Source organism: Acinetobacter calcoaceticus ANC 3811 (genome assembly GCF_000399665.1).
Lineage (GTDB): Bacteria > Pseudomonadota > Gammaproteobacteria > Pseudomonadales > Moraxellaceae > Acinetobacter > Acinetobacter calcoaceticus_B.
Genome location: NZ_KB976986.1, coordinates 2957165 through 3014835 on the forward strand (window position 1 = coordinate 2957165; position 57671 = coordinate 3014835).

Sequence of the window (57671 nt, forward strand, 5' to 3'; positions counted from 1 at the left end):
ATTGTAAGAGCTTGTCAGGCTTTGGTTAAACCGGGTGGCCATGTGTTCTTCTCAACCATTAACCGTAACCCAAAATCTTATTTATTTGCCATTATTGGCGCAGAATACGTACTACGCATGTTGCCAAAAGGTACACATGATTATCATAAATTTATTCGACCATCTGAAATGGCTAATGACATTCGTAATGCAGGTCTTACTTTAAAAGAAATGACAGGACTGCACTACAACCCGCTTACCAAACATTACTGGTTGGCGCCAAATGTTGACGTTAATTATATGGTTCACACGATAAATACAGGTGCATGATGAAAGCTGTTTTATTTGATTTAGATGGTACTCTTATCGATACGGCTGCCGACTTCATTCGTATTATTCAGCAAATGTGCCGTGATGAAAGACGCCCAGTTGTTGATGCAGACCTCATTCGCACTCAGGTTTCTGAAGGTGCACGTGCGATGGTTAAATTGGTCTATCCAGAGCTGGATGTGGCCAATCCAATTTTCTTGGCACATCGTCAAAACTTTTTAGATATTTACGGTAATAATATTGTGGTTGATACAGACCTGTTTGAAGGCATGTATCCACTTTTAGAAGAGTTAGAAGCTCAGCAAATTCCGTGGGGTATTGTGACCAATAAACCACGCGGATTAAGTGAATCTCTTTTAGCAAAGTTAAATCTGACCGAACGCTGTGCGGTTTTGGTGTGTCCTGAAGATGTCAGTAAAACCAAGCCAGATCCAGAACCAATGTATTTGGCGGCTAAACAGTTGAATATCCCAGCAAATGAAATTATTTATGTGGGTGACCATCCACGTGATATTGATGCTGGTCGCAATGCCAATATGTATACTATTTTGGCTGCATATGGCTATTTACCAATCGAACATCGTGATGATCTGGCTGCATGGCAGGCCGATTCGATTGTAAATACGGTGACAGAATTACACCATATGTTACGTCAAAAGCTTCCTGCTCTACAGGAAAATCAGCGTATGATAAGTTAACATAAGATTTTTATAGGCTTTTTTAACAGTTGTTTGTTTTATCAATATAAAAAGAAGGAGGTTTACCAATGAAATATTCAGAATACCAACCTCGTCCGGATCTACTCAAAGATCGAATTATTTTAATCACCGGTGCTGGCGATGGAATTGGGCGAGCTGCGGCTTTGACTTATGCCCTACATGGCGCAACCGTTGTACTGCATGGTAGAACCTTAAATAAACTTGAAGTTATTTATGATGAAATTGAAAGTCTGGGTGCACCGCAACCAGCGATTTTACCATTACAACTTTCGAGTGCTTCTGACCGTGATTATGACTTTTTAGTCGATACGCTCGAAAAGCAGTTTGGACGCCTAGACGGTATTTTACATAATGCAGGTATTTTAGGTGAACGCGTAGAGTTAGCACATTATCCAACCGAAACTTGGGATGATGTCATGGCGGTTAACTTACGTGCGCCTTTTGCTTTGACTCAAGCATTATTACCACTTTTGCAAAAATCAGAAAATGCCTCTGTTGTATTTACCAGTTCGGGTGTAGGCCGTGAAGCACGTGCTTTATGGGGCGCATATTCTGTTTCAAAAATTGCAATTGAAGCGGTGAGCAAAATTTTTGCAGCGGAACATACTTATCCAAATATCCGTTTTAACTGCATTAATCCAGGTGCAACGCGTACTGCAATGCGTGCGAAAGCCTACCCAGAAGAAGATCCGAAAACACTACCGACACCAGAGTCGATCTTGCCTGCTTATCTCTATTTAATGGGTGACGATAGCTTGGCGCTCAATGGTCAAAGTATTGATGCACAGGATTAAAAAGTTAAAGATGAAAAGCTAAATTAAATTACGGCCAATCATCAAATCTGGCTTGCCTATACCTGAAAAGATATATCCAAGCCTTTTTTATTATTGATAAAAAACTCTTGATCTATCCGTAATTTTAATTGAACCATTAAATGATCTTCACAGTTTCTCTGCATTTTGCGCGTAGAGTATTCAACATGAGAGACATCAGATGTAAACGAGGATGCATCATGAAAAAGTTGTTCACAATCTTAACCCTTTCCATAGCCGTACTCACCACAAGTATGGCGAGCTTTGCTGATCCTCCTTTTGACCGAGGCCATGGCCCCAAAGGTCCTAAAGGTGGAGGACCACGCGGTGAATGGAATGATCGTGGGCCAGGATTTGGACGTGATCATGATGAAGATCGTGTCCGTGACGAACGCCGTATGCGCGAAGAACGTGGTTTTGAACGCCTAAAACAGCATCGCTGGCAGCCTGGCTATGTTATGCCACAGCACTATCGTGGAAATGGCTATAAAGTCGACTATAAAGACAGTAACTTGCCAAGACCAGACCGAAACCAACAATGGTACAAAATCAACAATGACTATATTTTAGTCGATACTGATTCTAATAGCATTGTGAGTATTCGTGGTTTTTAAAGCGGTAGAACCTCGCTATCGCTGAGCAAAAAGGATAAAGCCATATGGTTTTATCCTTTTTTTATTACTTATATATTTAAAAAATAAAGAGTTTTTTTATATTCTAATATTTCGTATTTTCTTAATTTCTTCTTATTTCAGCGTTGGTTTTCACATTTTTTCTTCGTAGCCTCCACGATTTATCTGTAATTGTTCACTAATCTTTAGTTATTGAAATTTAATTCATCACTCGAGGTTTACAATGAAAAAACTAACAACAGCGATTGTTCTTTCACTTAGTGGTTTGGTTGCAACAACAGCAATGGCAGCACCTAATGATCATAACCACCATGGCAACTATCAAAACCATGAAGTAAAAACCGTTAAAGTGATTAAAAAAGATGACCATCGTAATGTGTGGCGAGCAGGTCAGGTCGTACCCCATGAATATCAACACTCACGTTACGTGATTGACTACCGTCAACATCAAAAATTAACTAAACCGGGTCGCTACCAAAAATGGTACAAGGTGAACGGAAATTATGTGCTGGTGAATGAACAAAGCCATAAAATCATTAGAGTAGTTCACTAATTTAAAAAAATTTAAACACCCAAACTTAGATTTGGGTGTTTTTTTATCTAAAACATGCGGCTTTAATCTTTTTTGTTTAGAATCATCTTTATATCTTTTTGCTGTTGATTCGAGATCGGTATGCCAAGCAAGTCTTTAGAAAAGTCGCATAATAACCCCCAGCATTATGTACACTGGTTTCGACACTCAGCACCCTACATTAATGCCCACCGCGATAAAACATTCGTATTGATGTTTGGTGGTGAAGCAGTCCGTCATCCTAATTTCGAACATATCATTCATGATATCGCGTTACTTCACTCTCTTGGTATTCGCTTAATTCTTGTGCACGGCGCACGTCCGCAAATTAATCAAAATCTTAAAGAGAAAGGAATTGAAACCCCTTTTTATGACAACAGCCGTATTACCACACGCGAATCTTTAAGCTGTGTCATGAGTGCCGTAGGCTCTATTCGCCTAGAAATTGAAGCATTGCTCTCTATGGGCTTAGCGAACTCGCCCATGTACGGCGCTCGAATAGATGTCGTATCAGGTAATTTTGTGACTGCTAAACCCTATGGCATTCGTGATGGCATGGATTTCCAGCTTACAGGTGAAGTTCGCTCAATAGACACCGATGCAATTGAACGACACCTCGATAATCATAATATTGTCCTACTGGGGCCAACAGGTTATTCCACTACAGGCGAAGTCTTTAACTTGCGAACAGAAGAAGTTGCGACCAAAACTGCAACTTATTTAAAGGCAGATAAACTGATTTTTCTTGGAGAGCAACAAGGTCTTCTTAATGAAGATGAACAAATATTACGTGAGTTAAGCCCACATCAACTGGACTACTATATTCAACAATACCAAACCATTAGTCCGACGCTGACCCTACATTTGCAGCAAGCAAAAAAAGCGTCTTTATCAGGTGTACACCGTGTTCATCTCATTTCCTATGCCTATGATGGTGCCCTTCTCGAAGAGTTATTTACTCGAGATGGTATAGGCACCATGATTACCGATGCGCATTATGAAGAAGTTCGTACAGCTCATATTAAAGATGTGGGCGGTTTAATGAATTTATTGCGTCCTTTAGAAGAAGAAGGCATTTTGGTTTATCGTTCACGTGAACGTCTGGAGCAAGAAATCAGCCAGTTCGCTGTCATTGAACGCGACGGTATGATTTTAGCGTGTGCTGCACTTTATCCAATTCCAACCGAATTTAATGAAACTCGTTCTGCAGAAATTGCCTGTGTTGCAGTACATCCAAGTTATCGTAAATCAAACCGTGGTAGCCAAATTCTGCAATTCCTTGAAGAAAAGGCCAAAGAACAAGGTATTCGTCAATTATTCGTTTTAACAACGCGTACCGCTCACTGGTTTTTAGAACATGGTTTTCATCAGGTCAGTGTTGATGAGTTACCTAATGCCCGTCAGGCGCTCTATAACTATCAAAGGAATTCTCTAGTCTTTAAGAAACTGCTTCCCTAGCCTTTGCTCTTTTTAAGATATTCTTATTTCAGATAAGCTTAGTTAAAAAAGTACATCCATAAACGCTATTAATTTATGGTTGTACTTTTTTTAAATCTCTATTTTTAATGTTTTAATATTTTTTTATTTTATTTACATCAACTTACCCATAATTAATTAAATATATTCCTCTTAGATAAATCACTTTTTTGCATAAGTTTATAGCCTATTGTTTTTAGCTTTTTTTTGCATAAATAAAGACCGAATACTTATTTTTTCTGAAATAAAAATCCCTTTAGGGTATCTGCTCATCCAATTATTTTTTCTTTTTCTCTTTCGGGGAGCACGAAATCTCATGGCACTTTTCAATACCACTTCATGGGCAAAATATTCAGTCATCGCAGCCAGCCTTGCAGGAGTGATGATGTTAAGTGGTTGTGCCAAAAAAGAGGAACAGGCCACCACAACTTTAAATATTGGCTATCAAAAATATGGCATTCTTCCTATTTTAAAAGCTCGTGGTGACCTAGAAAAAGTACTAAAAGAACAAGGCGTGCAAGTAAAATGGGTCGAGTTTCCTGCTGGCCCTCAATTGCTTGAAGGCTTAAATGTAGGGAGCGTTTCACTCGGTGAAGCAGGTGAAGCACCACCTATTTTTGCTCAGGCAGCCAATCCAAATTTAGTCTATGTCGCAAACCAACCTGCTGCGCCAAAAGCCGAAGCATTATTGGTACAAAAAGACTCCCCAATCCACTCTATTAAAGATTTAAAAGGCAAACGTGTTGCTCTTAATAAGGGTTCGAATGTTCATTACCTATTATTAAAAGTTCTAGAAGCCAACAATTTAAGCTTAAGTGATATTCAACCTGTTTATCTACCGCCATCAGACGCTCGTGCTGCCTTTGAAAAAGGTGCAGTAGATGCTTGGGTAATTTGGGACCCGTTCTTTGCAGCGGCTGAACATCAAATTCAAGCACGAGTTTTAGCAACAGGTGAAAATTTAGTAAGCAATCATCAGTTCTATCTAGCTGACCGTAAATTTGCAGAAAATAATCCAAAAGTTCTGAACACAGTTGTACAGACACTTAACCAGACTACTGAATGGGTGAGTTCACATCAGGATGAAGCTGCCAAGCTACTCGAAAAACCGACAGCACTTGAGTTTGATGTACTCAAAACGTCCATTTCACGTATGGGTTTTGGAGTTCAGCCAATCTCTGACAAGGTGGCACAAGAACAACAACAAGTAGCTGATGCCTTTTATGCGCAAAAGCTCATTCCTAACAAGCTCACTATTCAAGACGCCATTTTAAAACTGAAATAAACCCAGCTTGGGCACAGCTTAAATAACGATATAAATGCTGTGCCTGACCTCAAGGGGAACAAGGATATCAATATGCAACATCAGTCATTATTTAATAAGAGTCATTGGGCACAATTAGCTAAACGCATCAGTGCAGTCACTGTATTAGGTTTAACAATCGCAGCACCCGCTTGGGCAATTGATCCAACGGTAAAAGAACTTCGTATTGGTTTTCAAAAAAGTTCGATTAACTTTGCGATTGCCAAACAGCAAAAATTATTTGAACAAGAATTTCCAAATGCCAAAGTTACTTGGAATGAGTTCCCTGCTGGACCACAAATTTTAGAAGCTTTGGCAGTCGGTTCCCTTGATGTCGGAGTTACTGGCGACACCCCTCCAGTCTACGCACAAGCAGCTGGTAAGCCTTTATATTACATTGCTTATGAAGCAGCTAAACCGCTAGCATCAGCAATTTTAGTTCCTAAAAACTCGCAGCTCAAACAACTTAAAGATCTTAAAGGCAAACGTATTGCGCTGCAAAAAGGTTCGAGTTCACATTACTTACTTGTACAAGCTGTACGTAAAGCAGGCCTAAACTGGAGTGACATTACTCCGATCTGGCTTACACCTGCCGATGCTCGCGCAGCATTTCAAAAAGGTGCTGTGGATGCATGGGCCATTTGGGACCCTTACTTCGCTTCAGCACAACTAGAAGATCAAGCTCGTGTTCTTGCATCAGGTAAAGGCTTAAGCCCGAACTATACATTTTATTTAGCAGCTCCAGATTTTGTTAAACAACATTCGAAAGCTGTTTCTGGACTCATCAAACAAATCAATCAAGCTGACAAATGGGTTCAAAGCCATCAAGCAGAAACGGCAACAGCCATTGGCCAAAGCACAGGATTAAAGCCTGCAACCAGTGACTTATTTATTAAACGCCGTCCTCGTCCTTCATCAGCCGGGCCGCTGAACAGCAAAGTGATTGCTGAGCAGCAGCAACTCGCAGACATCTTTACTCAACAAGGCATCATTCCAAAACCAATCAGCATCAAACAAGCTGTTTGGATTGCCAAGTAATTTCAATAGACATATAGGTAATGCACATGAAAATTTTCTGGTTTATTCCTACCCACGGTGATAGTCGCTATTTAGGTACAAGTAAAGGCGCTCGTCAGGTTGACCATGCCTATATGAAGCAAATTGCTGTAGCGGTAGATAATTTGGGTTATGAAGGTGTACTTATTCCAACAGGTCGTTCATGTGAAGATCCTTGGATTACGGCGGCTAGCCTGATTGATGCAACTCAACACCTTAAATTTTTAGTTGCGTTACGTCCCGGTGTAACAACACCAGCATTAGCAGCTCGTATGGCTGCAACATTTGACCGCTTGTCGAATGGTCGCGTGTTACTCAACCTAGTGACTGGTGGTGATGAAGCTGAACTACGCGGCGATGGTTTATATGAAGATCACTCAACGCGTTATCAGACTGCCAATGAATATGTAAAAATCTGGCGTGAAATTTTGACGCGTTCACATACGGGTGAAGCTTTTACTTTCCACGGTGAACGCCTACAAGTAGATGATGCGAAACTACTTTACCCACCTGTGCAAAAGCCTTATCCACCACTTTGGTTCGGCGGCTCTTCAGATGTCGCTGTCGATCTTGCAGCTGAGCAAGTCGATACTTACCTTACGTGGGGTGAACCACCAGAAGCAGTTAAACAAAAAGTCGAACATGTTCGTGCCAAAGCTGAGGCTAAAGGTCGGAAATTAACTTACGGTATTCGCTTGCATGTGATTGTTCGCGAGACCAACGAACAAGCTTGGGCAGCAGCGAACGAGCTTATCCAATATCTTGATGATGCGACTATTGCTGCAGCACAGAAAAAATTTGCGCAGATGGACTCTGTAGGTCAACAGCGTATGGCAGCTCTCCATGGCGGTAACCGTGACAAGCTTGAAGTATCTCCGAACCTTTGGGCAGGTATTGGTTTAGTCCGCGGTGGCGCTGGTACAGCACTTGTAGGTGATCCAGAAACAGTTGCTGCCCGCATTCAGGAATATGCTGACTTAGGTATTGATACTTTTATTTTCTCGGGCTATCCACATCTTGAAGAGTCAATCCGTTTTGCAGAATTAGTATTCCCGTTATTGCCAATCGAAACTCGCGCCAAACTTGCTCAGCCAAATTTAACCGGTCCATTCGGTGAAATTATTGCCAACAACTATGTTCCAGACGAGAAGAAGCAAAATGATTCCGTCAAGGAGCCTGCATGAGTAAAGATAAAAGTATTGTTTCACGTGGAACAAAACAAATCGGGCAGCATTTGCTGCCTTGGGTTTTCCCCATTGTTCTCTTGGTTGTTTGGCAAATTGCTTCAAGTTCAGGTCTTTTAGAAAGCCGCATTTTGCCAGCACCCACTGCCGTTGTTTCCGCTTTTTGGCACTTGCTCGTTAGCGGGGAATTATGGCATCACGTTAAGGTGAGTGCTGGTCGTGCTTTGCTTGGACTTTTGGTTGGTGGCGGTTTAGGTTTGCTCTTAGGTTTACTTAATGGCTCTTCACGCTTCGCCTCTACCCTGCTCGACACGACCTTGCAAATGATTCGTAACATCCCTGCATTAGCACTTATTCCACTTGTAATCTTGTGGTTCGGTATTGATGAAACAGCGAAATTATTCTTGGTCGCAGTAGGCGTTTTCTTCCCGATTTATATTAATACCTATCACGGTATTCGATCAGTTGACCCTCAATTGATCGAAATGGGTAAAAGTTATGGCCTTTCTCGCTGGCAGCTTTACAAAGAAATTATTCTTCCGGGTGCTATGCCTTCTATTTTAGTAGGTCTACGCTTTGCTTTAGGTTTGGTTTGGGTATTGCTCATTGTCGCTGAAACCATTTCAGCTCAAGCAGGTATTGGTTATATGACTATGAATGCACGTGAGTTTTTACAAACAGATGTCGTTCTGGTCGGAATTCTTCTTTACGCCTTACTAGGCAAACTGGCAGATGTTTTAGCACAGCTTTTAGAACGCTATTTACTACGTTGGCACTCTGGATATCAGAAATAAGGGAGCTTAGAACATGACAAATCTGAATTTAAATATTAATCAAAATGAAGTGCAGCTCATTCCTGAAAGTCCAGCAGAATCACAAGAACCGACATTAGGTGCAGAGATTCTGATTGAGCAACTTTATAAATTCTATGGCGAGGTAAAAGTCCTTGAAGATCTTGACCTACACATCCAGCCAGGTGAGTTTTTAGCAATTGTTGGTCGAAGTGGCTGTGGCAAAAGTACGTTACTACGTTTAATTGCCCAACTTGAAAAAGCCAGTTTTGGGGAAATCAAATTCAAATCTGCTCGACATTTGCGTGAAGGCATTACTAACGATGATATTCGAGTAATGTTCCAAGACCCACGCTTGCTTCCTTGGAGAAATATTCTTCAAAACGTTCAACTGGGTTTGCCTAAAGCTCAACATGCTTTAGCAGAAGAATTACTAGAAAAAGTGGGTTTAAAAGAAAAATCTGGACAATGGCCTTCACAACTCTCAGGTGGACAACGTCAGCGTACCGCCTTAGCACGTGCATTATCTCATACACCGCGTATTTTACTGCTTGATGAGCCTTTAGGTGCATTAGATGCCCTCACCCGTCTTGAGATGCAAAGCTTGATTGAGCGCTTATGGAAAGAACAAGGTTTTACTGCCATTTTAGTGACACACGACGTAAGTGAAGCAGTACAATTAGCCGACCGTATTATCTTATTAGATAAGGGTCAAATCGCTCAAAGTTTCCACGTTAATTTGCCACGTCCCCGTAAAAAAAGTATTAGTTTTTCCCAACTTGAGCAACAAGTACTCGATGCAGTTCTGGCAACTTAAGGTTGCGATAAAGAATGAGAACTGTTCAACCGAAAAATGCCCAATTTACGAGCAATAAAACTGCTGTTTTATTGCTCTTTTTTAGAGCGAAATTTAAAAAATATTTTTAAGAATAACAATAAACTAGTGAATCTCTCTATTTTTTGCACAATAGTATATCTATTACGCAAATAACTAGCCGTTTTTTGATTAAAAAAGCAAGACACCTGTGCACAAATCAAACAATTTACCTTACAATGGGAATACTATTTTTTTAATTATGCAGCAGATGGAACAAAAAAAGAGTACCCAAAAGCGCAATCAGCTTCTTGCTGCCGCCCTTGACGTATTTTCAGTCTATGGGTTCACTGGCGCAAGTCTGGATGAAATTGCCCAACTCGCCGACATGCATAAGTCGAATATTTTCTATTACTACGAAAATAAAGAGTCTTTATACGTAGAAGTGCTCACAACTGTTTTACAAAAATGGTTGGCTCCCTTACAAACTTTAGAGTCTGAATTAGAACCAGCCGAAGCCTTAACTCACTATTTAATACAAAAAATCGAACTGTCTCGTAGCCAACCGAAAGCATCTAGATTGTTTGCATTAGAAATAATTCAAGGCGCTCCGCATATTTTACCTATACTCAAAGGGCCATTAAAAAAACTATTTAAGCGCAAAGCTAAAGTCATTCAGACTTGGCAAGAAGAAGGGAAGATTTCACCAGATATCGACCCAGAATTATTAATCTTAAACATTTGGGGCCTTACGCAAAACTATGCAGATTTTGCAACCCAAATGGAAATGGTGACTGGAAAAACACTTCGTAACCGAAGCATGTTCCAACGCTCAATTGAACATACAGTCCACCTGATGCTCTACGGCGTATTGCCTCGTTAAAACAAAAAAAGATCGGCAAATTTGCCGATCTTTTTTTAGAAATGATTTTGATAAAGCGCCAAAAGTTTTTGGGCACCTAATAATAAATTTTCTTCCCAATCCACATGTGCAGTGTCATCTGCCCCATCAGTAATATACTTCACCGAAATCAGGCGTACGCCTAGCTTATGGCAGACTTTGGCTAAGGCATACCCTTCCATATCAACCACATCACAAGCTACTTTTGGCTGACCTGTTTCAAATGAATCGCCAGTTCCGCAAACTGCTTTTGGCAAATCAACAAAATGGGGATGAAGATGAATCTCTGCCGCCAAGTGATCATCTAATGGCGTTACACCAACTTCAAACCCTAAAGGTGAAACATCCATATCACGTTGGACAAAAGTCTTTACTTCGACTAAATCATGTCGATTAAATGCAGAGCTCCCTGCTGTACCCAGATTAATTAAAGTTTTACATCCAGTTTTTTGAATAACCTCAAATGCTTTAAAAGCAGCATTAATCTTACCAATACCACTGTAATGGACTTCAACACCTGCTTGTTCAAACAAACCTTTAGATTCATTAGGAAGTGCCATAATTAAAGCAATATCGTTATTCATTCAAAAAGCTCAAATCAAAATCAAATAAATTAGCAAATAAGTATAAATCAGGTGCAAAAGCTTTTTGCACCTTTTCATCATTACTGCACTTTTTGTTGTAAAGCGATTAAACATGGAGAGAAGAAGAGTTGGCCGCTATATGCGCCTGCTAGCGTTTTCTTCATTACCACGCCCCACATTGTCAATAATAAAAGACTCAATGCCACCGCAACGTATTGTAAAAAGACAATTTCGACCTGATGCCCTAAATTAAATAGCGCCAAAATAAATACACCTAATGGAAAGGTTAAGCCCCACCAACCTAAGTTAAATGGAATACCTGTCTTTGCATGGCGAAGCGTTGTTAAAATCGCTAGGCCAAGCCACCATAACCCGAAGCCTAAAAGCACGAGACTGCCCACAATTCCTAAAGCTTGAAAGACATTCGCAAATTGGTGAAATCCTACATTTGGCACCACTCTTTGGGCTTGCTCACCTAGTAACAATAAACCTAATGCACCAGTACCAATCGGGCCTAAAGAAAGCCAGCTAGAAATTGCGACTTCTTTTTCAGGTAACTGATGCAAAGCCATGCGCAACATTAGAATTGTCAAAATAGCAAATGCGGGTAAAACAGAAATTCCCCAAAGTACGTAGCCAGCCATTAATAAATGAAAGCTATGCAAATCTGCCGGTAAATGAGCGACTAACATGCCAGCAGAACTTGCTGCTACTTCACATGCAACCACAGGTAATAGCCAGATTGCGGTCATCGTATGTAGCTGATGGTTCTGACGACTAAACATACAAAACGGCACGATCCACGCAATCGATAGTGCTAAAAAGACATCGACGTACCATAAAGCTTGAGCAATATGTATCGCAACTTCACCGTAAAGCCCGACACCGAAGCTTAAAAAGCCATTCAATATTGTAGCCAATCCCATCGGGATAGCCCCTAAAAACAAGCTCATATTGGGATGGTTAAATATTTGCTTCGCTTCATGGGGGAAAAGAAGCCACCGCAATAAATAGAGAGCAGAAAAAACGCTAAATAAAACAATATTAAATTGCCATAACAAAGTTGCTAACGTGAATAAAAACGATTGAGCAAATGGAAGCTGAATTAAAATCATACTGACCACACCAGTCCCCATAGTCGCTGTAAACCAATTTGGGGTAAAATGTCGTATAACATCTTTGCTATGATTTAATTGGTAAAAAGGTTTTTTCATTTTAGTTCTCTAATCAAAGAGTGGATAAAGATATAGTAGAGCAAACCATTAATAAGAAAAATTGATTTATTTTTATTTAATTCATCAATATTTTAGATATGTAAATATTCATATTGAAAAATAACTGAGTAAAAACACAACAACAAGACGAATCTGTGAGATTATGGCAATATATAGCCCTTGCAAAAATAGCCATATTTTAAGTTCATGAAACTGCTTCGTCTTAATGCGTTATCGCCCAATTTTCAGTTACCTCAAACAGCTGTAACTATTGGTAATTTTGATGGTGTCCATTTAGGTCACCAAGCGATGATTGCTCAACTCAAAAAAATTGCTGCAGCACAAGGCTTAAAAACATTGGTTATGATTTTTGAGCCACAACCTCTTGAATTCTTTAAAGGCTACGATGCCCCTCCTCGTATTAATTCACTACGAGAAAAAGTTGAATACCTAGCTGAGCTTGGGGTTGATTACATTGCAGTTGCTAAATTTGATGAGCATTTCCGTAGCCTGAGTGCATCAGCCTTTGCAGACTTATTAAAAGATAAATTAAACGCGCAAACTTTGGTTTTAGGAGATGACTTTCATTTCGGTAAAGACCGTCAAGGCAACAGCGAGTTTTTAAAAGATTACGGATTTGGGGTCACAAATCTACATACGATTGAACTCGAAGGTGAACGCGTAAGTTCAACTCGTATTCGCCAAGTACTTCAGGTAGGAAACCTTGCCTTAGCAGCTAAATTATTAGGCCGTCCTTACAGTATTACTGGACGTGTCCAATATGGCGACCAGATTGGCCGAACTCTCGATTTTCCAACCATTAACGTTCGTCTCAACCGCCACAAGCCCTGTTTAAATGGGATTTATGGTGTTGAAGTCATTTGTGAAACAACTTCACTCACTCAAAAAGTGCGTCAAGATACACCTGAAAAACCGGGAATTGCCGGATATCATGAAAACAGCCTATATGGCGCGGGGCATGTCGGTACACGTCCAGCCATTCAGCAAGAACATCCAGAGTGGAGATTAGAAGTACATTTCCCTGATGTTTCTGCTAATCTGTATGGCTTATTTATGCGGGTGACTTTCCTTCACTATCTTCATGGTGAATTGAACTACCCTTCGCTTGAAGCACTTAAGGCAGGAATTGATAATGACGTGCAGCAGTTACGACAATACCGTAACGACACGACACAATTTCCTTTTTAATTCGAATTTTGATTGTAAAACATGTCGGCTCCCAAGCTGATTAAACTGGATGAAAACTTGCATGAGCGATAAGCAAACTCCTGAGAATGCAGTGGACTACAAAGCCACGCTAAACCTGCCAGATACTCAATTTGCAATGAAAGCAAATTTGGCAGTACGTGAAGTGAAATGGTTAGAAGAGTGGTATACCGACAACATTTATCAGCAGATTCGTGCATCGCGTATTGGCAAGAAAAAATATATTTTGCATGATGGCCCTCCATATGCGAACGGTACAATTCACTTAGGTCACGCAGTCAATAAAGTACTCAAAGACGTGATTGTAAAAAGCCGTACTTTGGCTGGTTTCGATGCACCTTATGTTCCGGGTTGGGACTGTCATGGCTTGCCAATCGAGCTAAAAGTTGAAGAAAAAGTAGGTAAAGTTGGCGAAAAAGTTGATGCAGCGACTTTCCGTAAACTCTGCCGTGAATATGCCCTAAAACAAATTGATTTACAGCGTACTGACTTTAAACGTCTTGGTATTTTAGGTGACTGGGATAACCCTTATCTCACCATGAACTATAAACAAGAAGCCGATATTGTTCGTACTTTAGGTTTAATCCAAAAAAATGGTCATATCCAGCCAGGCTTAAAGCCAGTGAACTGGTGTATGGACTGTGGTTCAGCACTTGCTGAAGCTGAAGTTGAATATGAAGATAAAAAATCTGACGCAATTGACGTTGGTTTTGGTGTTGTAGATCTAAAAGATTTAAGTGCCCGTTTAAACGTAGAAGTTCAAGACCCAACAGATATCGTGATCTGGACGACTACACCGTGGACATTACCTGCGAACCAAGCCGTTGCTTTGCATGCCGAAATTGAATATCAATTGGTACAAGTAACTACTGAGCGCGGTAAGCAGAACTTCATTCTTGCTAAAGACTTAGTTGCTTCAGCAATTGAACGTTATAAACTTGAAAATCCAGTCGTTTTAGCAGACTTTACTGGTAACAAACTTGAAAACCTTACCTTACAACACCCGCTACTCACTGATCGTCAAGTTCCAGTGATTTTAGGTGAACACGTTATCGCAACAAGCGGTACAGGTGCAGTACATACAGCGCCTGGCCATGGTGCAGACGACTATAAAGTAGGTCTTCAATACAACCTTACAGTAGATAATCCAGTGGGTGGTAACGGTGTTTATTTACCGACTGCTCCAATCTATGCGGGTGAGCACATCTATAAAGCCAATCCAAAGATCATCGAAGCTTTGGGCGCTGTAGGCCGTTTATGGGCACATCAACCCATCAAACACAGCTACCCACACTGCTGGCGTCACAAAACTCCTATTATCTTCCGTGCAACCCCACAATGGTTCATTAACATGGATCAAAAAGGTTTACGTGAAGGTGCGCTTAACGCGATTGAAAATGATATCGAGTTTGTACCGAACTGGGGTAAAAACCGTATTGAGTCAATGATTGAAGGTCGTCCGGACTGGTGTATCTCACGTCAACGTACTTGGGGTGTTCCAATTCCTTTCTTCGTTCATAAAGATACGAACGAATTACACCCTCGTACACCTGAACTTATCGAAGAAGTTGCACAACTGATCGAACAAGAAGGTATCGAAGCATGGTTCAAACGTGACGCGAAAGACTTCATTGGTGAAGATGCTGCACAATATAACGCTATTCGCGATACGCTAGATGTATGGTTCGACTCGGGTACAACACATTATGCTGTACTTGAGCAACGTGAAGAATTAGAAAGTCCTGCAGATTTATATTTAGAAGGTTCAGACCAACATCGTGGTTGGTTCCAGTCTTCTTTATTAACGTCTATGGCAATTCACAATCGTGCACCATATAAAGCCTTGTTAACCCATGGTTTTACAGTAGATGAAAATGGTCGTAAGTTATCGAAATCTTTAGGCAACTACATTCCGCTTGAAGAAATCATCAAACAGCTTGGTGCTGATGGTTTACGTTTATATGTAGCTTCTAGTGACTATCGCTATGAAATTGCAGCATCTAAAGAAATCTTTAGCCGTGTAAGTGATAGCTATCGTCGTATTCGTAATACATTACGTTTCTTGCTTGCTAACCTAAATGGTTTCAAACCGAGCACAGATGCTTTAGCTGTAGATGACTTAATTGCTCTAGATCAATACATCTTGCAGCGTGCAAACGAAGTACAACAAACGATTATTACTGCCTATGAGGAAATGAACTTCCATGTGGTATGTAGTACGTTAACAAGCTTCTGTATTAATGACTTAGGTGGTTTCTACCTAGACATTATCAAAGATCGTCAATACACCACTAAAGCGGATTCTCAGGCACGCCGTTCTGCACAGACAGCGCTTTACCATATCGTTCAAGCATTTATTCGTTGGATGAGTCCAATCTTAAGCTTTACTGCTCAAGAAGCTTGGCCACTCATTCCAGAACAAACTGAAAAGTATGTATTTACTTCAGAATGGTATGACTTACCTGTTTCATCAAAAGCAAACCTTCTTTCTGAAGAAGATTGGCAAACATTGATTAGCGTAAAATCTGCAGTAAATAAACAGATTGAAGCAGCTCGTAACGCTAAACTTGTCGGCAGTAATCTTTCAGCCAAAGTTGAACTTTGGGCAAATGAATCATTACAAACAGTTTTAAACCAACTGGCTGATGAACTCCGTTTTGTTCTTATTACTTCAGAAGTAGTAGTACATCCATTTGCTGAACAAGGTGAAGCAACTGAAATGGAAGGCTTACGTGTACAAATATCTGCAGCTGAAGGTGAAAAATGCGCACGTTGCTGGCATGTCCTTCCAGATGTAAATACGTATGCCGATCATCCTGGTTTATGTGGTCGTTGTATTGTGAACGTCACTGGTCGTGGCGAAGTGAGAAAATATGCCTAATTCACAAGCTAAAAAAGGCTTATTCCAGTTTTATCCACACAACCTCATTTGGCTTGGACTTTCTGTCCTTGCCATTGTGTTGGATCAATGGACAAAATGGATTGCAAGTACGCATCTGAACTACGCAGATCCAGTGCCTGTGCTTCCATTTTTAAACTGGACACTATTACATAACTATGGTGCAGCCTTTAGCTTTTTATCTGATGCGGGAGGATGGCAGCGCTATTTCTTCACATCTTTAGCAGGCTTAGTTTCAATCCTTTTTGTATTTTGGTTGCTTCGTATGCCTAAAAAGATGGTGGTGCTACCTGTAGCCATCGCTTTAATTTTAGGTGGAGCTTTAGGCAATTTAATTGACCGTATTACCCTGGGTTATGTGGTCGATTTTATTCATGTTTATTATCAAAATCATCACTTTCCAGCTTTTAATATTGCGGACAGTGCCATTACCTTAGGTACCATCTTGCTACTCATTGATACATTCTTCCTTGAGAAGCAACGCAACCAAAATTCGGATGCATAATATGACCGAAATTATCCAACCTAACGAAGAAATTCGTATTACAGACGGCTCTAAAGTCGATCTACACTTTTCCGTCGCTATTGAAAATGGTGTAGAAATCGATAATACACGTAACCGTGAAGAACCTGTTACCTTGACGATTGGTGACGGAAATCTTTTACCAGGCTTTGAAAAAGCATTATTTGGTTTACGTGCTGGTGACCGTCGTACAGTACATCTTCCGCCAGAAGATGCATTTGGTCCATGGAATCCGGAAAATATTCAAACTTTCGATACAGTTAAGTTTGAACAACGTCCTATTCTTGGTCACATGATCGAATTTGAAGATAAGGCAAAAACTACGTTATTTGGTGTAGTGAAGTCAGTTAATGATGACATTACAGAAATTGATTTTAATCACCCGTTAGCTGGAAAAAATATTACCTTTGAAGTAGAAATATTCAAGGTAACTCCCGAAGGCCAACAAGGCGTTAAACTCATGTAAATAAAAAGCCCTCTGAATGAGGGCTTTTTTTTATTGAATTTTTTTCATAACATAAGAATCCTTACAAATTCTATATTCTCAGCTACCCATATAATGAATTAAGTTATAAGTATAAAAATCCTTGGGAAAAATACATGCTGGTCTATATTGTCGTGGGAAGTGTTCGTGAAGGACGTACAGCAATTAAAATTGCCAATTGGCTAGAATCAACAATTCCAACATTGGGTCTAAATGACTTCCAAACCGAAGTAGTCGATTTAAAAGAATGGGATTTACCTCTATTTTCAGGATCTCACCCACCCGCTACCGGAATTTATGATCAACCTAAACAACAAGAATGGGCAGACAAAATTGCTCAAGCAGATGCTTTTATCTTTATTAGCCCAGAATACAACCATGGTTACAGTCCAGCTTTAAAAAATGCTCTGGACTATGTTGGTAAAGAATGGAGCAATAAACCTGCTGCATTTATTGGTTATGGTTCAACGAATGGTTCTCGCTCTATCAGCCAAATACGTCAAGTCACCTCAAGTTTAAGTATTGTTGATCCAAATGCTGTGATAGAGATACGAGATATTTTTAAACGCAATAAAGATGAAAAATTCGAGGCTAATGAATTTGAAGTAAAAGGACTTCAATCAATTGTTGAGAAACTACAGAAATATCATTTATCTTAAATTTTAAAAAGGCCTCTATAACCAAAATAAGAGGCCTTTTATTTTTATAAGCTTTTTAAATAATTTACTACATCTATATTACCAGCCATTTCTGCAAGCTGTAACGCTGTATATTCGCTTTTATAAGCGACTTCAGCACCTTTTCCTACCAAGAGTTTAACTATCTCTAAATGATCATTTTCAGCGGCTGCTTGCAAAGCGCTATAACCTTCATCATCTGCCTGATTAGGATCTTGTCCGTCTAAAAGTAATTGCTCTACCTGATCTAGATCACCTAAAGAAGCCCAATAGACCAATTCAGGGAGAGAGAGTTCATCATCATCCTCAGGTATTGAAGAGAAGGAATTAATTTTCACGTAAACACCTAAAAATAAGAAACTTTGTCATTATTATATTCATAGAACATGCTTAGTATGCAAATCTGATTTTAAAACTGTATTTTTTATTACCTAAAATTGATTAATTCTTCGATTTCATTAATTAAAAAAAATACTATTCTAATAAAACACCTAAATTGAGATATTATTTCTTAGTTTATACTTTCATATTTTGCCTATTTTTTAATCTTTTTGATAAAATTTCTATATAAAATCAGCACGCTTATTTATTATTACGCTATTTCCCTTGCATAAAAAAACACCCCCAACTTAGGTTGGGGGTGTTTAGAATAATGAGCTGGCGATGACTTACTCTCACATGGGAAACCCCACACTACCATCAGCGCTAAGAGGTTTCACTTCTGAGTTCGGGAAGGGATCAGGTGGTTCACTCTTGCTATGGTCGCCAGCACAACTGGTATGGATACTAGCATTGGTCTTAATATGCCGATGCGTTTTCCAAATCTTTACAGATGGGCTGATTGAGTCTTGATATTTTGTTCATTTTAGCTAAGCGTATAACTAAATCAAGTTGATTTGTACATTAATGAATCGATTGATGCTATATATACAACTGCTTGGGTGTTGTATAGTCAAGCCTCACGAGCAATTAGTATTGGTCAGCTTCACATATCACTATGCTTCCACATCCAACCTATCAACGTCCTAGTCTCGAACGGCTCTTTAGAGGACATAAAGTCCTAGGGAAATCTTATCTTGAGGTAGGCTTCCCGCTTAGATGCTTTCAGCGGTTATCCCTTCCGAACATAGCTACCCGGCGATGCGACTGGCGTCACAACCGGTACACCAGAGGTTCGTCCACTCTGGTCCTCTCGTACTAGGAGCAGATCCTCTCAAATTTCCAGCGCCCACGGTAGATAGGGACCGAACTGTCTCACGACGTTCTAAACCCAGCTCGCGTACCTCTTTAAATGGCGAACAGCCATACCCTTGGGACCTGCTTCAGCCCCAGGATGAGATGAGCCGACATCGAGGTGCCAAACACCGCCGTCGATATGAACTCTTGGGCGGTATCAGCCTGTTATCCCCAGAGTACCTTTTATCCGTTGAGCGATGGCCCTTCCATACAGAACCACCGGATCACTAAGACCTACTTTCGTACCTGCTCGACTTGTGGGTCTCGCAGTTAAGCGCGCTTTTGCCTTTATACTCTACGCGTGATTTCCGACCACGCTGAGCGCACCTTCGTACTCCTCCGTTACTCTTTAGGAGGAGACCGCCCCAGTCAAACTACCCACCAGACATGGTCCTCGCCCCGGATTACGGGGCAGAGTTAGAACCTCAACATTACCAGGGTGGTATTTCAAGGACGGCTCCATTGGAACTAGCGTTCCAACTTCAAAGCCTCCCACCTATCCTACACAAGTAAGGTCAAAGTTCAATGTCAAGCTGCAGTAAAGGTTCACGGGGTCTTTCCGTCTAGCCGCGGGTACACTGCATCTTCACAGCGATTTCGATTTCACTGAGCCTCTGCTGGAGACAGCGCCGCCATCATTATGCCATTCGTGCAGGTCGGAACTTACCCGACAAGGAATTTCGCTACCTTAGGACCGTTATAGTTACGGCCGCCGTTTACTGGGGCTTCGATCAAGAGCTTCGCTTACGCTAACCCCATCAATTAACCTTCCAGCACCGGGCAGGCATCACACCCTATACGTCCACTTTCGTGTTTGCAGAGTGCTATGTTTTTAATAAACAGTTGCAGCGGCCTGGTTTCTGTGGCTGTCATCAGCTCAGGAAGCAAGTTCCATCACCAACAACAGCGTACCTTCTCCCGAAGTTACGGTACCATTTTGCCTAGTTCCTTCAGCAGAGTTCTCTCAAGCGCCTTGGTCTACTCGACCTGACCACCTGTGTCGGTTTAGGGTACGATTCCTGTGTAACTGAAGCTTAGAGACTTTTCCTGGAAGCATGGTATCAGCCACTTCGCTGTACAAGTACAGCTTGCTATCAGATCTCAGCATAGAGCACCCCGGATTTGCCTAAGATGCATGCCTACTTCCTTTCACCTGGACAACCAACGCCAGGCTGACTTAACCTTCTCCGTCCTCTCATCGCATTACACAGAAGTATTGGAATATTAACCAATTTCCCATCGACTACGCCTTTCGGCCTCGCCTTAGGGGTCGACTCACCCAGCCCCGATTAACGTTGGACTGGAACCCTTGGTCTTTCGGCGAACGGGTTTTTCACCCGTTTTGTCGTTACTCACGTCAGCATTCGCACTTCTGATACCTCCAGCATACTTCTCAATACACCTTCATCGGCTTACAGAACGCTCCCCTACCACTTGACTTAAAAGTCAAATCCGCAGCTTCGGCACATAGTTTTAGCCCCGTTACATCTTCCGCGCAGGCCGACTCGACTAGTGAGCTATTACGCTTTCTTTAAAGGGTGGCTGCTTCTAAGCCAACCTCCTAGCTGTCTATGCCTTCCCACATCGTTTCCCACTTAACTATGATTTTGGGGCCTTAGCTGGCGGTCTGGATTGTTTTCCTCTTGACTACGGACGTTAGCACCCGCAGTCTGTCTCCCGGATAGTACTCATAGGTATTCGGAGTTTGCATCGGTTTGGTAAGTCGGGATGACCCCCTAGCCGAAACAGTGCTCTACCCCCTATGGTATTCGTCCGAGGCGCTACCTAAATAGCTTTCGGGGAGAACCAGCTATCACCAGGCTTGATTAGCCTTTCACCCCTATCCACAAGTCATCCCCTGGCTTTTCAACGACAGTGGGTTCGGTCCTCCAGTTAGTGTTACCCAACCTTCAACCTGCTCATGGATAGATCGCCTGGTTTCGGGTCTATACCCAGCAACTAAACGCCCTATTAAGACTCGATTTCTCTACGGCTCCCCTATACGGTTAACCTCGCTACTGAATATAAGTCGCTGACCCATTATACAAAAGGTACGCAGTCACCGAACAAGTCGGCTCCCACTGCTTGTATGCATGCGGTTTCAGGATCTATTTCACTCCCCTCACAGGGGTTCTTTTCGCCTTTCCCTCACGGTACTGGTTCACTATCGGTCAGTCAGGAGTATTTAGCCTTGGAGGATGGTCCCCCCATATTCAGACAAGGTTTCACGTGCCTCGCCCTACTCGTCATCATTATGTGTGCCCTTTCGTGTACGGGAATATCACCCTCTACGTTCGCACTTCCCAGAGCGTTCCACTAAAACACACATAACTTAATGGGCTGATCCCCGTTCGCTCGCCGCTACTAAGGGAATCTCAATTGATTTCTTTTCCTAAGGGTACTGAGATGTTTCACTTCCCCTCGTTCGCCTTGCAACACTATGTATTCATGTTGCAATACCTACCTTAAAGTAGGTGGGTTCCCCCATTCAGAAATCTCCGGATCACAGGATATTTGCCGCCTCCCCGGAGCTTATCGCAGGCTATTACGTCTTTCATCGCCTCTGACTGCCAAGGCATCCACCACATGCACTTAATTACTTGACTATACAACCCCAAACAGTCGTTATTACCTACAAGGAGTAATAAGACATGATCAATGATTTCTCATCAATCTCTTACAGTTTGAAGTACTGTGTATTTAAACACTGTACAGCTTCAATCTAATTCATATACCAAAACGCTTGATTCAGTTAATTTGCTAGTTCTCAATTCATTTAGATCAATTGCTTAATCTAAACTCTTGAGTGAACAATTTATTTCAGACTCAATTTTGCCAATCTGTTAATGAATAAACATGCCTTCGTCAGGTCATGCTTAATACCGTGATACTTAAATCACAGAAGTTAATAAACTAAGATCTAATCCCTATTTACTAATTTCTGTAATCTGAACTTCTCTTAAGTTCTGGTGGAGACTAGGAGAGTCGAACTCCTGACCTCCTGCGTGCAAAGCAGGCGCTCTACCAACTAAGCTAAGTCCCCAGCTTACATCATCAGTTCTGTATCTTCTTTTCTATAACTTCAACCAGTCAAAGTCATGGTGGGTCTGACAAGACTTGAACTTGTGACCCCACGCTTATCAAGCGTGTGCTCTAACCAACTGAGCTACAGACCCTCAGATACATCTATGAAGAACAACTTGTTGTGGATTCTTACTAATCGTCAATCTTTCGTTAAGGAGGTGATCCAGCCGCAGGTTCCCCTACGGCTACCTTGTTACGACTTCACCCCAGTCATCGGCCACACCGTGGTAAGCGTCCTCCTTGCGGTTAGACTACCTACTTCTGGTGCAACAAACTCCCATGGTGTGACGGGCGGTGTGTACAAGGCCCGGGAACGTATTCACCGCGGCATTCTGATCCGCGATTACTAGCGATTCCGACTTCATGGAGTCGAGTTGCAGACTCCAATCCGGACTACGATCGGCTTTTTGAGATTAGCATCCTATCGCTAGGTAGCAACCCTTTGTACCGACCATTGTAGCACGTGTGTAGCCCTGGCCGTAAGGGCCATGATGACTTGACGTCGTCCCCGCCTTCCTCCAGTTTGTCACTGGCAGTATCCTTAAAGTTCCCGACATTACTCGCTGGCAAATAAGGAAAAGGGTTGCGCTCGTTGCGGGACTTAACCCAACATCTCACGACACGAGCTGACGACAGCCATGCAGCACCTGTATGTAAGTTCCCGAAGGCACCAATCCATCTCTGGAAAGTTCTTACTATGTCAAGGCCAGGTAAGGTTCTTCGCGTTGCATCGAATTAAACCACATGCTCCACCGCTTGTGCGGGCCCCCGTCAATTCATTTGAGTTTTAGTCTTGCGACCGTACTCCCCAGGCGGTCTACTTATCGCGTTAGCTGCGCCACTAAAGCCTCAAAGGCCCCAACGGCTAGTAGACATCGTTTACGGCATGGACTACCAGGGTATCTAATCCTGTTTGCTCCCCATGCTTTCGCACCTCAGCGTCAGTGTTAGGCCAGATGGCTGCCTTCGCCATCGGTATTCCTCCAGATCTCTACGCATTTCACCGCTACACCTGGAATTCTACCATCCTCTCCCACACTCTAGCTAACCAGTATCGAATGCAATTCCCAAGTTAAGCTCGGGGATTTCACATTTGACTTAATTAGCCGCCTACGCGCGCTTTACGCCCAGTAAATCCGATTAACGCTTGCACCCTCTGTATTACCGCGGCTGCTGGCACAGAGTTAGCCGGTGCTTATTCTGCGAGTAACGTCCACTATCTGAAGGTATTAACTTCAGTAGCCTCCTCCTCGCTTAAAGTGCTTTACAACCATAAGGCCTTCTTCACACACGCGGCATGGCTGGATCAGGCTTGCGCCCATTGTCCAATATTCCCCACTGCTGCCTCCCGTAGGAGTCTGGGCCGTGTCTCAGTCCCAGTGTGGCGGATCATCCTCTCAGACCCGCTACAGATCGTCGCCTTGGTAGGCCTTTACCCCACCAACTAGCTAATCCGACTTAGGCTCATCTATTAGCGCAAGGTCCGAAGATCCCCTGCTTTCTCCCGTAGGACGTATGCGGTATTAGCATTCCTTTCGAAATGTTGTCCCCCACTAATAGGCAGATTCCTAAGCATTACTCACCCGTCCGCCGCTAAGTGATAGTGCAAGCACCATCACTCCGCTCGACTTGCATGTGTTAAGCCTGCCGCCAGCGTTCAATCTGAGCCATGATCAAACTCTTCAGTTAAAAATCATTTTGCACCTTATTAAAGACAAGGTGCCAATTCTGGCTCATCAATTTTCTGACTTAAATTTCGCTCAAATAAACTTCGAGTAATTTAAACCAATCAATCAATGATAATATTTCGATCAATCAATCAGTAAAAATCCACACAAGTTGTTCTTCATAATCTCTTAATGATCTTTCTGCTCTTCGTCAGAGACAGAATTCAACGCAATACTAAGTTTTTCATCTTAACCCTGTAAGCTAAGATATTCTCATGTATCGCGTCGGGATGAGTGCATTATAGGGGAAAAAAATTGGTACGCAAGCACTTTTCCAAACATATGTGTTTGATCGATTCTTTTTCACCCAACCAAAATCAAAAAAAGTAAAAATAATAAATTAAGTTATTGATAAATATCAATAATATTAAAATAATTTATTTTCATTCTTTTTTGATTTTCATTTCTATTATCTTAATAGGTTGTTTTGGGACATTCTGATGCATGCCATCAGTGATTGTCGGTACTTTTACAATACGGTCAACCACATCCATTCCTTTAATCACTTTTCCGAAAACTGCATAGCCCGCATTACCAGCAGAGCGATTTAGAAAGCTATTATCTGCGACATTAATAAAGAACTGACTAGTAGCTGAGTCAGGATTTGCGGTACGAGCCATTGCTAAGGTTCCGCGCGTATTACCAATTCCATTTCCAGCTTCGTTTTTGATTGGTGCTCGAGTGGTCTTTTCCTGCATATTTGTAGTAAGCCCACCACCCTGTACCATGAAACCAGGAATTACGCGGTGGAATATCGTATCTTTATAAAAGTTCGACTTTATATAGCTTTTAAAATTCTTCACGCTGATTGGGGCTTTCTCATCATAAAGTTGTATTTCTATGTTGCCCAAATTTGTTTGCATTTCAACTAAAGTGTCAGCCCAGACAGAATGACTGCTTAAACCCAAGCAACATAGCATTAATAATTTTTTCATATTTTCCTACAGTAAAATGCAAAACTTAATAAAGGTTAAATTTAATCGTCTATATAAAAGAATTCTAGTGCGTATTTATTATCTTTTATTTAAAGCCTTATATTTTAGATTTGTGTATGAGTCCACGTTCCACGTGAAACATGGACCAATTTTTTATTTAGCTATTTTTATCCCAGAATTTTCTAAAGTTTTTACTGAACTCAATGGTGTAACGTTTAGCCTTTTTAGAAATAGGCGTCAAATTTATAAATCCATGAGTTTGATCTGAGTATTCTTCATAATGCATTTTGACGCCATTTTGGCGTAGCTTATAGCTATAGATTTTTCCTTCATCATGTAATACGTCGTGCCCAGCAGTAATCACGAAAGCCGGTGGATTCTTTTTCAAGTTTCCATATGTTGGCGAAATAATAGGGTCATCTAATTCTACGTTATGCTGGGTTGCATAATATTGAGTGACATTATTGATATCATTATCTGTCAAAACCAGCCCTGCGTTATAAGCATAGAAGGATGGATGTCGGCTCTTGAAATCAACTGCAGGGTAAATAAGAAGTTGAGCTTGTGGAGCATAAGGTTTATTTACTGATCTTTGAGCCACGACTGTACTGATGTTTCCACCTGCACTATCCCCCGCTACCGCAATTCGACCTTTTAATATTTTTAACTGTCTACGATTTTGATATACCCAAGCTAAAGCATCTTCACAAGATTGGATTAAATGCTGAGGAGAAACCTCTGGTGCTAGAGGATAATCAATACTGAGTACTTGTACTTTTGCATATTTTGCCAATATACGACAAACCTCATCATGAGTATCTAATCCACCAACAACAAATCCTCCGCCATGGTAGAAAACAAGAAGAGGTAATTTTTTATTAGGTGCCGGATGATAGTGTCGTGCGAAAACGGTTCCGCTTTGGAGAGGTAAACGAATATCTTCTACTGAATCGATATCTGTTGATTTCTGGCGTATAGCCAGCATTTGGGTATCGAACTGTCTTCTAGACTCAATGGGGTCTGAACCAACGAAACCGATATGACCCTGTTTAATTTGTACAGCCATCATACATTTAGTAAATGAGTCGAGATCTGGATATTGGTAAGAATATCCAAGAATTTTGGCAAGTGATTCTTGAGCTAATCGAGGTAACTTATCAAGAGCTCGAGCAGCGGGCCCTTGGCCCTTTTCTAGCAATGTTTGAATTTTTTGATTGAATGCTGTCATGCCTATCTCCATGAATTCCTCTTATCCTTCATATTTTCTACAGAATTCTGTTGTTGTTTGACTATATTCGCATACAACTCACGTAATCAAGATACAAAGGTAAAACCCAAATTACGCTAATCTGATTTAAAGCAAATGTCATTAACAAATCTGTCACTTAAAACAGGACTTTTTTGCCAATTATTGTTAACAGACAAAAAGAGGTACGATTATGTCAACAAAACTAGTTGTTACTTTATTAGCAACCAGTCTTTTAACTGTAGGCTGTGTAGCTTATACGGATGACCCTTCTTATCGTGGCGGTTATGGTTACCATGATCATGATACCAATCGCTATGATCGTAATGATGGACGTCGATATAACGATTGGGAACGGAAACGTTGGGAAGAACGTCAAAGAATATATGAACAACAACGAAGAGTTGCTCGCGAACAGGATCGAAATCGTCATGAATGGGATAAAAGACGCCATGACGAAGATAAAAAACACCGTGATGACGATAAAAGGCGCCACGAATGGGATAAAAAACGAGTAGAAGATAGGGATCATAATCATCGAGATTCTCGTCATGATGACTAAATTCATTACTATATAAAAAGCCCCAATAAGCTACGTCTTTTGGGGCTTTTTTGAGAATTCTAAACTCTCTTAATTATAGAGTAATGAGTAGCAGCTCATTTCATATATAAATCGGCATCTTAAATATACGACTCTATAATCTTTTAACTATTCTTATCACTAAGAATTACTGAGCTGTTGCAGAACCTGAAACAGAACCAGAAGCACCAGCATCAACTTGACCTGGTTGTGCTTGGCCAGAAACGCCCGCATCAACACCTACACCAGCTTGTACGCCAGATGGGCTAGCACTTGTTTGAGCAGAACCTGATGCGTTTAAACCAGCTTCAGATGCACAACCAACAGCTGTAAAAGCAACACCAGCAAGTACTACAGAGATAAGACCTAATTTTTTCATAATCGCTTTCCTTTCATTACGACAAACACTTAAATGCAAAGATCATCTTCGCGCTGCCTATAATTCACAATTTTTTTTTCTGGCGTGCGTATCATTGGTTGTCTTTTGTAGTAATAGAAGTACAAGTTGTGCAATTTTTTATTAAATTCGCTTCCCTACCCCGAACTCAATCTTTTATACAAGCCGAGCAACTTAAGCTTTTGTTTAATTTTATCAATTTTTAATTTTTATCTTAGCCTTGTGCTCTACTCAAAAAAATTCTCTTTATAGAAACGCTATATAAGGTATGTAGAATGTTACAGAGGTTTTTTGCTTAAAAATTCAGTTTCTCCATTAAAAAAGCCGGGTATACACCACGGCTTCTATAAAAACTTATTCTATTTCGATTTAAATTACGGCCACTGCATCTCGCCTTTTACAACTTTTGCACCTAACTCTAGGCTATCCACACTCTTTAATGTTGGATATTGTTTTTGCATGAGCTGACTTAGCTCACTCGCATTTTTACTTACTTTAGCAGCTTTCTCATAGCTTTTGAAATAGTCGATCGAAAAGTTAACCGCATCTAAACCTTGTGGAGCTCCCTCAACCATATGGGCAGGAACAACCGTTTGAGGTTGAAGTGATTTAATGTTTTCTAGAGTTTGAATTACTTCATTGCGGTCTTTAACTTTTGGTGTATCTGCCATCCATAAATGAATGCCAGAAGATACAGGAATACCGCCAACTACTGCTTTTGAAGAAGGAATCCATAAATAAGTAAGTTCTTTCTTACCTTTAATCTCGATTGACTCATTTTCAAGCTTTAAAGTTTTAGCAGTATAAGCTTGAGGCACAATAATTTGGCTAGGCGCATTTGCACCCATTTGTGGACCCCAATACTTCACTTTGAGTGCTTGAGTATCTTGAATATGTTTAACAGTTTCCGGCGTTGCGATGATTTGTACATTTGGGAAGTATTGTTTAAATACGTCTAAGCCAAAGTAATAATCTGGATCGCCATAGCTTACGAAAATTGTTTTTAGCGTTTTACCGCTATCGATAATGTCGGCAGCAATACGTAATGCTTCAGATTTTGAGAATTGCGCATTGACCAATAGAACTTCTTTATCGCCTTCAATTAAAGTAGAAGTCACGCCAAAATGCTGGGGTTTAGCCAGAAAACTTTGGATTTTTAGATCTTGTGCAAAAGCTGAGGAAGCCATCGTCAAAGCGGTGGCAGTTGCTAGGGCTGAAGCAGTTAATTTAAAAAATTTCATTATGTATTCTCCAATTTCATGAGGAATACTTTAAATTGCAATTTCTGTAAGATAAACGCACTAAATTAAGATAAACTGTTGCATATATTGTAATAATGATAAAGCATATGGATACATTAAAAGCCATACACGTCTTTGTTTCTATTGCTCAGCATGGCAATTTAACCAAAGCCGCAGAACACCTGAATTATTCCCGTGCGATGGTTTCTCGTTATCTTGAGCATCTTGAACACACATTCTCAACTCGACTATTTCAAAGAAATACACGAAAAATATCTCTCACTCCAGCCGGTGAAAAAGCCCTACTCTACTGCGAAAATATTTTACAGCAACAACAACTTCTACAAGAGCTGGCAGCACCCGAACAACATAACGGTACGATTCGCTTTACCTGTGGTTTATTTTTATTTCAATTAGGTGTTGGGGAATGTATTCGTCAATTTAAAAAGCAGCACCCACATATTCAATTTGACGTATATCTTACTGAAAATACAATTGACTTGATTGATGCACAGGTCGATTTAGCCTTACGTATAACGCAAAAAGTTGCAGATGGATTAATTGCGAGACCAGTCTGTCAGATCGAATCGGTATTTTGTGCCCATCCAGACTATTTAAAAGAGCATAGTCCCCTCTCTCATCCAAGACAACTTATTCAATATGAATGTTTAGCTCACCATAGCCAACATCAATATTGGACTCTTTTTGATGAAGAGCAACAACCGCAGAATTATCCTTTAAATGTGACCTTTAAAAGTAATGATGTAAATGCTGTTTATGACATGTGTCTACATGCCCAAGGTATAGCAATGTTGCCCTCACTATTAGTTAAAAAAGATTTAAAAGAAAAACGACTAGTTCCTCTATTTAAAAACTTTTCGGCTCCGGAATTAAGTTTGTCGGTGGTATATGCATCGAGGCAACATTTACCCAAAATAACGCAGGAATTTATTGCTTTTATGATCGAAAATTTAGATTTTTACTTAAAACCGCAAAATTAAAAGTTTTAAATTGCCGTGTACGCTTGAATTTTTAGGCAATGCCCATACTTCATCTCTATTAATGAATTACAGCATATGCATGGCAGTTCAGGTTTTACCCAGTAAATGCTGATGCCAAAAGGACTGTACATGTTTAAAAACCCATTTAAACGGAGATCATCAATGGCTAATGAGCAAAACGAGCAAGCTCAAGACATTCAACACGAGCAAGCAGAGCAATCTAATGAGCAAACTCAGGCTGAAGGTGTAGAGCAAGCAAACGACGTTACCGTTGAATCTTTACAAGCGCAAATCACTAAATTAGAAGAAAGTCTTAAACTTGAAAAAGCACGTACAGCGAATGCTGTCTACGAAGCACAAAAAAGTGTAGAGCGTATTCAACGTGAGTCTGAAAAGCATAAGGAAACTGTGCTTGAAAAGTTTGCAAAAGAATTACTGGATTCTGTAGACAATCTAGAGCGCGCAATTCAAGCGGCGGGTGATGAAGAAACACCTGTACTTGAAGGGATCAAATTAACGTTGAAGTCGCTGTTAACTGCGCTTGAAAAATTTGGCGTTGTAGAAGCTGATACTAAAAATGGTTTCAATGCAGAGCTACATCAAGCAGTTGGTATTGATCCAAATGCTAAAGCGAATGAAATCGGTACGGTTTTACAAAAAGGCTATACCTTAAATGGCCGCTTATTGCGCCCTGCTATGGTTATGGTCGGTCAATAAGTAAATTTTTGAGAGTTTTTTAGATTTTTTTAGCTAAAATGCTTGAAAAAAATAGATTCACTCTCATATCGGATAACAAGCAAAAACATTGCAAAAGAATTTTTGAGGAAAACGTCACATGGCAAAAATTATTGGTATTGACTTAGGTACTACCAACTCATGCGTTGCTGTACTTGAAGGCGATAAAGTAAAAGTAATCGAAAACGCTGAAGGCACACGTACAACTCCATCGATCATCGCTTATAAAGATGGCGAGATCTTAGTGGGTCAAAGTGCTAAGCGTCAGGCAGTAACTAACCCAAAAAATACATTATTCGCTATTAAGCGTTTAATTGGTCGTCGTTATGAAGATCAAGCGGTACAAAAAGACATCGGTCTTGTACCTTACAAAATCATCAAAGCTGACAATGGTGATGCTTGGGTTGAAGTAAACGACAAAAAATTAGCACCTCAACAGATCTCTGCTGAAATCTTGAAAAAGATGAAGAAAACTGCAGAAGACTATTTGGGTGAAACAGTAACTGAAGCAGTTATTACTGTTCCTGCTTACTTTAACGATGCTCAACGTCAAGCAACTAAAGATGCGGGTAAAATCGCTGGTTTAGACGTTAAACGTATCATTAACGAACCAACTGCTGCTGCACTTGCGTTCGGTATGGACAAAAAAGAAGGCGATCGTAAAATTGCTGTTTACGACTTAGGTGGTGGTACTTTTGACGTATCAATCATTGAAATCGCAGACCTTGATGGCGACCAACAAATCGAAGTGTTATCAACAAATGGTGATACTTTCCTTGGTGGTGAAGACTTTGATAACGCGTTAATTGAATTCTTGGTTGAAGAATTTAAGAAAGAACAAAGTGTGAACTTGAAAAATGATCCACTTGCGTTACAACGTTTGAAAGAAGCTGCTGAAAAAGCAAAAATCGAGCTTTCTTCATCGAATGCAACTGAAATCAACCTTCCATATATCACTGCTGATGCGACTGGTCCTAAACACTTAGTGATCAATGTAACTCGTGCAAAACTTGAAGGTTTGGTTGCTGATTTAGTTGCTCGTACAATTGAGCCTTGCCGTATCGCGCTTAAAGATGCTGGTCTTTCAACTTCTGAAATCTCTGACGTAATCTTGGTTGGTGGTCAGTCTCGTATGCCACTTGTACAACAAAAAGTACAAGAATTCTTTGGTAAAGAGCCACGTAAAGACGTGAACCCTGACGAAGCAGTTGCAATCGGCGCTGCGATTCAAGGTGCAGTATTGTCTGGTGACAAAACTGACGTTCTTTTATTAGACGTAACACCATTAACTTTAGGTATTGAAACAATGGGTGGTGTATTAACACCAATCATTGAGAAAAACACGACGATTCCTGCGAAGAAATCACAAGTGTTCTCTACTGCTGCTGACAGCCAGCCTGCTGTAGACATTTCTGTTTACCAAGGTGAACGTAAGATGGCTCAACAAAACAAATTGTTGGGTAACTTCCAATTAGGCGACATTCCACCGGCTCCACGCGGTGTGCCACAAATTGAAGTATCTTTCGACATCAATGCTGATGGTATCTTGAAAGTATCTGCTAAAGATAAGAGCACTGGTAAAGAGCAATCAATCCAGATTAAAGCGAACTCAGGTTTGTCTGATGCTGAAATCGAAGCAATGATTAAAGATGCTGAAGCGAATGCTGAAGAAGATCGTAAGTTTGAAGAACTTGCAAAAGCTCGTAACGAAGCTGATGCATTGATTTCAAGCTCGAACAAAGCAGTTAAAGATCTTGGTGATAAAGTTACTGAAGATGAAAAAACAGCTGTAAGTAGTGCGGTTTCTGAACTTGAATTAGCAACCAAAGAAAATGATGTTGACGATATCAAAGCTAAAACTGAAGCTTTACAAAACATCTTAATGCCTATCACTCAACGTGCTTATGAACAAGCACAGCAAGCTGGTGGTGCAGAAGGCTTTGATCCAAATGCATTCCAAGGTGGCGATGCAGGTCAACAAAAAGCTGATGATGGCGTTGTAGATGCAGAGTTTACTGAAGTTAAAGATGACAAAAAATAATTTGTTTCTTTAATAAAAAACCGCGCTTAGGCGCGGTTTTTTTATTGATATTTAAAACAAACTATTTAAAATTATATAAAACTATTCAAAAGTAAAAATATGAATTATGAAGATATATTGAATCCAAACAATGATTCTGAATTATTTATTGCATTTGTGGGCGCAATTGGCATTGACTTAGATAATATATATAAAATATTAGAAAGTCGTTTAAAAGCATTTAGATATACTACTGAGCATATAAAGGTATCTAAAGATATTATTGCTGATCTATTTGATCCACTTCCTAATTTTGATAATGAATATAAAAGAATCTCCTATTTGATGGATCGTGGGAATGATTTAAGAAAAGAGTTTAATGGAGCTACTTCTTTAGGAATCTCTGCCACTATATCTAGAAAAAGAGCTTCTAGAGATAAACCTGAAAAAAGAATCGCTTACATTATTAATTCTTTAAAACACCCTGAAGAAGTTCAGATGTTAAGAAAAATTTATTCTCATGGCTTCTTTTTAATTAGTGTATTTTCTAGTGAGGAAAGAAGGCTATCATATCTAGAAGAAACTAAACTGATTCCCAATTCTGATGCATTAAAATTAATTCAAAGAGATGCAGATGAAACTATAAAAAATGGACAACATACTGCTGATACATTTCATCTATCAGACTTCTTTATAAATGTAGATGGAGATTCTGATAAGTTAAATAATGATATTTGGAGAATACTAGACTTAATTTTTGGCAGCCCCTATATAACTCCTACATTTGATGAATATGCTATGTATATGGCTTTTTCTGCATCATTAAGATCAGCAGATCTATCCAGACAGGTAGGAGCTGTTGTTACACAAAATTCAAATATTCTTTCAACAGGTGCTAACGATATCCCTAAAGCAGGAGGAGGATTATATTGGCCAATATATAATAATGATAAGAAAAAAGTAGAAGATCTCGAAAATGGAAGAGACTATAAAATAGGAGTAGATTCAAATGTTAAGGAAAAAAAAGAAATTATTTCAGACATACTTAGCAATCTACCTTCATCCATAACTGATAAACTAAATTCAGATGAATTAACTGAGTTAAAAGAGCATTTAGCTAAGAGTAAAATAAAAGATATTACGGAATATGGTCGGGTAGTGCATGCTGAAATGGAAGCGTTACTAGCTTGTGCTAGAAATAATATACCTACACTAAATACAACATTATTCTGTACAACATTTCCATGCCATAATTGTGCAAAACATATCATCGCCTCTGGAGTTCAGAAAGTTATATACATTGAACCCTATCCTAAAAGCAAGGCTATTAAATTTCACCCAGATTCTATTTCACTAGACTCATCTCAAAAAACTAAGGTGATTTTTGAAGCTTTTGTTGGAGTAGGCCCTCGTAGCTTCTTTAATCTTTTTTCTACAAATCTTGGTAGCGGATATGCTATAACAAGAAAAGATAAGGAAGGAGATGTTATATTTTGGAAAATGCAGGAAGCTTCTGTTAGAATGCCGCTCCTCGCTGTTTCTTATCTAGAAAGAGAAATATCTATGACAACTGATCTGAAAGCTCTTATTACAAAAGCAAGAAAAAAAGGAAATTAATTATGTCAGTATTACTAGATTACTTAGATAGAATCGAGGAAGAAGTTAAAAAATGGCCTGAATGGAAACATGAAAGCTTGAAAAATGCTTTTCAAATTCCACAGCTCAACAAAATACAAAGAGTAGAAAAATTCTATCCTGTAGTATCAACCCCAAATAATTTATATATACCTATTAATCAATAAAAAAACCGCGCTTAGGCGCGGTTTTTTTATTAGTTACAAAAAATAACAATGTGTTTTTCAGCATATTTTAAAAAAATTTAATGTCAAAAAAGTCAATCATAAAAACTAATCTATTCATTATAAAAAAGATTTTATAAACTAAAATACACTGTTACTTATTCCAGTAATTATTCCATTATTGCCAAGTCTAAAAACATCTTTTTAAATTTTTCTACCAAGATCACAAAGCTCTCCCACTCTCCTGTACTTTTTATCATTTTGACGAATTAAATTAAGTAGCTAACAATAGGATTTTATTTATATTTTTTATTTTGCCATGAAAAAAATTCTATGGTGGGGATTGAGCTTATGTTTATGCATAGGCTTTCAAACAACGATTTTTGCTCAAAGTAATCTACCAAGGGGTTTATCTAATCAACCTTTAAAGTATCGAATTGCTTTTATTGATCCACGGTTTCAATTAACTCAAGAAAAATTTATTGAAGTTAGCCAACAAGCTGCCGAAATCTGGCACAAAGAGACTGGAAAAAGCTATTTTATTTATGATCCTGAAGCAGAGTTATCAATTAACTTAATTTATGATGATCATCAAATGATGAAAAGCGAGCAACAGGAAAATTTGAATGCACTCATGCAAAAGCAGGAACAATGGCGCATTAAAAATGAAGAAATTGTTTTAAACAAACAAGAAGTTGATCAGTTATCATCTGATTTGAATAAGAAAAAGGTCAGCCTAAAAGCTGAGTTTGAGCAATATCAACGAGACGTAACACGCTTTAATCAAGGGGAACATCGATACTATCGTGCCGATGAGTTAAAAGAGCAGCAAAATGAATTACAGCAAAAGTCTGGAAATCTGCAAAATGAATCAAATGGTTTAAATTTTAAAATTCAATCACTTAATAAAAAAATTAGAAAACTAAATCAAGAGCAAAGTGATTTAACAACTTTAATGACACAATTTAAGCTAGAACAAAAAGCCAGTACTCAACCCTTTCATAAAGGCTTATTCAGCCAAAACCAAATTCAAATTTATGGTTATGCCTCTTTAAATGATTTACGTTTGACCCTTGCTCATGAGTTTGGTCATGCTTTAGGACTAAAACATACCACGGATCCTAAATCTTTAATGTATCCCCGTTTAAAAGAGCAAGATATCTATAATTTCAAATTAACAGATTCAGATTTAGATTTATTAGGCTCAATTTATAGTTCAATTAAGGAAAATCATTAAAGCTAAATGATTAAAAAAACTACACTAAACAAAGAATATTAAACTTTTTCTAAAAAACAATTTGGCATTTGGTAAAAAATAATGAGACTAAAGTCTCATTTATTTATCGGAATTGTACATTTTTTGATTGATTTTTCACTTTATATTCTTATAATACGTTTTTTTTAAAATCTCTCCCGTCAATTATGCGTTTAACATCTTTGTTACTAGGCGTTGCCTTTGCTTTTTCTAATTTTCAGGCTAATGCTAATCTTGCTACTCCAGCTCACACTCAAATTCAGCAAAATGCAGGTCAGCATCTGACTTATAAAATTGCTGAAATTGACCCCCGTTTTGGTTTAAGCCAAGATCAATTGATTCAAATTAGCCAACAAGCTGCTGATATTTGGAAACAAGGCACTGGTCAGGATTATTTTACTTATGATCCAAATGCAAAGTTAGAAATTCGTCTAGTTTACGATAATGGTCAAAGTCGTTCTGAACAGCGTCAAAAAATTGCAGCTCAGTTTCAGCAAGAACAGCAACGTGTAGTTGATGAACAACAAAAAATTAAGCAATTGAAACAAACACTTGGCCAAACTCAATCTGACCTTGAAAATAAAAAGCAGATTTTGAATGGCAAATTGAAAAATCTTGACGAGCAAATGATGCAGCTTAACCAAGGCAAATTAGCACCTGAATACAGTGCTAAATCTTTGGCTAAAACTCAGAAAGATTTGCAAAAACAAACTGTTGCTTTAAAGAAAGAAATTGCTGCATATAATGAGCAAGCTAAAGATTTAAATGTCAAAGTTACTCACTTTAACCAAATCAACAATGAGTTCAACAATTCATTGACCCAATTTAAGCAAAATGCTCAAGCTGATGTCTTTAAAAAAGGTATCTATAATGGCAAGCAAATTGTGATTTATGAGTTTAAATCTATTGATGATTTACGTTTAACAATTGCTCATGAGCTAGGACATGCACTTGGCTTAAAACACAGCGATCAACCAAATGCATTGATGTACTCAGTACGTAAAGATGGTGACAGAAAAGTCACTGGTCTTACAGATGCTGATCGTGATCTATTAAGTGCTTTACCTCAATAATTAAGAACTTGATATAAAATGATGTATCTATTTCTAATTAGATACATCGAAATTCATATCAAAGTCATGTTATTGTGGCTATAAGAGCTAACGAAAATAGAATGGAGATGAAGATGAGTTACTATCATATCCTGATTGAAGTAAATGATCATATCAGCACAATTGAACAAACGCGTGACATTGAACTGTTTGATATTATTGAAATCAAACCGTATCTTCATTCTATTCTAATCCCCTTTTTCAATGAGCATGAAATTGAGCTGGAAGATGAAAATATTGAATATAAAGATATTCTACATCTTGAAGTGAAACAGACTCTGCTACCGATTGAACATTTAATTGAAGAAGAACAAAAGCAGTTACCAAGTGATACAGATGTTACGATCACTGCGTATGAAATCTTTAATGATCGAGATTTAAGCCAAGATGTCACTTCAGTTATTTTTGATATTTTAGAAGCGGTTAAATTAGATTAGCAATCTTACATAAGCATTTAATAAAAAAGGTCTGCATGTGCAGACCTTTTTTATTATTTTCAGTTTATTGCATCATTTTTTGGGCTTGTTCTTGACGGAATGCACGTAAGATTTGTTGCCCTGCCCGTCCTGTTGGACTTAAACCTAAACGAGTTTGCTCCTGACGAATAGCGACACGGGTTTTATCCCCAATAAGACCATCAACTGCACCAATATCGTAGCCGCGATTAATCAAAAATTGTTGGATTTCACGACGTTCCGCGCGTGAAGTTCCCTGATCATCAGTTGGCCAAGAGGTTGCAAAAGGACGAGCTCCTTTTAAACGATCAGATAGATGAGCAATTGCAAGACCATAACTTTCTGCAGCGTTATAACTATAGATAGCATCAAAATTCTTAAATACTAAAAATACTGGACCATTTACACCTGCCGGTGCCATTAAACCTGCCGAAGTACTGCCAGATAAAGCCCCTTGAACAAGTGAAGAGCCGTCAATTCGGGTTACTCCTCGCGCACTCCAGCTACTTAATGCTTTCTTTGAGCGTCGCCCTTCTCCATCAATTGACATGCCTTGAGGAACTTTTACTTCAAACCCCCACGGCATTCCGGTTTGCCAACCGGCTTTATTTAAGAAATTAGCCGTTGATGCTAATGCATCTGCAGTACTCGATACCAAATCGCGACGACCATCTCCATCAAAATCAACAGCTAAACGTTCATAGGTCGATGGCATAAATTGCGTATGTCCAAATGCCCCAGCCCAAGAACCTTTCAATTGATCTTCGGTTAAGTCACCGCGCTGTAAAATACGCATGGTGGCAAAAAATTCAGTACGGAAATAACTTTGTCGACGACCTTCACAACTTAAAGTTCCGAGCGCTTGTAATAAAGGATATTTTCCAGAAATATCACCAAAATTACTTTCTACCCCCCACACTGCCACAATTGTTTCAGGTGGCACGCCGTAGGTTTGAGAAGCTCGATTTAAAACATCGCGATGTTGCGCCAGTTTTTGTTTTCCAAGCTCAACACGCTCTTCATCGACTAAGCCAGAAAGATAATCCCAAATTGGTGTCGAAAATTCTGGTTGATAGTTTAATTTATCAATAACTGAATAATCTGGAGTTAAGTTTTGAGTATAACGGTCATAAGTTGTGCCCGAGACTCCCGCAGCAATTGCTTGAGAACGTAAATTTGCCAAACAACTTTGGAAATTATTATTAGGCGTATAATCTTCGCTAGTTACTACAGGAACAGTAGCATTGCTAGATATTGTAGAACCATTAATTACGAGCTCTGCTTGAGCCTGAGTCATTGCTAAAAATACAGAGCCAACAATACAAGAAAAACGTCGCATATTATCCCAGTTTCAATTTTTGAATTTAAATTTTTAAGTACCATACCATTATGAGTCTAAAATTTCAGAGAGAAAACGTAAATTTGAATTCATAATCTCTTCTTTAAATTCATTTCCAGTGTTTTAAATTCAAATTTCTCACTTTATTTTGAATTTAAAACTTTCCCCATGGGCATCACCACTTTTGAATTCAAAATAATAACGCATAGTTTAAATTCAAAAGTCTTACTTTAAATTTAAACTATAATGCAGGCGTTTCTGTGGATAAACTTATCCACAATCGAGCAAAAACAGCACTATTTATTGATTCCATTCTATATTTCATCAGTCTTTATGACACGAAAAATCCAACCAACCAAACAATCTATACTTTTAAATTCAAAAATCATGCAATAATTTAAATTCAAACTTACCGCATTATTTTAAATTTAAAACACTTCAACAAACACCATTAGTTTTGAATTCAAAAACCATAGACTCTATCATCCGTTATAAATCAAATTCTCCTGTGGATAACTAGCTTTAAATTCAAAACAATCAGGTTTTGCTTTTTAAATTTAAAAACACCATCAATATTTAAATTCAAAAATTCCCATAAAAAGTTATCCACAAACAAAAAATTACTCAGGATTTATTATTTTTTAAATTCAAAAGATAAAAAAAGCGATCCGAAGATCGCTTTTTAGAGAATTAGAAATACTTTAGAGGGTCATATCAGCTGTTAAAGCGAGCGGTTCAGGCAAAATTTCTGCCAATTGACGGCATAATGTCGTCAATTCATTACTATCCACAGGCATTAAAGTGATATGGCCTAACTTACGGCCAGCACGTTCTAACTTGTTATAAAGATGTAGATGAGCACCATTTAAGCCAAGTACATCTTCAGTTTTAGGATGCTGACCAATAATATTGATCATCACCGTTGGGCGAACAACGTCTGTTGAACCTAATGGAAGACCTGCAACAGCTCGAATATGGTTTTCAAACTGAGAACAAACAGCGCCTTCAATTGACCAGTGGCCTGAGTTATGCACACGTGGTGCCATCTCATTTGCACATAAACCTTGTTCTGTTACAAACAGCTCTAGAGTAAGCACGCCAACGTAATTGAGGTGATTCAGCAAACGAGTAATGTAGTCTTGAGCCACAGGTTGCAAAGCTTCACTATTCGGTGCCGGAACAATTGAATGCGACAAAATGCCATTATGGTGGTGATTTTCAGCCAGTGGCCAAGTTTTTACTTCACCATTTTGGCCGCGCACCGCAATAATTGAAACTTCACGAGAGAATTTAACAAAGCTTTCGGCAACTAGACTTTTTGCAGGACCAAGTTCAGCCCAAGCAGTATCAATCTGGTCTTCTGAACGAAGTACAAACTGACCTTTACCATCATATCCACCAGTTGCAGTCTTAAGCACAATCGGCAAACCAAGCTCAGCAACAGCATTTTTCAAGCTTTCTAGACTATCTACAGCACGATACGGCGCAACAGGAATAGTAAGCTCATCAAATAAAGCTTTTTCTGACAAACGATTTTGCGCAGTTGCTAAAGCAACACGGGGAGGGTGCAATGCTTTGGTTTGTGTTAAAACATCCACATCTTCAACGGGCGTATTTTCAAACTCAAGACTGAAAACATCAGCACTTTCAATAAACTGCTTTAAGCCTTGCTCATCTTGGCTAGAAAAGACTTGGCCTAAAACACCTGCTGGACAATCTGTATTTGCTTCAAAAAAAGTACATTGAATATTTAATGGTAACGCCGCTTGAGCCATCATTCGACCCAGTTGCCCACCACCAAAAATACCGATAGTTTTATCCATCTCAGCCTCTTACACCTGACCCGGAATATTTTTGCTTGCAACTTTATCAGTTTGCGCAGCACGGAAATCAGCAACATTTTTTGCGATTTCAGGACGAGTTAAACCTAAGATTTGTGCCGCCATGATTGCAGCATTCGTCGCACCAGCTGGACCAATCGCTAAAGTACCAACGGCGATACCAGCTGGCATTTGTACGATTGAAAGCAAAGAATCTACGCCATTTAAAATTGATGATTTAACTGGCACACCCAAAACTGGTAAATCAGTTTTTGCGGCACACATTCCAGGTAAATGCGCTGCACCACCGGCACCAGCAATAATCACTTGAATACCGCGATCACGCGCAGTTTCTGCATATTCAAATAAACGATCTGGAGTACGATGAGCAGATACCACTTCCGCTTCAAATGGGACACCAAGCTGTTTAAGCATATTGGCTGTGTTTTCGAGAGTTGCCCAATCAGATTGAGAACCCATAATAATTCCAACGAGAGGTTGAGCGTCTTGTGCTGCGGCCGCATTCATTGCTAATGTTCCAGAGACAAAAGTAAAAGAAGATAAATCTCGACGAGAGCCAAGTTTTAAATGGTTCGGAAGCCCATTATTATAGACTGATTTTTCATCTCACGAAAATTTAACTGATCAGCACTGCGAATATTTTTAATCTCATCAAAAAATGTCATGGTTTAACAATGACACATTCTCAAATTTTATTAATATAGCGCCCTTAATCAAATCAATAAGAGCTTAATAATGAAAAAATTTCTTGGAGTCGTAACACTCACACTTTGCACAACAACGAGTTATCCGGCCTTAGTAAATTTAAATATCGATGAATTTCAAAAAACCATTAAAAATTTAAATAAAGAAAAAGGTTATAAGGGTGAAATCAAAAGTGGAGCATTAACTGGCAAAGTCCAAGAAAAATTTATCGTCACTGGAACATCTGCTACTGATGAAAGAGAGCCTGTACTTATGACTGGTTATTATCTTGGTGCAACTGAGGCAGGAAATTTATATTCAATTACTGAATATCGTATTTACTGTGATGATCAGACCTATGGTTATGCCATGTCTAATTTTGAGCCGGACGGCGCTTTGAGTACAACCACAACAGACAGTAATTATGCTTTTGACTATGAAGATCCAACACCAAGAGATCAGCAATTTTCTAAAATTCTAAAAAAAGCGTGTAAATACTCAGCTAAATAAATAGGTACGTCTATTAACTATGGCTTGTTATTAAATAGAATAAATCATTTAATTCACAAGCCATTGCAGCTTACTGGCTTCTAAATACGAAGTAGACACAGCCAAATAAACATACCATCGCCCAGAGATAATCCAGTTTAAATGGTTGTTTAAACAAGAAAAGCATAAACGGTACAAACACAATCAGTGTGACCACTTCCTGTGTAATTTTCATTTCGCCGAGTAACCAGCCTTGTGCACTCAACATACGAGTTGCCGGAATCATAAAACTATATTCAAGCAGCGCAATAATCCAACCGAATAAAATCGCTTGCCAGAGTGGGGCATGGTGCAAAAATTTAAGATGCCCATACCATGCAAGTGTCATAAAGCAGTTAGAAATAACTAATAGCGCAAAAGCTAAAACCGTTGGGCTCAAAGGCACATCCTTCATCTTTACGATGATTTAAGTATTCTAAAGATACAAAACATTATAAAAGATAAAACTGTAATTCAGCTTAAATCGAAAAAATAAAGATGTGCTTTTGTTAGGGCCTCAAACACATAGAACAACAACGATTTTTGACTATCTTTTCGAGTTTAGCCTTGCTATCGTTGCTGGCAAATTTATCAATAATGCACACACAGTCATTCATACGAATATTGTGTACAAAAGCAGTGGAGAAGGCGAGCAATGCATCTGCATATCTTGGGTATTTGTGGCACTTTTATGGGCTCTTTAGCACTTTTAGCTCGTGATTTAGGACATAAGGTAACCGGTTCCGATTCAAACGTTTACCCACCAATGTCTACCCAGTTAGAAAATGCAGGCATTACCCTCATGCAAGGCTACGACCGTAGTCATTTACAGCCTCATCCAGATTTAGTCATTGTCGGAAATGCCATGAAACGTGGTATTGACGCCGTGGAATATATGCTTAACGAAGGTTTGCCATATATTTCTGGCCCACAGTTCCTTGCAGATCATGTTTTACAAGGGAAACATGTGCTTGGTGTAGCTGGTACTCATGGTAAAACCACGACTACCACCATGCTGGCTTGGGTACTTGATCAGGCTGGTTTAAATCCAGGCTTTTTAATTGGTGGTGTTCCACTTGGTTTTAGTGAAAGCGCTCGTTTAGGTGGTGGTAAATACTTCTGTGTTGAAGCTGATGAATATGACTCAGCTTTCTTTGATAAACGTTCTAAGTTTGTTCACTATCATCCAAAAACGGCGATTTTAAACAATCTTGAATTTGACCATGCCGATATTTTTGATGACCTAGCAGCGATTCAAAAGCAGTTCCATCATCTTGTTCGTACTATTCCAAGTGAAGGTCGCATTATTGCGCCAATTACTGAGACTCATATTGATGAAGTACTTGAAATGGGCTGCTGGACACCAGTAATTCGTACAAGTTTAGAAGCGAATGAAAAAGCTGCTTTGTCTGCCGAATTAATCTCAATTGATGGCAGCCATTTTAAAGTACTCGAAAATGGTAATGTCGTTGGTGAAGTTAAATGGACCATGACAGGGCAACATAGCGTAGCGAATGCTTTGGCAACGATTGCAGCCGCTCAACATGTAGGTGTTACGCTTGAACAAGCTTGTGAAGCTTTGTCTAACTTTGGCGGTGTAAAACGCCGTATGGAGTTACTCGGTACAGTCAATGGTATTGAGGTTTATGATGACTTTGCTCACCATCCAACAGCAATTGATACGACTTTAGATGGCGCTCGTAAACGCTTAGGTGAACGCCGTTTATGGGCCATTATTGAACCACGTTCAAATACAATGCGTATGGGCAGTCATAAAGATGGCTTGGCGCATTCAGCACGCTTAGCAGACGATGTCATCTGGTACCAGCCAGAAGGTTTAGATTGGGATTTACAACCCGTGATTGAAGCTGCTTCTAACCATGCTCAAGTGAGCCGCTCTCTTGATGAAATTATTGAGCGTATTGTCAATGAAGCAGGTGAGGGCGACGCTGTGGTGATTATGTCTAACGGTGGCTTTGGTGGCTTACATCAAAAACTCATGAGCGCATTAAAAGCGAAAGCTGCTTAACTTCCGCTTTAGATGATTCAATAAAAAAACGGGTTTCAAATTGAAACCCGTTTTTTATATCAATTATTTTTAAACTTTTTCTGGTTCTATATTGGCCATAAATTTATTAGAAACGATTAAACGTAAACTATAGACAATACCCATCGCAAAAACGCTATATCCCACGTTATTACAAATAAACGGAATACATAAAATAATGAGCGCTGTGATCGGATAAAACCATTTGCTGATTCCCGTTAAACATTCAAATTCGTATAGCACCCAAATACAGGTGGTATAGAGCACCACGCTGACCGCAACGACTACTCCCATATATAAATCGGAAATATGGGCATGATGGGTTGTAACATCCACGGCGGCAGCAAGCGCTGCACCCACCGCAGCAATACTGACAAAAACAAAATAATGACCGTATCCCCATACAAATGGGCGTACACCTTTAACATGATGGTGTTGTTCACTACGATCAAAATAAGCCCACCACATCGCGAACATCAGCACTAATCCACCGATCATTAAGAAAACGGCAGGAACATTCATTGACTGAGCGGCTAAGGCATCACGTATTGCATTAAAACTACCGACGATTGATTCACCCAGAACAATAATCGTGAGTAAGGCATAGCGCTCTACAATATGATGAGGATGCCACGGCGTTGGTGAGTATTTTTCTGCATAGATGGGAATAAATAACTCCATAGCAGCTAAAAATAAAAATAAAGGAGCAGAAAGTACGTGTGCGAAATTAGCAACGAGCCAACCCACCTGAACCAAGACAATACCTACCGCATAGCGGTAAGCCGTAATTCGCCGCTCGGGATCATGTTTTGCTGCACGTAACCACTGGGTAACGAGTCCCATGCGCATGATCACATAACCAATGATCATTATGTCAAAATCCTGACTACGAAATACATCAGGAATACCGGCGGCCATCACCAATGACCCTACAATCTGTACAAAGGTAAGGCATCGATACAATGCATCGTCATTATCGTAAGCTGACGCAAACCATGAAAAATTCATCCATGCCCACCACAGCGCAAAAAATACCATCAGGTAGCTTGGTAACGCATGCCAGAGGTGATTTTCAATAATCGCGTGATGTAACTGCTGACCTGCTGTTGCAATCGCGACCACAAAAATTAAATCGAACAATAATTCGAGTGGAGTTGCTGCTCTATGCGGCTGTTTTGGATCTCTTGGAGATAAAGGCCTCAAACTTAATTTTTTCTGTTTTTCTTGAGTAGTCATAAAATAACGTTCTCGAATAAAGTGCCAACACGCTAACACTTTAATATTAACGTCCAGATCACGCATTAAAAATTATCTAGGCCTGCCGTTTAATCTTTACTCACAAACAAACTATATTTCATTTTTGTGACAATTCTTTATCAAGGCATTGGGCTTAATTCTTTATCATAGCCCACGTTTTTGTTGTTGTTTGGAATATGAATGTCTTTAGAAACACTCAACCTTAGCTTATTCCATGTTATTAATGGGGCTCAGGATGCGAGTCAATTTATCATTCGTCTTGCTATCTTTTTTGCTAATGATCTCCTCTATATTCTTTTATTCATCCTTACATTTTTATGGTTCTATGGGGATCAAGATTTAAAAAACAGGGTTATCAAATCTGTGTTTTTGACCTGTATATCGCTTTTGGTAGGTTACGTTATTTCTCTGTTTTACCATCACTCAAGACCGTTTGTGATGGGTGTTGGCACCACGTTTATCGAACATGCGCCAACAGCGTCTTTTCCAAGTAATCATATGCTGATTTTCAGCACCATTGCTCTGTCTTATTTGTTTGCTCAACGCAAAATGATTGGAATCATTCTTCTATCCTTATCATTTGTGGTGGCGTGGTCACGTATTTATTTAGGTGTGCATTTCCCTTTAGACATGTTGGGTGCTTTTATTGTCGCACTTCTGGTCAATACGGTGGGTTATTACTTCTGGAATGCTTACGGTACACGCTTCACTGCATTCTTTATTCACCTTTATCAGATTATATGCAAACCGCTTTTAGACCGCGGTTTGATTAAATAATCCGTCGATCTTTTTTATATTAAAACCACGACATTAAGTTCAGTTGCGTAATATAAAAAAATCTGCCATTCTATGTGAAATTGGATATGTTTTATCCAAAACAGAATTTAGTTTGACAAGGGGAGTAGCCTCCTCCAAACATAACAGCAATGTTATGTGTCAGATATCGTCAATACACTTTTATTAAAAAGTCGGTATCTGAGCATCATGAAATTCATGATGTAGGCAAGACCTTGATCATGTTGATACAGATGTTTAATTCATCTGGCGACTGGTCGAGGTTTTTTTATGCCCAATTGCCGGATGTATGGAGGATTTATGGAATCGATCGGCAATTTATGGCTGTATATAGCATTCTTTGGCATTGTTATTGTCATGCTTTTAGTGGACTTCTTAGGCTTTAAACAAAAGCAAGGCCAAGATGTTTCAATTAAGCAAGCTGCTTACTGGAGTGTGGCGTGGGTAAGCGTCGCAATGTTATTTGGTGGTGGTTTATGGTTGTATCTACAGCAAACTGCTGGTGTGACCTTAGCAAATCAAAAAACCATGGAATACTTCGCAGGTTACTTACTCGAAAAGTCCCTCGCAATTGACAACGTTTTCGTCTGGTTAATGATTTTCGCAGCGTTTGCTATTCCAGCTGCACTACAACGTAAAATTTTGCTCTACGGCGTATTAGGCGCAATTGTACTGCGTACTCTTTTTATCTTTATTGGTGCGTGGTTTGTTCAAGAGTTTTCTTGGGTGCTTTATATCTTTGGTGCGTTCTTGGTATATACAGGCTTCAAATTCTTAAAGGGCCAAGAAGAAGAAACCAATATTGAAGACATCAAAGCTTTAAAATGGTTACGTAAGCACATGCGTATTACGCCACAACTTGAAGGTGACAAATTCTTTGTACGTCAAAATGGTTTATTGTGGGCAACGCCGTTATTTTTAGTATTGATTTTGGTTGAAGCTTCAGACGTGATTTTCGCAGTAGACTCAATTCCTGCTATTTTCGCGGTAACAAGCGACCCGTTTATTGTTTTAACAGCGAACTTAATGGCAATTTTAGGTTTACGCGCAATGTTCTTCTTACTTGCTGGCGCTGCATCTAAATTGCATTACTTGCCGTATGGCTTAGGCATCATCTTATTGTTCATTGGTGCAAAAATGTTGTTGCTTGATGTATTCCACATGCCAATCTGGATCTCGTTAAGCTTTATCGTAATAGTGTTAGCAATTACTGCTTATCTATCATTGCGACACAACAAAAAGCAGTTGCAGTCGTAATTCATCCAATCAACGGATCTACATAAAAAAGCACTTTTAAAGTGCTTTTTTATTGTGCTTAATTCGCAATTAATCAGTGCATTTTAATATATACCGAATAATGAACTTTCATTATTAAAGCTAAATTAGAACGAAAATTCAAAAATATAATGCTCTAATCCTATGTATTTCAATACTTTCAATCTTATCTTCTTTATTAAAAATCAATATTGGCAAGTTCTTTGCATCTCCTAAAAAGAAAAAAGCCTAGATTTTAAGGGCTCGCGAGAGCCCTAATTTTTTTAAGGAGCGATGCCATGAATGCTATTCCAACGTTAACACCACTTGCCATGCCGTGTAACAGCAGTTTTGATGCAAAAGATTGGGAAATTTTATCGAGTCACTGGTATCCGGTTGCCCGTATTCAAGACGTCTCTACCGCACCGCAACGAGTGACTTTATTAGATGTGAATATGGCCCTGTATAAGACAGAAAGTGGCGAAATTCATCTGGTCCGAGACATTTGTCCTCATCGTGGCGTACCTTTAACCAAAGGGTGGGTCGATGGTGAAGAAATTGTATGCCCCTATCATGGTCTACGCTATAACACCGAAGGGAAGTGCACCCAAATACCAGCTCAACCTGAGTTGACCAAAATTTCTGATCGTTTTTCTTTAACCAAATTTCCAGTTGTTGAACGATATGGCCTGATTTGGACCAGTATTCATAGTCGTGACCTTACTCAAACCAATATTCCTGTATTAGATACTTGGGAGCATGCTGAGCATCAATCAATTTTGCCGCCTTTTGTCGATATTGGGGGGTCTAGCGGACGTCAACTCGAAGGGTTTATCGATGTCGCTCATTTTGCATGGGTACATCACAATGCCTTTGCGAATCGAGAGAACCCTGTCGTCCCCAAATATCATACTGAACGTACCAGCTACGGCTTAAAAACAGTCTATATCAGCAATGTCAGTAACTATCCGCATGAGCTAAAACATCTCGAACCAGAAGGCTTCTTATGGAAGCGTACCTTTGATGTCTATCCACCTTTTTCAGCAGTACTTACAGTCGATTTCCCAGAAGGTGGAGTCTTAAAAATCTTAAATGCTTGCTGTCCTATCTCAAGTAATAAAACCCGTTTATTTGTTCCACTCACCCGTAACTTTGACCAAACTGGCGATTTAGAAAAGGTATATGCATTCAATGCCCAAATTTTTGCAGAAGACCAAGACATGGTCGAATCACAAAAGCCTGAAGACCTGCCGCTTGATTTAATGATGGAAGCACATTTTGAAGCTGACCGTTCATCAACGACTTATAGACGGATTTTGGCGGAATGGGGACTAAGTAAACGTTATACCGTTTAAATCTTGGTTAACTGGGGTACAATCAACCGAAAAAAGTGAAAATATAAAGGCTTTCCATGTCATTGATCGCAAATACCACCGTTGTGCGTGGTCGTTTTTTAGATATCCAACAAACCGTCTCTGAGCCAACTGATATTCCAAATCAAGTGCGCTATTTAGAAGATGGTGTATTGATTAGTGAACATGGAAAAATCAAATGGTTTGGTGCATGGGAAGAAGCTCAAGCGCATCTTCCTGCTGGGGTTGAGGTTCAACATTACCCAGAACAATTGATTGTACCTGGCTTTATTGATACCCATATTCATTTTCCGCAAACCGAAATGGTGGGAGCTTACGGCGAGCAACTTTTAAGCTGGCTTAATACCTATACTTTTCCAACTGAAATCCAGTTTCAAGACAAAGCATATGCAAATGAAATTGCTCAGTTCTTTATTCAGGAACTATTAAAATACGGTACAACCACGGCCCTCGTTTTCTGTACGGTCCATCCTGAGTCTGTTGATGCCTTATTTGAAGCCGCAGAGCGCGTTCAGATGCGTTTAATTGCCGGTAAGGTACTTATGGACCGCAATGCCCCTGAAGCGCTGTGTGACACACCAGAAACGGCTTACAGTGACACTAAATCACTCATTGAAAAATGGCATGGTAAGGGCCGTGCTCTATATGCGATTACCCCACGTTTTGCACCAACGTCTACACCTGAACAGTTAGAAAGAGCAGGGCAGTTAAAACAAGAATTTCCTGATGTTTATGTACATACCCATTTAAGCGAAAACAAAGATGAAATTGCATGGGTGAAATCTTTATTTCCAGAACAAGCGGGCTACTTAGATGTTTATCAGCATTATGGTTTGACTGGTAAACGTTCCGTGTTTGCTCACTGCGTTCACTTAGAAGATGAAGAATGGCAATGTATGCATGATACGCAGTCGGCTATCGCATTTTGTCCAACTTCAAACCTATTCTTAGGTAGTGGTTTATTCCCATTGAAAAAAACATGGGAAAAACAAGTAAAAGTGGGCTTGGGTACAGATATCGGTGCAGGTACATCGTTTAGTTTGCTGCAAACTGTTAATGAGGCTTATAAAGTCCAACAGTTACAAGGTGATAAACTTTCAGCTTATGAAGCGCTTTATCATGCAACCTTAGGTGGAGCAAAAGCGCTTGATTTGCATGACCAGTTAGGCAATTTCAACATCGGTAAAGAAGCAGATTTTGTTGTACTCAACCTAAAGCCAACGGCATTACAGCAACTGCGTCAGTCTAAATCCAAATCTGTTGAAGATTCATTGTTTGCATTATTCACTTTAGGTGATGACCGTAATATTGAGGCGACTTATATTTATGGAAACCGTGCTTATCAAAAAGAAACAGTCTAATAAAAATCGGGCTGTTAAGTTTTTGTTATTATTTGGAATATGTGCTCTTGTATTAAAGCGGGATCGACATATTGCTCAAAATGATAAAACTTCAGAGTCATCAAAGGGTGCATGAAACATCATTTTGCTTTAAAATTTTACCATTAACTCAGATTTTAGAGGTGTTGCAGGTCAACACCTTTTTTATTTTTTCTTTTATATCTTGTAGGAATCTGACATGACTGTTGCAATGAGCATCATGATTTCAACCGAAGAAATTCAAGCAAAAGTCAAAGAGCTCGGCGAGCAAATTAACGCTCACTACGCAAATAGTGACAAAGAGTTGGTCCTGATTGGACTACTGCGTGGTTCTGTTATTTTCATGGCAGACTTATGCCGAACGATTACCAAAACGCATGAACTCGACTTTATGACAGTGTCTAGCTACGGCGGCGGTACGACTTCAAGTCGAGATGTTAAAATCTTAAAAGATCTTGATGGTGAAATTCGCGGTAAAGATGTACTGGTCGTTGAAGATATTATCGACTCAGGTAATACCTTAAGCAAAGTTATGGAAATGCTGCAAACTCGTGAACCAAATTCGATTCAATTGTGCACGTTAGTGAGTAAACCATCTCGCCGTGAAATTGATCTCGAAGTGAAATTTTTAGGTTTTGAAGTTGAAGACAAGTTTATTGTGGGTTATGGATTAGACTACGACCAAAAATATCGCCACTTACCATTTATTGGCGAAATTGGTTTATAAATTTCAAAAAAATAGCACCGCGAGGTGCTATTTTTTTATATAAAACCTTAGCTTCGAACAAAAAAGACACAAAAAGTCGCAATCTGCTACAGACAAAATAGATGACTCTGCCGCACGATAGAATATGAAGCAAAATCATTAACTTCATCAAAAAAACAACTGGAGAACAAATATGTGGTCACTCATTGTCGCTATTGTAGTTGGTTTCTTTGCTGGCTTAATCGCTCGTGCCTTACATCCTGGAGATGATAAAGCAGGTTTTATCGTAACCACTCTAATTGGTATTGCAGGTTCACTTCTAGCCACTTATGGTGGTCGTTTACTTGGCCTTTATGGAGAAAATTCAGCTGCGGGCTTTATCGCATCTGTAATTGGTGCAGTCGTTATTCTCTTTATTTACAATTTAATTGCACGAAAAAGTTAATGACTTTTAGGCAATAAAAAAGCACCTGTTGGTGCTTTTTTTAATTCATTTTATAGACCTAATTCTTTCCACACTGCCTGAATTTCTTCGGCAGATCGAGCACCTACCAGTTTAAATCCATTTGCAAAAATCAGGGTAGGGGTACCATTAAAACCTAATTTCTTTCCAAGTTCTAAATTACGGTCAATTGGATTAGCACAGCTTGCAACTGTTGGTTTAACACCTTGCTGAATCAGTTTTTTCCATGAATAGGATTGATTTGGCGCACACCACACCTGTCTAGAAACAACAATAGACTGAGGTTTTAAAGGATAGATGAAAGTGTAAATGGTCACATCTTTCAGCTTATCGAGTTCAGGCTCGATCTGCTTACAATAAGGACAATTTGGATCAGAAAATACGGCTAAAACATGCTGTCCATTACCTTTGACTGTTTTAATCGCATCTTTTAAAGGCAATTGTTTCCAATCAATTGAGTTCTGCCCTAACACCAGATCTTTAGTTAAGTTTTTCTGGTCTTTTAAACGAATCATAGAGCCTACAAACATATGTTGCCCATCTTCACCAACATAGATGATTTGTTGATCGAGATTAGCGCTATATAGCCCAGGCATTTCGGTTTTCTGAATATTGCTAATTTTCAAATTAGGATATTGTTTTTTAATATTTTCCCTAACAGAATCCACATTGGCGAAACTCATACTTGTAGTTAGGCTAAATAACGCCAATATTCCTAATTTTTTAAGCATAAAACCGACTCATAGGTAGGAGAGGAGATCATTTTAATCAGTTCAGCTTTTGAAAACAGAACTGATTACCGAGTTATAACCAAAATGCCACTCATTTATGCCAATGTTTCACGTGGAACATGACTAGGTTTTAGAGTATTAATTTCTACCGATATATGCACAATTTCATCATGAATTGATAAAGCCTGACGAATCTGATCTGCGATTAAAGAAATATCATCGGTTTCGAGCGCCAAAATACAAGAAAATTTGCCTTTTGCGACTTTCCAAACATGAATATCCGTAATTTCAATGTGTTTAGGAAATTCAGCAATCACTTCACGAATTTCTTCAACCACAGGATGATCCATTTCTGCATCTAGAAGGGTTTTCCCTGTCTCTTTTATTAATCCAAGAGACCATTTTGCAACCAAAATAGCGCCTAAAATCCCTAAAAGTGCATCTAAAAAATCCCATCCAAAATATTTACCAGCACAAAGCGCAACAATTGCAAAAACAGAGGTCACAGCATCTGCAACCACATGTAAAAAAGCAGCTTTTTGATTTAAATCATGATGATGATGCCCATGTTCATGATGGTGATGGTGATGGTGATGGTGATGGTGATGGTGTCCATCATCGCGAAGTAACCATGCGCAAATCAAGTTAATGACCAAACCTAAAACTGCAATAGGAATCGCTTCATTATAAAAAATCTCAACTGGATTAAATAAGCGCTGTATCGACTGAAAAGCCATAAAAATGGCGACAACCATCAGCAAAATTGCACTGCTATAACCCGCTAAAATCTCGATTTTCCAAGTTCCAAAACTAAACCGGCGATCTTTGGAATAATGACGAGCTGCACGATAGGCAAAATAGGCTAAACCGAGTGCCAACATATGTGAACTCATATGCCAACCATCAGCCAGAAGCGCCATTGAATTGAAAAACCATCCACCGAATATTTCTAACACCATCATAGATGCCGTTAAAATCGTTGCAACCAAAATACGTTTTTGTGCAAGTGGATTTCCTTCATCAAACTGATGTTGATGATGACGTGATACACTATGATCTTGCATAAAATTTAAACCCAATATACTCCCTACCAGTATATTAAATTATACAAGAGAACACAGATGAGTCACATTGGTCAGGATAAAAAAATAGTTAATCGTGTAAAACGACTAAAAGGGCAAATTAATAGTATTGAGCATGCCGTTGAACAGTCTGATATTTCATGCATAGAAATACTGCAACAAGTTGCTGCAATTAAAGGTGCAATAAACGGTTTGATGAGTGAATTGATGGAACAACACTTACATCACCATGTGCTCAAAGAAGCCCAAGTTGATCAAAATGAGTTAGATGAGTTTTTAAAAGTTCTAAAAAGATACGGCTAACGAGGTGACTGAATGACACAGCCATGTGCATCATTCAGAATTCTGTAGTTATTTTCCAATACAAAACGAACCAAAGATTTTTCCTAATAGGTCATCAGCACTAAAGTCACCGGTAATTTCACCTAAAGCATTTTGAGCAAGACGCAGTGATTCAGCGACTAGTTCACCCGCGTTAAATACAACAAGTTGCTCATGTGCTTCTGAAAGATAGAGCTGTGTGCGCTTCATTGCGTCTAAATGACGAGTTCTCGCAATAAATGTATCTTCCTCAGGATGAAAGCCTGCATGGGCTGTAATCGCCTCTACGAGGCCTTGTACGCCCATCTCTTGTTTTGCCGAAACGGTAATGTGACGGAACCCTTGAAAATCGTTTATCTCAGCTAATTGACCAGTTAAATCGCATTTATTACCAATTAACATTAAACGGCGCGGTTCAATGTGTTCAGCAAAATATTCTTGAGCAAGTTTTAATGGGTCATCACCTTGATTTAAATCATAAACCAGCAATAACAAATCAGCTTGTTCAATTTCTTTGATTGCTCTACGAATCCCTTCTTTTTCAACAATATCACCTGTTTCACGAAGACCTGCGGTGTCTGTTAAGGTAATTGGCAGACCATTTAAGCTAATTTTTTCATGTAAAACATCGCGAGTTGTACCAGCAATATCGGTCACAATTGCGCGTTCAACGCCAGCTAGCGCATTTAACAAGCTCGACTTACCCGCATTTGGTTTACCTGCAATAACAACTTGTAAACCTTCACGTAGTAATTGGCCCTGTCGCGCAGATGTTTGAACTGCATGTACCGAGTGCTGAACATCTTCAAGTAAAGCTAAAATTTTGCCATCTGCCAAGAAATCAATTTCTTCTTCAGGAAAATCAATTGCAGCTTCAACATGCAAGCGTAAATGGATCAGTTTTTCTAAAACGGTATTAATTTTTGTTGAAAAAGCGCCTTGTAAAGAGCGAACAGCAGAACGTGCAGCAGCTTGCGATGTCGCATCAATCAAATCGGCAATCGCTTCAGCTTGCACCAAATCCATCTTGCCATTTTCAAAAGCGCGCATGGAAAACTCACCCGCTTTTGCGGCAATTGCACCAAGCTCAAATAGACGACCAAGCAATGCGTTTTGAATGACTGGACCGCCGTGACCTTGTAGTTCTACAACATCTTCACCTGTAAATGAGTGAGGATTGGGAAAGCATAGAACAATCCCTTCATCCATAATGCTTCCATCAGCATCATAAAACTTACGGAACCCAGCCATACGTGCTTCAGGCAAGTTTTTCTGTGTCAGGTTTTGAGCAATTTCATAAGCCTTAGGCCCCGATAGGCGAATCACGCCCACACCACCACGCCCTGGCGGTGTTGCAATTGCGGCAATCGTGGTTTGACTTTGCATATTATTCACCTAAAAACCTAAAATCCAGCCAAAGAAAAATCCGCCTAAGATTACCATCTTAAGCGGATTTATTCAGCAAAAGTTAAACGATTAAGATGCTGATTCAGTCTTATTTATACGACTTTTCGCAACACTCTTGTTAATAAACGATTGCTGTAAAATTGTAATACTGTTGTTCACAATCCAGTAAAGCACCAGACCTGAAGGGAAGAACAACATAAATACCGTGAACATAATCGGCATAATGCGGAACACTTTTGCCTGCATTGGGTCAGCTGGTTGCGGGTTCAACATTTGCTGTGCAAACATGGTAGCACCCATGATCAACGGCAAGATGAACCAAGGATCCATTGCTGACAAGTCTTGAATCCAGCCTAACCATGGTGCGTGACGTAATTCCACACTTTCCATGAGTACCCAGTACAAGGCAAGGAAAATTGGCATTTGTAGCAACAACGGTAAACAGCCTGAAAGAGGATTCACTTGTTCGCGTTTGTATAAAGCCATCATTTCTTGCGAGAAGCGCATACGGTCTTCACCGAACTCTTCTTTCATGCGTTGCATTTCTGGTGCAATCACACGCATTTTCGCCATAGAACGATAACTTTTTGAAGATAAAGGCCACAAAATCATCTTCACCATAACGGTAAGTAAGATGATTGACCATCCCCAGTTGCCCACAATGCTATGGAAAAATTGAAGACCTAAGAACAGTAACTTCGCAATCGGCCATAACCAACCATAATCAACAGTCTGATTCAAACCAACCGCTAAATCTTTTAATTCAGATTGTACTTTCGGACCTGAATAAAGTTTTGCGTCCACTTCCATTGAAGTGCCTGCTGGAACATTAATCACTGGTGAGGTAAAACCAATGATATTCATATGATCAGCAGATTGACGAGATTCAAGTTTAGCTACATAAGGCTGACCATTTGCTTGAGTCAGTTTAAGATTTCCAGGAATCCAAGCACTTACAAAATAATGCTGAACAATCGCAACCCATCCACCTTTCGCTTCAGTGCTTACTTTTTCTTCTGAGAAATTAGCAAACTTAAGCTTGTTGTAGTGTGAATCAGGTGTCCCCCAAGCTCCACCTAAGAAAGTTCCTAGAGTGAAAATACCTTGAGAAGATTTACCAGGATCTTCAGAGTTATCACGCTTTAATTGTCCAAACATCTGACCTTGCCAGCTTTGTTGGCTACGGTTAATCACTTGATGTCTTACAACAATTGGATATTGCCCTTGGGTAAAGGTAAAAGTTTTAATAATTTCAACGCCTTCAGGTGTTTTAAACACCATTGGAACGTTTAAAACTTTTTCAGATTGACCCTTTTGATCCTGCACACCCTTAGCATCAGCCAAAGTATATGATGTTTTTTCAACAGCATATAATGGACGACCACCACGACTGCTATCTGGTCCATTCAAACCAATTAAGCCAGATTGAGCAACATATGTACGCTTGGCATCATTTTCAAGCATAACAAAAGGCTGATCGCTGTCTTTGCTTCTGTCGTGTGAGAGTAATTCAATACGAACAATATCACCACCTTTTGGATTGATCCAAATATGGTAAAGGTCAGTTTGTACTGAAATAAGCTGTTGATTCACAGGTGCAGTTGCATCTGTGGTTTGTGACTGCGCAATATTTGCTTGTGGCACATCGGAAGCCACTGTTGCATTTTTAGCATTTGGCAAATCAGCAGATACTTCATGTGAACTGACAGCCGCCGCTTGTTTTTGCGGTGCAGTTGCAGCATTTCCATAATCTTTTTGCCAAGCCAAAATGAGCAAATATGCGGTGACAAACATGGCCCCGAGAATTGCAAACCTGGCCCATTGTTGCATATCTATTACCCCAAATGGTTAGAGAGATTTTGCTTCAGTAAACGATCACGAAAGGGTACAGCAACATGATGCGTTTGAGAATCTATTTGATGAAACGAAATAAAACGAATTGCTTTTGGCGGTACTGGATCATATCCAGATCCTCCCCACGGATGACAACGACAAATCCGTTTAGAAGATAACCAAACGCCTTTTATCGCACCATGAGTTTGCAATGCTTCTATCGCATATTGGGAACAGGTCGGAATATAACGACAACGGGGTCCAAGAAGCGGACTAATCGCAATTTGATACAGTCGAATCAACCAACGTAGATAACGAACCATTGGCTATCTCTTAATTCTGCGAGTTTGTGCCAACTTTAGAATGTTTTTTTGCTAAGCGCTGTAATTTTTGCCAAGCAAAATCTAATTGTTGATATAGCTCAGCGTTTGTAATCGCTTCTATACCGACTTTCGGCATTACCACAATATCTATGTCTGATCCAAAATTCGGTTGGTGTAGACGAAAGCTCTCACGAGCAAGACGTTTTATTCGATTTCTTTCATGCGCACGGCGCACTTTTTTCTTAGCAACGACAATACCCAAACGGCTATTAGGCTGTTCGGTTAATTTTGCAAGAAATAAAAAATGGGGTTGATGCACTTTAAAAAGCGCACCATCGAATACACTTTTATAATCTGCAGCACAGCGTATTCGCACATCTGTGCTAAAATTGTAAAGTGTCATCACACCCAAGTCTGGTCAGCGTAACAGTATTAAACAGTTAAGCTATGACGACCTTTTGCACGGCGACGAGCTAATACTTGACGACCAGCTTTAGTTGCCATACGAGCACGGAAACCATGAACGCGTTTACGCTTTAATTCAGATGGCTGGAAAGTACGTTTCATATCGAAACTCCCAAAAATGATCTTTTATAAGGTCCGCGATTTTATTGTGCAATGTTTACGCTGTCAATGAAAAACCAAGAAAGTTTTGTATTTAATCCAAATTTTAATCTCTCTACTTCTTTTTTATGATTGTCATAATTCAGTGCAATATATAGCTTTTAAAGTTATGCACAAACTAATTGTCTATTTTAATTAGAACTTTTATTATATACACACCTTATATACACACTTATCAACAAAACAAGATATCATCTTGGCTTTGATTTGCTGCATTTGAATTTAAATTCATATTTTGCAGTTATCCACAAAAGATCACCTCCCTATTAAATAAATTCAAATTTTAAAATTTATATTTATTCTTATTAGGAGCTCTTTTTTCTGTGGATTTCGCACTTTTAAATTTAAAAAACATATATTTGGGTTGTTGATAACTCTGTTTCTATTATATTTATGGATTGTGGATAAGTTTATGTGATAATTTATCCACAGGTTGTGCAAAAAGTTATACACAAGTGGTTTTGAATTTAAATTTATTCACAAGAGATTTCTTTTTAGGCAAAATCACTCGAATTCGTCATGACAGATGTGGATAACTTGGTTAGAATGGCGACCCCTTCTCATTAGGAAGGGTTAATCTTTGGATTATTTGAATTTAAAAATGCAGAAATAGGGGATACACATGCTTTGGACAGACTGCTTAACTCGCTTGCGACAAGAGCTCTCTGATAACGTCTTTGCGATG

General features: G+C 39.4%; 54 protein-coding genes, 2 tRNA genes, 3 rRNA genes and 1 pseudogene (2 of these 60 running past the window's edge). 36 read left to right on the forward strand and 24 right to left on the reverse strand.

Annotated features, from left to right (window positions below; translation table 11 throughout):
- The 12 genes from ubiG to F935_RS15175 form a co-directional block, all read left to right on the forward strand.
- Positions 1-309, forward strand: the final stretch of a protein-coding gene (ubiG, locus tag F935_RS15120) for a bifunctional 2-polyprenyl-6-hydroxyphenol methylase/3-demethylubiquinol 3-O-methyltransferase UbiG (protein WP_016139685.1). It extends 405 nt beyond the left edge of the window; the window shows 309 of its 714 coding nt (coding positions 406-714); its start codon lies off the left edge, out of view; its stop codon occupies positions 307-309.
- Positions 306-1007 carry an HAD family hydrolase gene (locus F935_RS15125; RefSeq protein ID WP_080645630.1) on the forward strand — a complete coding sequence of 234 codons (702 nt, stop codon included), beginning with the start codon at positions 306-308 and terminating at the stop codon, positions 1005-1007. Before ubiG ends, F935_RS15125 begins: the two co-directional genes overlap by 4 nt.
- A gap of 68 nt (positions 1008-1075) precedes the next feature.
- Positions 1076-1822 (forward strand): YciK family oxidoreductase, encoded by a 747-nt coding sequence (locus tag F935_RS15130; protein WP_016139687.1) that lies wholly within the window; start codon positions 1076-1078, stop codon positions 1820-1822.
- A 218-nt stretch (positions 1823-2040) separates the two neighbouring features.
- A complete protein-coding gene (locus tag F935_RS15135) occupies positions 2041-2454 on the forward strand; it encodes an RcnB family protein (RefSeq protein WP_016139688.1) in 414 nt (137 codons plus the stop codon).
- Between the two features lie 241 nt (positions 2455-2695).
- The gene (locus tag F935_RS15140; protein WP_016139689.1) at positions 2696-3025 is read left to right on the forward strand and encodes an RcnB family protein; all 330 of its coding nucleotides are present in this window, start codon (positions 2696-2698) and stop codon (positions 3023-3025) included.
- Between the two features lie 120 nt (positions 3026-3145).
- Positions 3146-4501 (forward strand): amino-acid N-acetyltransferase, encoded by a 1356-nt coding sequence (gene argA / locus F935_RS15145; protein WP_016139690.1) that lies wholly within the window; start codon positions 3146-3148, stop codon positions 4499-4501.
- A gap of 334 nt (positions 4502-4835) precedes the next feature.
- On the forward strand, positions 4836-5804 hold the full coding sequence (locus F935_RS15150; protein WP_005308915.1) for a sulfonate ABC transporter substrate-binding protein: 969 nt from the start codon (positions 4836-4838) through the stop codon (positions 5802-5804).
- 72 nt (positions 5805-5876) lie between these two features.
- Positions 5877-6860, forward strand: a complete 984-nt coding sequence (locus tag F935_RS15155) for a sulfonate ABC transporter substrate-binding protein (protein WP_016139691.1) — start codon at positions 5877-5879, stop codon at positions 6858-6860.
- 26 nt (positions 6861-6886) lie between these two features.
- The gene (gene ssuD / locus F935_RS15160; RefSeq protein WP_016139692.1) at positions 6887-8062 is read left to right on the forward strand and encodes an FMNH2-dependent alkanesulfonate monooxygenase; all 1176 of its coding nucleotides are present in this window, start codon (positions 6887-6889) and stop codon (positions 8060-8062) included.
- On the forward strand, positions 8059-8856 hold the full coding sequence (gene ssuC, locus F935_RS15165) for an aliphatic sulfonate ABC transporter permease SsuC (RefSeq protein ID WP_016139693.1): 798 nt from the start codon (positions 8059-8061) through the stop codon (positions 8854-8856). Before ssuD ends, ssuC begins: the two co-directional genes overlap by 4 nt.
- A 13-nt stretch (positions 8857-8869) precedes the next feature.
- Positions 8870-9670: an ABC transporter ATP-binding protein gene (locus tag F935_RS15170; RefSeq protein ID WP_016139694.1), complete on the forward strand. Its 801-nt coding sequence runs from the start codon at positions 8870-8872 to the stop codon at positions 9668-9670.
- Positions 9671-9929: 259 nt separating this feature from the next.
- The gene (locus tag F935_RS15175) at positions 9930-10550 is read left to right on the forward strand and encodes a TetR family transcriptional regulator C-terminal domain-containing protein (protein ID WP_016139695.1); all 621 of its coding nucleotides are present in this window, start codon (positions 9930-9932) and stop codon (positions 10548-10550) included.
- Between the two features lie 35 nt (positions 10551-10585).
- On the opposite strand, the gene F935_RS15180 is transcribed toward F935_RS15175, so the two are convergent.
- On the reverse strand, positions 10586-11152 hold the full coding sequence (locus F935_RS15180) for a 5'-methylthioadenosine/S-adenosylhomocysteine nucleosidase family protein (protein ID WP_016139696.1): 567 nt from the start codon (positions 11150-11152) through the stop codon (positions 10586-10588).
- Positions 11153-11232: 80 nt separating this feature from the next.
- Positions 11233-12366 (reverse strand): TDT family transporter, encoded by a 1134-nt coding sequence (locus F935_RS15185; RefSeq protein WP_016139697.1) that lies wholly within the window; start codon positions 12364-12366, stop codon positions 11233-11235.
- A gap of 207 nt (positions 12367-12573) precedes the next feature.
- On the opposite strand from F935_RS15185, the gene ribF reads away from it, so the two are divergent.
- The 5 genes from ribF (at position 12574) to F935_RS15210 (ending at position 18158) form a co-directional block, all read left to right on the forward strand.
- A complete protein-coding gene (gene ribF, locus F935_RS15190) occupies positions 12574-13575 on the forward strand; it encodes a bifunctional riboflavin kinase/FAD synthetase (protein ID WP_016139698.1) in 1002 nt (333 codons plus the stop codon).
- A 61-nt stretch (positions 13576-13636) separates the two neighbouring features.
- Positions 13637-16474 carry an isoleucine--tRNA ligase gene (gene ileS / locus F935_RS15195; RefSeq protein WP_016139699.1) on the forward strand — a complete coding sequence of 946 codons (2838 nt, stop codon included), beginning with the start codon at positions 13637-13639 and terminating at the stop codon, positions 16472-16474.
- Positions 16467-16997 (forward strand): signal peptidase II, encoded by a 531-nt coding sequence (gene lspA, locus F935_RS15200; RefSeq protein WP_003655819.1) that lies wholly within the window; start codon positions 16467-16469, stop codon positions 16995-16997. The genes ileS and lspA overlap by 8 nt, the downstream gene beginning before the upstream one ends.
- A 1-nt stretch (position 16998) precedes the next feature.
- Entirely contained in the window at positions 16999-17481 is a 483-nt protein-coding gene (locus F935_RS15205) for an FKBP-type peptidyl-prolyl cis-trans isomerase (protein WP_016139700.1), read from the forward strand.
- A 134-nt stretch (positions 17482-17615) separates the two neighbouring features.
- Positions 17616-18158, forward strand: a complete 543-nt coding sequence (locus tag F935_RS15210; protein ID WP_016139701.1) for an NADPH-dependent FMN reductase — start codon at positions 17616-17618, stop codon at positions 18156-18158.
- A 44-nt stretch (positions 18159-18202) separates the two neighbouring features.
- Here the strand turns inward: F935_RS15210 and F935_RS15215 are convergent, their stop codons facing one another.
- The 8 genes from F935_RS15215 to F935_RS15250 all read right to left on the reverse strand — a co-directional run bounded on the left by F935_RS15215 (position 18203) and on the right by F935_RS15250 (position 26386).
- The gene (locus F935_RS15215; protein WP_016139702.1) at positions 18203-18514 is read right to left on the reverse strand and encodes an ankyrin repeat domain-containing protein; all 312 of its coding nucleotides are present in this window, start codon (positions 18512-18514) and stop codon (positions 18203-18205) included.
- 317 nt (positions 18515-18831) lie between these two features.
- Positions 18832-18946, reverse strand: a 5S ribosomal RNA gene (rrf, locus tag F935_RS15220).
- Positions 18947-19124: 178 nt separating this feature from the next.
- Positions 19125-22018 (reverse strand): 23S ribosomal RNA (locus F935_RS15225).
- Between the two features lie 361 nt (positions 22019-22379).
- Positions 22380-22455 (reverse strand) — tRNA-Ala (locus F935_RS15230).
- A 56-nt stretch (positions 22456-22511) separates the two neighbouring features.
- Positions 22512-22588, reverse strand: a tRNA-Ile gene (locus F935_RS15235).
- 59 nt (positions 22589-22647) lie between these two features.
- A 16S ribosomal RNA gene (locus tag F935_RS15240) occupies positions 22648-24185 on the reverse strand.
- Together the 16S, 23S and 5S rRNA genes with 2 tRNA genes alongside form the textbook arrangement of a ribosomal RNA operon.
- Positions 24186-24606: 421 nt before the next feature.
- Positions 24607-25158 (reverse strand): peptidylprolyl isomerase, encoded by a 552-nt coding sequence (locus F935_RS15245; protein WP_016139703.1) that lies wholly within the window; start codon positions 25156-25158, stop codon positions 24607-24609.
- A gap of 157 nt (positions 25159-25315) precedes the next feature.
- The gene (locus tag F935_RS15250; RefSeq protein ID WP_035366340.1) at positions 25316-26386 is read right to left on the reverse strand and encodes an alpha/beta hydrolase; all 1071 of its coding nucleotides are present in this window, start codon (positions 26384-26386) and stop codon (positions 25316-25318) included.
- A gap of 211 nt (positions 26387-26597) precedes the next feature.
- On the opposite strand from F935_RS15250, the gene F935_RS15255 reads away from it, so the two are divergent.
- Entirely contained in the window at positions 26598-26966 is a 369-nt protein-coding gene (locus F935_RS15255; RefSeq protein WP_016139705.1) for a hypothetical protein, read from the forward strand.
- A gap of 166 nt (positions 26967-27132) precedes the next feature.
- On the opposite strand, the gene F935_RS15260 is transcribed toward F935_RS15255, so the two are convergent.
- Together F935_RS15260 and F935_RS15265 are read right to left on the reverse strand one after the other, a co-directional pair.
- Positions 27133-27363 carry a hypothetical protein gene (locus F935_RS15260; protein WP_000733015.1) on the reverse strand — a complete coding sequence of 77 codons (231 nt, stop codon included), beginning with the start codon at positions 27361-27363 and terminating at the stop codon, positions 27133-27135.
- Positions 27364-27755: 392 nt separating this feature from the next.
- Positions 27756-28622 (reverse strand): MBL fold metallo-hydrolase, encoded by an 867-nt coding sequence (locus F935_RS15265; RefSeq protein ID WP_016139706.1) that lies wholly within the window; start codon positions 28620-28622, stop codon positions 27756-27758.
- A 107-nt stretch (positions 28623-28729) separates the two neighbouring features.
- On the opposite strand from F935_RS15265, the gene F935_RS15270 reads away from it, so the two are divergent.
- From F935_RS15270 to F935_RS15305, 8 genes and pseudogenes are all read left to right on the forward strand, one after another.
- The gene (locus tag F935_RS15270; protein ID WP_016139707.1) at positions 28730-29623 is read left to right on the forward strand and encodes a LysR family transcriptional regulator; all 894 of its coding nucleotides are present in this window, start codon (positions 28730-28732) and stop codon (positions 29621-29623) included.
- A gap of 162 nt (positions 29624-29785) precedes the next feature.
- A complete protein-coding gene (gene grpE, locus F935_RS15275; protein WP_016139708.1) occupies positions 29786-30340 on the forward strand; it encodes a nucleotide exchange factor GrpE in 555 nt (184 codons plus the stop codon).
- A gap of 118 nt (positions 30341-30458) precedes the next feature.
- Complete coding sequence (gene dnaK / locus F935_RS15280; RefSeq protein ID WP_016139709.1) at positions 30459-32399, forward strand: molecular chaperone DnaK; 1941 nt, start codon at positions 30459-30461, stop codon at positions 32397-32399.
- A 99-nt stretch (positions 32400-32498) separates the two neighbouring features.
- A complete protein-coding gene (locus F935_RS15285; RefSeq protein ID WP_016139710.1) occupies positions 32499-33995 on the forward strand; it encodes an anti-phage dCTP deaminase in 1497 nt (498 codons plus the stop codon).
- Positions 33996-33997: 2 nt separating this feature from the next.
- Positions 33998-34180 (forward strand): hypothetical protein, encoded by a 183-nt coding sequence (locus F935_RS15290; protein WP_016139711.1) that lies wholly within the window; start codon positions 33998-34000, stop codon positions 34178-34180.
- 316 nt (positions 34181-34496) lie between these two features.
- The gene (locus F935_RS15295; protein WP_016139712.1) at positions 34497-35414 is read left to right on the forward strand and encodes a matrixin family metalloprotease; all 918 of its coding nucleotides are present in this window, start codon (positions 34497-34499) and stop codon (positions 35412-35414) included.
- Positions 35415-35495: 81 nt separating this feature from the next.
- Positions 35496-36505 (forward strand): annotated as a pseudogene (locus F935_RS15300) (M57 family metalloprotease).
- Positions 36506-36606: 101 nt separating this feature from the next.
- Complete coding sequence (locus F935_RS15305; RefSeq protein ID WP_080645631.1) at positions 36607-36981, forward strand: hypothetical protein; 375 nt, start codon at positions 36607-36609, stop codon at positions 36979-36981.
- Between the two features lie 64 nt (positions 36982-37045).
- Here F935_RS15305 and F935_RS15310 read toward each other — a convergent pair whose 3' ends face one another.
- The 3 genes from F935_RS15310 to purE all read right to left on the reverse strand — a co-directional run bounded on the left by F935_RS15310 (position 37046) and on the right by purE (position 40686).
- Positions 37046-38338, reverse strand: coding sequence for a lytic murein transglycosylase (locus F935_RS15310; protein WP_016139714.1), 1293 nt, complete (start codon positions 38336-38338; stop codon positions 37046-37048).
- A 701-nt stretch (positions 38339-39039) separates the two neighbouring features.
- Positions 39040-40161 (reverse strand): 5-(carboxyamino)imidazole ribonucleotide synthase, encoded by a 1122-nt coding sequence (locus F935_RS15315; protein WP_016139715.1) that lies wholly within the window; start codon positions 40159-40161, stop codon positions 39040-39042.
- A 9-nt stretch (positions 40162-40170) separates the two neighbouring features.
- The gene (gene purE, locus F935_RS15320) at positions 40171-40686 is read right to left on the reverse strand and encodes a 5-(carboxyamino)imidazole ribonucleotide mutase (RefSeq protein ID WP_002115451.1); all 516 of its coding nucleotides are present in this window, start codon (positions 40684-40686) and stop codon (positions 40171-40173) included.
- 228 nt (positions 40687-40914) lie between these two features.
- On the opposite strand from purE, the gene F935_RS15325 reads away from it, so the two are divergent.
- Positions 40915-41373, forward strand: a complete 459-nt coding sequence (locus tag F935_RS15325; protein WP_016139716.1) for a hypothetical protein — start codon at positions 40915-40917, stop codon at positions 41371-41373.
- A gap of 70 nt (positions 41374-41443) precedes the next feature.
- Here F935_RS15325 and F935_RS15330 read toward each other — a convergent pair whose 3' ends face one another.
- The gene (locus tag F935_RS15330) at positions 41444-41806 is read right to left on the reverse strand and encodes a DMT family protein (RefSeq protein WP_016139717.1); all 363 of its coding nucleotides are present in this window, start codon (positions 41804-41806) and stop codon (positions 41444-41446) included.
- A 240-nt stretch (positions 41807-42046) separates the two neighbouring features.
- On the opposite strand from F935_RS15330, the gene mpl reads away from it, so the two are divergent.
- Positions 42047-43420, forward strand: a complete 1374-nt coding sequence (gene mpl, locus F935_RS15335) for a UDP-N-acetylmuramate:L-alanyl-gamma-D-glutamyl-meso-diaminopimelate ligase (RefSeq protein WP_016139718.1) — start codon at positions 42047-42049, stop codon at positions 43418-43420.
- A gap of 69 nt (positions 43421-43489) precedes the next feature.
- Here the strand turns inward: mpl and F935_RS15340 are convergent, their stop codons facing one another.
- On the reverse strand, positions 43490-44740 hold the full coding sequence (locus tag F935_RS15340) for a low temperature requirement protein A (protein WP_016139719.1): 1251 nt from the start codon (positions 44738-44740) through the stop codon (positions 43490-43492).
- 135 nt (positions 44741-44875) lie between these two features.
- Between F935_RS15340 and F935_RS15345 the strand changes: the two genes are divergently transcribed.
- The 6 genes from F935_RS15345 (at position 44876) to F935_RS15370 (ending at position 50647) form a co-directional block, all read left to right on the forward strand.
- Positions 44876-45472: a phosphatase PAP2 family protein gene (locus F935_RS15345; protein ID WP_016139720.1), complete on the forward strand. Its 597-nt coding sequence runs from the start codon at positions 44876-44878 to the stop codon at positions 45470-45472.
- A 318-nt stretch (positions 45473-45790) separates the two neighbouring features.
- Positions 45791-46747, forward strand: coding sequence for a TerC family protein (locus F935_RS15350; RefSeq protein WP_016139721.1), 957 nt, complete (start codon positions 45791-45793; stop codon positions 46745-46747).
- A gap of 296 nt (positions 46748-47043) precedes the next feature.
- The gene (locus F935_RS15355) at positions 47044-48099 is read left to right on the forward strand and encodes an aromatic ring-hydroxylating oxygenase subunit alpha (protein ID WP_016139722.1); all 1056 of its coding nucleotides are present in this window, start codon (positions 47044-47046) and stop codon (positions 48097-48099) included.
- 56 nt (positions 48100-48155) lie between these two features.
- Entirely contained in the window at positions 48156-49478 is a 1323-nt protein-coding gene (guaD, locus tag F935_RS15360; RefSeq protein ID WP_016139723.1) for a guanine deaminase, read from the forward strand.
- 217 nt (positions 49479-49695) lie between these two features.
- Positions 49696-50223, forward strand: a complete 528-nt coding sequence (hpt, locus tag F935_RS15365) for a hypoxanthine phosphoribosyltransferase (protein ID WP_016139725.1) — start codon at positions 49696-49698, stop codon at positions 50221-50223.
- A 172-nt stretch (positions 50224-50395) separates the two neighbouring features.
- Positions 50396-50647: a GlsB/YeaQ/YmgE family stress response membrane protein gene (locus tag F935_RS15370; protein WP_016139726.1), complete on the forward strand. Its 252-nt coding sequence runs from the start codon at positions 50396-50398 to the stop codon at positions 50645-50647.
- Positions 50648-50697: 50 nt separating this feature from the next.
- Here the strand turns inward: F935_RS15370 and F935_RS15375 are convergent, their stop codons facing one another.
- Together F935_RS15375 and dmeF are read right to left on the reverse strand one after the other, a co-directional pair.
- Entirely contained in the window at positions 50698-51396 is a 699-nt protein-coding gene (locus tag F935_RS15375) for a DsbC family protein (protein ID WP_016139727.1), read from the reverse strand.
- 95 nt (positions 51397-51491) lie between these two features.
- Entirely contained in the window at positions 51492-52460 is a 969-nt protein-coding gene (gene dmeF / locus F935_RS15380) for a CDF family Co(II)/Ni(II) efflux transporter DmeF (protein ID WP_016139728.1), read from the reverse strand.
- A gap of 57 nt (positions 52461-52517) precedes the next feature.
- Between dmeF and F935_RS15385 the strand changes: the two genes are divergently transcribed.
- Positions 52518-52781: a metal/formaldehyde-sensitive transcriptional repressor gene (locus F935_RS15385; RefSeq protein WP_016139729.1), complete on the forward strand. Its 264-nt coding sequence runs from the start codon at positions 52518-52520 to the stop codon at positions 52779-52781.
- Positions 52782-52829: 48 nt separating this feature from the next.
- Here the strand turns inward: F935_RS15385 and mnmE are convergent, their stop codons facing one another.
- From mnmE to rpmH, 5 genes are all read right to left on the reverse strand, one after another.
- Entirely contained in the window at positions 52830-54185 is a 1356-nt protein-coding gene (mnmE, locus tag F935_RS15390; RefSeq protein WP_016139730.1) for a tRNA uridine-5-carboxymethylaminomethyl(34) synthesis GTPase MnmE, read from the reverse strand.
- A 90-nt stretch (positions 54186-54275) separates the two neighbouring features.
- Positions 54276-56036 (reverse strand): membrane protein insertase YidC, encoded by a 1761-nt coding sequence (yidC, locus tag F935_RS15395; RefSeq protein WP_016139731.1) that lies wholly within the window; start codon positions 56034-56036, stop codon positions 54276-54278.
- 5 nt (positions 56037-56041) lie between these two features.
- Positions 56042-56362 (reverse strand): membrane protein insertion efficiency factor YidD, encoded by a 321-nt coding sequence (gene yidD, locus F935_RS15400; RefSeq protein WP_016139732.1) that lies wholly within the window; start codon positions 56360-56362, stop codon positions 56042-56044.
- Between the two features lie 10 nt (positions 56363-56372).
- A complete protein-coding gene (rnpA, locus tag F935_RS15405) occupies positions 56373-56765 on the reverse strand; it encodes a ribonuclease P protein component (RefSeq protein WP_016139733.1) in 393 nt (130 codons plus the stop codon).
- Positions 56766-56794: 29 nt separating this feature from the next.
- On the reverse strand, positions 56795-56929 hold the full coding sequence (gene rpmH / locus F935_RS15410; protein WP_000831329.1) for a 50S ribosomal protein L34: 135 nt from the start codon (positions 56927-56929) through the stop codon (positions 56795-56797).
- Between the two features lie 679 nt (positions 56930-57608).
- Between rpmH and dnaA the strand changes: the two genes are divergently transcribed.
- Positions 57609-57671, forward strand: partial view of a chromosomal replication initiator protein DnaA gene (dnaA, locus tag F935_RS15415; RefSeq protein ID WP_016139734.1) — the start only. 1344 nt of this gene lie beyond the right edge of the window; only the first 63 of its 1407 coding nucleotides appear in the window; it begins with the start codon at positions 57609-57611; its stop codon lies off the right edge, out of view.

Bases quoted from the DNA above. Each gene is read 5' to 3' on its own strand.
- F935_RS15125 (WP_080645630.1), top strand. From the start codon at position 306: ATGATGAAAGCTGTTTTATTTGATTTAGATGGTACTCTTATCGATACG.
- F935_RS15130 (WP_016139687.1), top strand. From the start codon at position 1,076: ATGAAATATTCAGAATACCAACCTCGTCCGGATCTACTCAAAGATCGA.
- F935_RS15135 (WP_016139688.1), top strand. From the start codon at position 2,041: ATGAAAAAGTTGTTCACAATCTTAACCCTTTCCATAGCCGTACTCACC.
- F935_RS15140 (WP_016139689.1), top strand. From the start codon at position 2,696: ATGAAAAAACTAACAACAGCGATTGTTCTTTCACTTAGTGGTTTGGTT.
- argA (WP_016139690.1), top strand. From the start codon at position 3,146: ATGCCAAGCAAGTCTTTAGAAAAGTCGCATAATAACCCCCAGCATTAT.
- F935_RS15150 (WP_005308915.1), top strand. From the start codon at position 4,836: ATGGCACTTTTCAATACCACTTCATGGGCAAAATATTCAGTCATCGCA.
- F935_RS15155 (WP_016139691.1), top strand. From the start codon at position 5,877: ATGCAACATCAGTCATTATTTAATAAGAGTCATTGGGCACAATTAGCT.
- ssuD (WP_016139692.1), top strand. From the start codon at position 6,887: ATGAAAATTTTCTGGTTTATTCCTACCCACGGTGATAGTCGCTATTTA.
- ssuC (WP_016139693.1), top strand. From the start codon at position 8,059: ATGAGTAAAGATAAAAGTATTGTTTCACGTGGAACAAAACAAATCGGG.
- F935_RS15170 (WP_016139694.1), top strand. From the start codon at position 8,870: ATGACAAATCTGAATTTAAATATTAATCAAAATGAAGTGCAGCTCATT.
- F935_RS15175 (WP_016139695.1), top strand. From the start codon at position 9,930: ATGCAGCAGATGGAACAAAAAAAGAGTACCCAAAAGCGCAATCAGCTT.
- F935_RS15180 (WP_016139696.1), bottom strand. From the start codon at position 11,152: ATGAATAACGATATTGCTTTAATTATGGCACTTCCTAATGAATCTAAA.
- F935_RS15185 (WP_016139697.1), bottom strand. From the start codon at position 12,366: ATGAAAAAACCTTTTTACCAATTAAATCATAGCAAAGATGTTATACGA.
- ribF (WP_016139698.1), top strand. From the start codon at position 12,574: ATGAAACTGCTTCGTCTTAATGCGTTATCGCCCAATTTTCAGTTACCT.
- ileS (WP_016139699.1), top strand. From the start codon at position 13,637: ATGAGCGATAAGCAAACTCCTGAGAATGCAGTGGACTACAAAGCCACG.
- lspA (WP_003655819.1), top strand. From the start codon at position 16,467: ATGCCTAATTCACAAGCTAAAAAAGGCTTATTCCAGTTTTATCCACAC.
- F935_RS15205 (WP_016139700.1), top strand. From the start codon at position 16,999: ATGACCGAAATTATCCAACCTAACGAAGAAATTCGTATTACAGACGGC.
- F935_RS15210 (WP_016139701.1), top strand. From the start codon at position 17,616: ATGCTGGTCTATATTGTCGTGGGAAGTGTTCGTGAAGGACGTACAGCA.
- F935_RS15245 (WP_016139703.1), bottom strand. From the start codon at position 25,158: ATGAAAAAATTATTAATGCTATGTTGCTTGGGTTTAAGCAGTCATTCT.
- F935_RS15250 (WP_035366340.1), bottom strand. From the start codon at position 26,386: ATGACAGCATTCAATCAAAAAATTCAAACATTGCTAGAAAAGGGCCAA.
- F935_RS15255 (WP_016139705.1), top strand. From the start codon at position 26,598: ATGTCAACAAAACTAGTTGTTACTTTATTAGCAACCAGTCTTTTAACT.
- F935_RS15260 (WP_000733015.1), bottom strand. From the start codon at position 27,363: ATGAAAAAATTAGGTCTTATCTCTGTAGTACTTGCTGGTGTTGCTTTT.
- F935_RS15265 (WP_016139706.1), bottom strand. From the start codon at position 28,622: ATGAAATTTTTTAAATTAACTGCTTCAGCCCTAGCAACTGCCACCGCT.
- F935_RS15270 (WP_016139707.1), top strand. From the start codon at position 28,730: ATGGATACATTAAAAGCCATACACGTCTTTGTTTCTATTGCTCAGCAT.
- grpE (WP_016139708.1), top strand. From the start codon at position 29,786: ATGGCTAATGAGCAAAACGAGCAAGCTCAAGACATTCAACACGAGCAA.
- dnaK (WP_016139709.1), top strand. From the start codon at position 30,459: ATGGCAAAAATTATTGGTATTGACTTAGGTACTACCAACTCATGCGTT.
- F935_RS15285 (WP_016139710.1), top strand. From the start codon at position 32,499: ATGAATTATGAAGATATATTGAATCCAAACAATGATTCTGAATTATTT.
- F935_RS15290 (WP_016139711.1), top strand. From the start codon at position 33,998: ATGTCAGTATTACTAGATTACTTAGATAGAATCGAGGAAGAAGTTAAA.
- F935_RS15295 (WP_016139712.1), top strand. From the start codon at position 34,497: ATGAAAAAAATTCTATGGTGGGGATTGAGCTTATGTTTATGCATAGGC.
- F935_RS15305 (WP_080645631.1), top strand. From the start codon at position 36,607: ATGGAGATGAAGATGAGTTACTATCATATCCTGATTGAAGTAAATGAT.
- F935_RS15310 (WP_016139714.1), bottom strand. From the start codon at position 38,338: ATGCGACGTTTTTCTTGTATTGTTGGCTCTGTATTTTTAGCAATGACT.
- F935_RS15315 (WP_016139715.1), bottom strand. From the start codon at position 40,161: ATGGATAAAACTATCGGTATTTTTGGTGGTGGGCAACTGGGTCGAATG.
- purE (WP_002115451.1), bottom strand. From the start codon at position 40,686: ATGAATGCGGCCGCAGCACAAGACGCTCAACCTCTCGTTGGAATTATT.
- F935_RS15325 (WP_016139716.1), top strand. From the start codon at position 40,915: ATGAAAAAATTTCTTGGAGTCGTAACACTCACACTTTGCACAACAACG.
- F935_RS15330 (WP_016139717.1), bottom strand. From the start codon at position 41,806: ATGAAGGATGTGCCTTTGAGCCCAACGGTTTTAGCTTTTGCGCTATTA.
- mpl (WP_016139718.1), top strand. From the start codon at position 42,047: ATGCATCTGCATATCTTGGGTATTTGTGGCACTTTTATGGGCTCTTTA.
- F935_RS15340 (WP_016139719.1), bottom strand. From the start codon at position 44,740: ATGCGTGATCTGGACGTTAATATTAAAGTGTTAGCGTGTTGGCACTTT.
- F935_RS15345 (WP_016139720.1), top strand. From the start codon at position 44,876: ATGTCTTTAGAAACACTCAACCTTAGCTTATTCCATGTTATTAATGGG.
- F935_RS15350 (WP_016139721.1), top strand. From the start codon at position 45,791: ATGGAATCGATCGGCAATTTATGGCTGTATATAGCATTCTTTGGCATT.
- F935_RS15355 (WP_016139722.1), top strand. From the start codon at position 47,044: ATGAATGCTATTCCAACGTTAACACCACTTGCCATGCCGTGTAACAGC.
- guaD (WP_016139723.1), top strand. From the start codon at position 48,156: ATGTCATTGATCGCAAATACCACCGTTGTGCGTGGTCGTTTTTTAGAT.
- hpt (WP_016139725.1), top strand. From the start codon at position 49,696: ATGACTGTTGCAATGAGCATCATGATTTCAACCGAAGAAATTCAAGCA.
- F935_RS15370 (WP_016139726.1), top strand. From the start codon at position 50,396: ATGTGGTCACTCATTGTCGCTATTGTAGTTGGTTTCTTTGCTGGCTTA.
- F935_RS15375 (WP_016139727.1), bottom strand. From the start codon at position 51,396: ATGCTTAAAAAATTAGGAATATTGGCGTTATTTAGCCTAACTACAAGT.
- dmeF (WP_016139728.1), bottom strand. From the start codon at position 52,460: ATGCAAGATCATAGTGTATCACGTCATCATCAACATCAGTTTGATGAA.
- F935_RS15385 (WP_016139729.1), top strand. From the start codon at position 52,518: ATGAGTCACATTGGTCAGGATAAAAAAATAGTTAATCGTGTAAAACGA.
- mnmE (WP_016139730.1), bottom strand. From the start codon at position 54,185: ATGCAAAGTCAAACCACGATTGCCGCAATTGCAACACCGCCAGGGCGT.
- yidC (WP_016139731.1), bottom strand. From the start codon at position 56,036: ATGCAACAATGGGCCAGGTTTGCAATTCTCGGGGCCATGTTTGTCACC.
- yidD (WP_016139732.1), bottom strand. From the start codon at position 56,362: ATGGTTCGTTATCTACGTTGGTTGATTCGACTGTATCAAATTGCGATT.
- rnpA (WP_016139733.1), bottom strand. From the start codon at position 56,765: ATGACACTTTACAATTTTAGCACAGATGTGCGAATACGCTGTGCTGCA.
- rpmH (WP_000831329.1), bottom strand. From the start codon at position 56,929: ATGAAACGTACTTTCCAGCCATCTGAATTAAAGCGTAAACGCGTTCAT.